Source organism: Tritonibacter multivorans (assembly GCF_001458415.1).
GTDB classification, from domain to species: Bacteria; Pseudomonadota; Alphaproteobacteria; order Rhodobacterales; family Rhodobacteraceae; genus Epibacterium; species Epibacterium multivorans.
Genome location: NZ_CYSD01000015.1, coordinates 55,509 through 111,750, shown reverse-complemented (window position 1 = coordinate 111,750; position 56,242 = coordinate 55,509). Strand labels below are relative to the sequence as shown.

The 56,242-nt window shown below is 60.2% G+C and carries 54 protein-coding genes (2 of these 54 only partly in view); 27 read left to right on the top strand and 27 right to left on the bottom strand.

Translation table 11 applies throughout. The features are described from left to right. The 3 genes from TRM7557_RS05645 to TRM7557_RS05635 form a co-directional block, all read right to left on the bottom strand. Positions 1-315 carry the start of an SDR family oxidoreductase gene (locus TRM7557_RS05645; RefSeq protein WP_058289241.1) on the bottom strand. Its footprint begins 987 nt before the window's first position, so the window shows 315 of its 1,302 coding nt (coding positions 1-315); its start codon is at positions 313-315; its stop codon lies beyond the left edge, outside the window. Between the two features lie 315 nt (positions 316-630). Further along, the gene (locus TRM7557_RS05640; RefSeq protein ID WP_082626515.1) at positions 631-861 is read right to left on the bottom strand and encodes a DUF2842 domain-containing protein; all 231 of its coding nucleotides are present in this window, start codon (positions 859-861) and stop codon (positions 631-633) included. A gap of 35 nt (positions 862-896) precedes the next feature. Further along, complete coding sequence (locus TRM7557_RS05635; RefSeq protein WP_058289239.1) at positions 897-2,210, bottom strand: adenylosuccinate synthase; 1,314 nt, start codon at positions 2,208-2,210, stop codon at positions 897-899. 152 nt (positions 2,211-2,362) lie between these two features. On the opposite strand from TRM7557_RS05635, the gene TRM7557_RS05630 reads away from it, so the two are divergent. After that, on the top strand, positions 2,363-3,124 hold the full coding sequence (locus TRM7557_RS05630; RefSeq protein ID WP_058289238.1) for a hypothetical protein: 762 nt from the start codon (positions 2,363-2,365) through the stop codon (positions 3,122-3,124). 57 nt (positions 3,125-3,181) lie between these two features. Here TRM7557_RS05630 and TRM7557_RS05625 read toward each other — a convergent pair whose 3' ends face one another. Then, positions 3,182-3,709 (bottom strand): hypothetical protein, encoded by a 528-nt coding sequence (locus tag TRM7557_RS05625; RefSeq protein ID WP_058289237.1) that lies wholly within the window; start codon positions 3,707-3,709, stop codon positions 3,182-3,184. Between the two features lie 294 nt (positions 3,710-4,003). On the opposite strand from TRM7557_RS05625, the gene secG reads away from it, so the two are divergent. The 4 genes from secG to TRM7557_RS05600 all read left to right on the top strand — a co-directional run bounded on the left by secG (position 4,004) and on the right by TRM7557_RS05600 (position 7,917). Further along, positions 4,004-4,369 (top strand): preprotein translocase subunit SecG, encoded by a 366-nt coding sequence (secG, locus tag TRM7557_RS05620; protein WP_058289236.1) that lies wholly within the window; start codon positions 4,004-4,006, stop codon positions 4,367-4,369. 222 nt (positions 4,370-4,591) lie between these two features. Further along, positions 4,592-6,235 (top strand): CTP synthase, encoded by a 1,644-nt coding sequence (locus TRM7557_RS05610; RefSeq protein ID WP_058289234.1) that lies wholly within the window; start codon positions 4,592-4,594, stop codon positions 6,233-6,235. Between the two features lie 160 nt (positions 6,236-6,395). Continuing rightward, on the top strand, positions 6,396-6,812 hold the full coding sequence (locus TRM7557_RS05605) for a hypothetical protein (RefSeq protein WP_235811407.1): 417 nt from the start codon (positions 6,396-6,398) through the stop codon (positions 6,810-6,812). Positions 6,813-7,026: 214 nt separating this feature from the next. Then, entirely contained in the window at positions 7,027-7,917 is an 891-nt protein-coding gene (locus TRM7557_RS05600) for a fructose bisphosphate aldolase (RefSeq protein ID WP_058289232.1), read from the top strand. Between the two features lie 53 nt (positions 7,918-7,970). On the opposite strand, the gene TRM7557_RS05595 is transcribed toward TRM7557_RS05600, so the two are convergent. Both TRM7557_RS05595 and TRM7557_RS05590 read right to left on the bottom strand, forming a co-directional pair. Then, positions 7,971-9,431, bottom strand: coding sequence for a globin-coupled sensor protein (locus TRM7557_RS05595; RefSeq protein WP_058289231.1), 1,461 nt, complete (start codon positions 9,429-9,431; stop codon positions 7,971-7,973). 171 nt (positions 9,432-9,602) lie between these two features. Then, entirely contained in the window at positions 9,603-10,400 is a 798-nt protein-coding gene (locus TRM7557_RS05590; RefSeq protein WP_058289230.1) for a crotonase/enoyl-CoA hydratase family protein, read from the bottom strand. Positions 10,401-10,527: 127 nt separating this feature from the next. Between TRM7557_RS05590 and TRM7557_RS05585 the strand changes: the two genes are divergently transcribed. Both TRM7557_RS05585 and TRM7557_RS05580 read left to right on the top strand, forming a co-directional pair. Then, on the top strand, positions 10,528-11,661 hold the full coding sequence (locus TRM7557_RS05585) for a pyridoxal phosphate-dependent aminotransferase (protein WP_058289259.1): 1,134 nt from the start codon (positions 10,528-10,530) through the stop codon (positions 11,659-11,661). Positions 11,662-11,781: 120 nt separating this feature from the next. Then, positions 11,782-11,997, top strand: a complete 216-nt coding sequence (locus TRM7557_RS05580) for a hypothetical protein (protein ID WP_235811406.1) — start codon at positions 11,782-11,784, stop codon at positions 11,995-11,997. Positions 11,998-12,021: 24 nt separating this feature from the next. On the opposite strand, the gene TRM7557_RS05575 is transcribed toward TRM7557_RS05580, so the two are convergent. Further along, entirely contained in the window at positions 12,022-13,242 is a 1,221-nt protein-coding gene (locus tag TRM7557_RS05575; protein ID WP_058289229.1) for a pyridoxal-phosphate-dependent aminotransferase family protein, read from the bottom strand. A gap of 225 nt (positions 13,243-13,467) precedes the next feature. Here TRM7557_RS05575 and TRM7557_RS05570 point away from each other — a divergent pair, with 225 nt between their 5' ends. From TRM7557_RS05570 to TRM7557_RS05560, 3 genes are all read left to right on the top strand, one after another. Beyond that, entirely contained in the window at positions 13,468-15,327 is a 1,860-nt protein-coding gene (locus TRM7557_RS05570) for an ABC transporter ATP-binding protein (RefSeq protein ID WP_235811405.1), read from the top strand. 93 nt (positions 15,328-15,420) lie between these two features. Next, entirely contained in the window at positions 15,421-16,197 is a 777-nt protein-coding gene (gene ygfZ, locus TRM7557_RS05565) for a CAF17-like 4Fe-4S cluster assembly/insertion protein YgfZ (RefSeq protein WP_058289228.1), read from the top strand. Between the two features lie 103 nt (positions 16,198-16,300). Next, positions 16,301-17,440, top strand: coding sequence for a sterol desaturase family protein (locus TRM7557_RS05560; protein WP_235811404.1), 1,140 nt, complete (start codon positions 16,301-16,303; stop codon positions 17,438-17,440). An 80-nt stretch (positions 17,441-17,520) separates the two neighbouring features. Here the strand turns inward: TRM7557_RS05560 and adh are convergent, their stop codons facing one another. The 3 genes from adh to efp all read right to left on the bottom strand — a co-directional run bounded on the left by adh (position 17,521) and on the right by efp (position 20,849). Next, positions 17,521-19,041 (bottom strand): aldehyde dehydrogenase, encoded by a 1,521-nt coding sequence (gene adh / locus TRM7557_RS05555; protein ID WP_058289227.1) that lies wholly within the window; start codon positions 19,039-19,041, stop codon positions 17,521-17,523. A 129-nt stretch (positions 19,042-19,170) separates the two neighbouring features. Next, complete coding sequence (locus TRM7557_RS05550) at positions 19,171-20,130, bottom strand: helix-turn-helix domain-containing protein (protein WP_235811403.1); 960 nt, start codon at positions 20,128-20,130, stop codon at positions 19,171-19,173. Positions 20,131-20,285: 155 nt separating this feature from the next. Continuing rightward, positions 20,286-20,849 carry an elongation factor P gene (gene efp / locus TRM7557_RS05545; protein WP_058289226.1) on the bottom strand — a complete coding sequence of 188 codons (564 nt, stop codon included), beginning with the start codon at positions 20,847-20,849 and terminating at the stop codon, positions 20,286-20,288. 227 nt (positions 20,850-21,076) lie between these two features. Here efp and TRM7557_RS05540 point away from each other — a divergent pair, with 227 nt between their 5' ends. Continuing rightward, complete coding sequence (locus TRM7557_RS05540) at positions 21,077-21,394, top strand: DUF6280 family protein (protein WP_058289225.1); 318 nt, start codon at positions 21,077-21,079, stop codon at positions 21,392-21,394. Positions 21,395-21,467: 73 nt separating this feature from the next. On the opposite strand, the gene TRM7557_RS05535 is transcribed toward TRM7557_RS05540, so the two are convergent. Beyond that, positions 21,468-22,034 (bottom strand): hypothetical protein, encoded by a 567-nt coding sequence (locus TRM7557_RS05535; protein ID WP_058289224.1) that lies wholly within the window; start codon positions 22,032-22,034, stop codon positions 21,468-21,470. Between the two features lie 78 nt (positions 22,035-22,112). On the opposite strand from TRM7557_RS05535, the gene TRM7557_RS05530 reads away from it, so the two are divergent. After that, positions 22,113-23,564, top strand: coding sequence for a cobyric acid synthase (locus tag TRM7557_RS05530; RefSeq protein WP_207382626.1), 1,452 nt, complete (start codon positions 22,113-22,115; stop codon positions 23,562-23,564). A 39-nt stretch (positions 23,565-23,603) separates the two neighbouring features. On the opposite strand, the gene TRM7557_RS05525 is transcribed toward TRM7557_RS05530, so the two are convergent. From TRM7557_RS05525 to TRM7557_RS05510, 4 genes are all read right to left on the bottom strand, one after another. Beyond that, complete coding sequence (locus TRM7557_RS05525) at positions 23,604-25,013, bottom strand: hypothetical protein (RefSeq protein WP_058289222.1); 1,410 nt, start codon at positions 25,011-25,013, stop codon at positions 23,604-23,606. Positions 25,014-25,101: 88 nt separating this feature from the next. After that, the gene (locus TRM7557_RS05520) at positions 25,102-26,523 is read right to left on the bottom strand and encodes a TolC family outer membrane protein (RefSeq protein ID WP_058289221.1); all 1,422 of its coding nucleotides are present in this window, start codon (positions 26,521-26,523) and stop codon (positions 25,102-25,104) included. Between the two features lie 217 nt (positions 26,524-26,740). Further along, complete coding sequence (locus TRM7557_RS05515) at positions 26,741-27,391, bottom strand: protein-L-isoaspartate O-methyltransferase family protein (protein WP_058289220.1); 651 nt, start codon at positions 27,389-27,391, stop codon at positions 26,741-26,743. A gap of 110 nt (positions 27,392-27,501) precedes the next feature. Next, positions 27,502-27,711 (bottom strand): TraR/DksA family transcriptional regulator, encoded by a 210-nt coding sequence (locus TRM7557_RS05510; protein ID WP_235811402.1) that lies wholly within the window; start codon positions 27,709-27,711, stop codon positions 27,502-27,504. 402 nt (positions 27,712-28,113) lie between these two features. Between TRM7557_RS05510 and TRM7557_RS19725 the strand changes: the two genes are divergently transcribed. Beyond that, positions 28,114-28,251, top strand: a complete 138-nt coding sequence (locus TRM7557_RS19725) for an entericidin A/B family lipoprotein (RefSeq protein WP_074941970.1) — start codon at positions 28,114-28,116, stop codon at positions 28,249-28,251. Between the two features lie 16 nt (positions 28,252-28,267). Here TRM7557_RS19725 and TRM7557_RS05500 read toward each other — a convergent pair whose 3' ends face one another. The 3 genes from TRM7557_RS05500 to lepA all read right to left on the bottom strand — a co-directional run bounded on the left by TRM7557_RS05500 (position 28,268) and on the right by lepA (position 31,356). Next, positions 28,268-28,453, bottom strand: a complete 186-nt coding sequence (locus TRM7557_RS05500; protein ID WP_058289217.1) for a hypothetical protein — start codon at positions 28,451-28,453, stop codon at positions 28,268-28,270. 180 nt (positions 28,454-28,633) lie between these two features. Then, positions 28,634-29,545, bottom strand: a complete 912-nt coding sequence (locus tag TRM7557_RS05495; RefSeq protein ID WP_058289216.1) for a DUF3800 domain-containing protein — start codon at positions 29,543-29,545, stop codon at positions 28,634-28,636. Continuing rightward, positions 29,542-31,356, bottom strand: coding sequence for a translation elongation factor 4 (gene lepA / locus TRM7557_RS05490; protein WP_058289215.1), 1,815 nt, complete (start codon positions 31,354-31,356; stop codon positions 29,542-29,544). The genes TRM7557_RS05495 and lepA overlap by 4 nt, the downstream gene beginning before the upstream one ends. A gap of 86 nt (positions 31,357-31,442) precedes the next feature. On the opposite strand from lepA, the gene TRM7557_RS19820 reads away from it, so the two are divergent. The 3 genes from TRM7557_RS19820 to TRM7557_RS05475 all read left to right on the top strand — a co-directional run bounded on the left by TRM7557_RS19820 (position 31,443) and on the right by TRM7557_RS05475 (position 34,604). Next, a complete protein-coding gene (locus TRM7557_RS19820; protein ID WP_131727520.1) occupies positions 31,443-32,951 on the top strand; it encodes a hypothetical protein in 1,509 nt (502 codons plus the stop codon). A 139-nt stretch (positions 32,952-33,090) separates the two neighbouring features. Then, a complete protein-coding gene (locus TRM7557_RS05480; protein WP_110590826.1) occupies positions 33,091-33,369 on the top strand; it encodes a hypothetical protein in 279 nt (92 codons plus the stop codon). Between the two features lie 269 nt (positions 33,370-33,638). Further along, positions 33,639-34,604, top strand: coding sequence for a LysR family transcriptional regulator (locus tag TRM7557_RS05475; protein ID WP_058289213.1), 966 nt, complete (start codon positions 33,639-33,641; stop codon positions 34,602-34,604). On the opposite strand, the gene TRM7557_RS05470 is transcribed toward TRM7557_RS05475, so the two are convergent. Further along, positions 34,601-35,038 carry a low molecular weight protein-tyrosine-phosphatase gene (locus TRM7557_RS05470; protein ID WP_058289212.1) on the bottom strand — a complete coding sequence of 146 codons (438 nt, stop codon included), beginning with the start codon at positions 35,036-35,038 and terminating at the stop codon, positions 34,601-34,603. The two genes, TRM7557_RS05475 and TRM7557_RS05470, sit on opposite strands and share 4 nt — an antisense overlap. Before the next feature lie 90 nt (positions 35,039-35,128). On the opposite strand from TRM7557_RS05470, the gene TRM7557_RS05465 reads away from it, so the two are divergent. Further along, a complete protein-coding gene (locus tag TRM7557_RS05465; RefSeq protein ID WP_058289211.1) occupies positions 35,129-35,818 on the top strand; it encodes an NAD-dependent deacylase in 690 nt (229 codons plus the stop codon). 5 nt (positions 35,819-35,823) lie between these two features. Here the strand turns inward: TRM7557_RS05465 and TRM7557_RS05460 are convergent, their stop codons facing one another. After that, a complete protein-coding gene (locus tag TRM7557_RS05460; protein WP_058289210.1) occupies positions 35,824-36,288 on the bottom strand; it encodes an Lrp/AsnC family transcriptional regulator in 465 nt (154 codons plus the stop codon). A 127-nt stretch (positions 36,289-36,415) separates the two neighbouring features. Between TRM7557_RS05460 and putA the strand changes: the two genes are divergently transcribed. From putA to TRM7557_RS05440, 4 genes are all read left to right on the top strand, one after another. Beyond that, positions 36,416-39,892, top strand: coding sequence for a bifunctional proline dehydrogenase/L-glutamate gamma-semialdehyde dehydrogenase PutA (gene putA / locus TRM7557_RS05455; RefSeq protein WP_058289209.1), 3,477 nt, complete (start codon positions 36,416-36,418; stop codon positions 39,890-39,892). Between the two features lie 325 nt (positions 39,893-40,217). After that, complete coding sequence (dctP, locus tag TRM7557_RS05450) at positions 40,218-41,222, top strand: TRAP transporter substrate-binding protein DctP (RefSeq protein ID WP_058289208.1); 1,005 nt, start codon at positions 40,218-40,220, stop codon at positions 41,220-41,222. Positions 41,223-41,314: 92 nt separating this feature from the next. Beyond that, positions 41,315-41,893: a TRAP transporter small permease gene (locus tag TRM7557_RS05445; protein ID WP_058289207.1), complete on the top strand. Its 579-nt coding sequence runs from the start codon at positions 41,315-41,317 to the stop codon at positions 41,891-41,893. Then, the gene (locus TRM7557_RS05440; RefSeq protein ID WP_058289206.1) at positions 41,890-43,179 is read left to right on the top strand and encodes a TRAP transporter large permease; all 1,290 of its coding nucleotides are present in this window, start codon (positions 41,890-41,892) and stop codon (positions 43,177-43,179) included. The genes TRM7557_RS05445 and TRM7557_RS05440 overlap by 4 nt, the downstream gene beginning before the upstream one ends. Before the next feature lie 389 nt (positions 43,180-43,568). Here the strand turns inward: TRM7557_RS05440 and TRM7557_RS05435 are convergent, their stop codons facing one another. The 4 genes from TRM7557_RS05435 to meaB all read right to left on the bottom strand — a co-directional run bounded on the left by TRM7557_RS05435 (position 43,569) and on the right by meaB (position 46,227). Next, a complete protein-coding gene (locus TRM7557_RS05435) occupies positions 43,569-44,075 on the bottom strand; it encodes a copper chaperone PCu(A)C (RefSeq protein WP_058289205.1) in 507 nt (168 codons plus the stop codon). 45 nt (positions 44,076-44,120) lie between these two features. Next, entirely contained in the window at positions 44,121-44,468 is a 348-nt protein-coding gene (locus TRM7557_RS05430) for a hypothetical protein (RefSeq protein WP_074941978.1), read from the bottom strand. Positions 44,469-44,673: 205 nt separating this feature from the next. Further along, positions 44,674-44,964 carry a 50S ribosomal protein L28 gene (rpmB, locus tag TRM7557_RS05425; RefSeq protein WP_058289203.1) on the bottom strand — a complete coding sequence of 97 codons (291 nt, stop codon included), beginning with the start codon at positions 44,962-44,964 and terminating at the stop codon, positions 44,674-44,676. Positions 44,965-45,252: 288 nt separating this feature from the next. Further along, a complete protein-coding gene (gene meaB / locus TRM7557_RS05420) occupies positions 45,253-46,227 on the bottom strand; it encodes a methylmalonyl Co-A mutase-associated GTPase MeaB (protein ID WP_058289202.1) in 975 nt (324 codons plus the stop codon). A 146-nt stretch (positions 46,228-46,373) separates the two neighbouring features. Here meaB and TRM7557_RS05415 point away from each other — a divergent pair, with 146 nt between their 5' ends. The 4 genes from TRM7557_RS05415 to TRM7557_RS05400 all read left to right on the top strand — a co-directional run bounded on the left by TRM7557_RS05415 (position 46,374) and on the right by TRM7557_RS05400 (position 52,102). Next, entirely contained in the window at positions 46,374-47,213 is an 840-nt protein-coding gene (locus TRM7557_RS05415; protein WP_058289201.1) for a DUF3108 domain-containing protein, read from the top strand. A 64-nt stretch (positions 47,214-47,277) separates the two neighbouring features. Next, a complete protein-coding gene (gene hrpB, locus TRM7557_RS05410) occupies positions 47,278-49,788 on the top strand; it encodes an ATP-dependent helicase HrpB (protein WP_058289200.1) in 2,511 nt (836 codons plus the stop codon). 180 nt (positions 49,789-49,968) lie between these two features. Beyond that, positions 49,969-50,427, top strand: a complete 459-nt coding sequence (locus TRM7557_RS05405) for an NUDIX hydrolase (protein ID WP_058289199.1) — start codon at positions 49,969-49,971, stop codon at positions 50,425-50,427. Between the two features lie 178 nt (positions 50,428-50,605). Beyond that, positions 50,606-52,102 carry an inorganic phosphate transporter gene (locus TRM7557_RS05400; RefSeq protein ID WP_058289198.1) on the top strand — a complete coding sequence of 499 codons (1,497 nt, stop codon included), beginning with the start codon at positions 50,606-50,608 and terminating at the stop codon, positions 52,100-52,102. 19 nt (positions 52,103-52,121) lie between these two features. Here TRM7557_RS05400 and TRM7557_RS05395 read toward each other — a convergent pair whose 3' ends face one another. Further along, the gene (locus TRM7557_RS05395) at positions 52,122-52,517 is read right to left on the bottom strand and encodes a RidA family protein (protein ID WP_058289197.1); all 396 of its coding nucleotides are present in this window, start codon (positions 52,515-52,517) and stop codon (positions 52,122-52,124) included. Positions 52,518-52,605: 88 nt separating this feature from the next. Between TRM7557_RS05395 and TRM7557_RS05390 the strand changes: the two genes are divergently transcribed. Continuing rightward, on the top strand, positions 52,606-53,334 hold the full coding sequence (locus TRM7557_RS05390) for a helix-turn-helix transcriptional regulator (RefSeq protein WP_058289196.1): 729 nt from the start codon (positions 52,606-52,608) through the stop codon (positions 53,332-53,334). A 52-nt stretch (positions 53,335-53,386) separates the two neighbouring features. On the opposite strand, the gene argF is transcribed toward TRM7557_RS05390, so the two are convergent. After that, positions 53,387-54,313: an ornithine carbamoyltransferase gene (gene argF / locus TRM7557_RS05385; RefSeq protein ID WP_058289195.1), complete on the bottom strand. Its 927-nt coding sequence runs from the start codon at positions 54,311-54,313 to the stop codon at positions 53,387-53,389. A gap of 76 nt (positions 54,314-54,389) precedes the next feature. Then, positions 54,390-55,562: an aspartate aminotransferase family protein gene (locus TRM7557_RS05380; RefSeq protein WP_058289194.1), complete on the bottom strand. Its 1,173-nt coding sequence runs from the start codon at positions 55,560-55,562 to the stop codon at positions 54,390-54,392. Between the two features lie 339 nt (positions 55,563-55,901). Between TRM7557_RS05380 and TRM7557_RS05375 the strand changes: the two genes are divergently transcribed. After that, positions 55,902-56,242, top strand: partial view of an MFS transporter gene (locus TRM7557_RS05375; RefSeq protein ID WP_058289193.1) — the 5' end (the start) only. 892 nt of this gene lie beyond the right edge of the window; 341 of the gene's 1,233 nt are visible here — the first part of the coding sequence; it begins with the start codon at positions 55,902-55,904; its stop codon lies off the right edge, out of view.

Below are 56,242 nucleotides of genomic sequence, written 5' to 3'. Positions count from 1 at the left end.
CAATGCGGCGGCAGCCTCCACAAGGCGCGCTATGGCCGTCACATGGATCGCTTCAAGGTCGTCTCTTGCCCCGTCCTGAAGCGCGCCTGATGCATTCACAACCACATCGACACCATCCAGTATCGTCCGCCAGTCTTCGACTGTAAGGGTGGGTATGTCGCGGATTATCCATTCGACAGAGAGGCCAACCGCATGTGCGGAGCGCCTTGATCGCCCGATCCCCGAAACGTCAAAACCTGACCGGGACAGGGCGCGCAGACAGGCACGCCCAATTAAACCATACCCTCCGAGAACAATTGCTTTGGGCACTCTCATTCCTCTTTCAATGCATCAAAGGCACAGGAATACATTCCTAAAGAAACTCTGGCCTAAAGAAACTCTGAAACGCCACGGCTTACATAGGTCTGAAGACAGAAAACCAAAGGGTATCTTTCGATTTTTCCTGTTTCGGGGTTTCGGCCCCCCCGCGCTTGCCTATTCCCTCAAGAAATACCGATAAAATTCAAACACCTGCCGGGCAAAAACGCGGCAGGTGTTGTTCTTGTGCTCCAAGATCTGGACGGCACCAGAACCCCGGCCCGTCCATTGCCCGGACTGTCCATTTTATGTGGCAATGGGCGCCCCAAAGCCCTAGCGCGGGTGATCGTCGCCAATCGCGTCCGGGTCTTCTTTGCCGACACCCCGGAAGACAAATTTAAAGGGCAAAATCCACGCCACGCCCAGCACAATGTAAACCGCCAGCTCTATCAAGATATGCGGGCGGCCCATCAGGTTCATCACCGTGACGGCCAAGGCAATATAAAGCGGCATCCCAACCAGCAAGAGCACCAACGCCCAGAACCTCCGGGCGCGGTAGCTCATCCCCTTACGCGGGGTGTTTGGCTTGCCCTTCGCCATCAGTCAGCGAAGGGGTCAGTGACAAGGATGGTGTCGTCGCGCTCGGGGCTGGTGGACAGCAGCGCCACCGGGCAGTCGATCAGCTCTTCCACGCGTTTGACGTATTTAATCGCATTTGCGGGCAGATCATTCCAGCTGCGCGCGCCTTCGGTGCTTTCGCTCCAGCCGGGCATTTCTTCGTAGATCGGCTTGCAGCGCGCCTGCTGGTCGGCGGCGGTCGGGAGATAGTCCAGACGCTCGCCGTCCAGATCATAGCCCACGCAGATCTTCAGGGTTTCAAACCCGTCCAGAACGTCCAGTTTGGTGAAGGAAATGCCGTTGATGCCAGAGGTTGCGCAGGTCTGGCGCACAAGACAGGCATCAAACCAGCCACAGCGCCGCTGACGGCCGGTGGTGGTGCCAAACTCGTGACCACGGGTGCCGAGGCGCTCGCCATCTGCATCCGGGGTGCCGTCTTCTTTCAGCAGTTCGGACGGGAACGGGCCTTCGCCGACGCGGGTGGTATAGGCTTTTACGATGCCCAGCACATAGTCGATGGAGTTCGGGCCAATGCCAACGCCGGTGGCTGCCTGACCCGCGATCACATTGGACGAGGTCACAAAGGGATAGGTGCCAAAGTCGATGTCCAGAAGCGCGCCTTGTGCACCTTCAAACAGGATGCGTTTGCCGGCTTTGCGCTTCTCGTTCATCACCTTCCAGACAGGTGCTGCAAACGGCAGGATCTGTTTGGCGATCTCTTTCAGTTTTTCGACCAGCGCGTCGCGGTCGATGGGTTCGACACCCAGACCTTTGCGCAGCGGGTCGTGGTGCTGCAGGGCGCGGTCAACGCGGGCCTCGAGCGTTGCTTCGTCGGCGAGGTCCGCCACGCGGATCGCACGGCGGCCCACTTTGTCCTCGTATGCCGGGCCAATGCCGCGACCGGTTGTGCCAATCTTGGTGCCCTTGGAGGCCGCCTCTTCGCGGGCGCGGTCCAGCTCACCGTGGAACGGCATGATCAGCGGCGTGTTTTCCGCAATCATCAGCGTTTCGGGGGTGATCTCGACGCCCTGCGCGCGGACGGTCTCGATTTCGTTCATCAGGTGCCAGGGGTCCAGAACCACGCCATTGCCGATGACAGACAGCTTGCCACCGCGCACAACGCCAGAGGGCAGCGCGTGCAGCTTGTAGACTTTGCCGTCGATGACGAGGGTATGGCCTGCATTATGGCCACCTTGGAACCGGGCGATTACATCGGCACGTTCGCTGAGCCAGTCAACGATCTTGCCTTTTCCTTCATCGCCCCACTGGGCGCCCACAACGACGACGTTGGCCATGGTACGGTCCTATCCATATGCGTGTTGAAACCGTGACCCCCTATAGCGGGGGGATGGCCGGGAGGGAACCACTAATTCGTCGCAGAACGGTTACATTCTGTGCAACTTGACAAAGACTTGACCTTCGCGACACCTCACGACAGCGTTGCGCCATGTTCAAATCCATTTCAAAGCCTGCCTTTCATATCCTTATTGTGGTTCTTCTGACCGCGCTCACCCAGGTGGGCGGTCTCGCGTGGCTGCTGTCCAGATTGTTGCGGCGTAAGTTTCTGGGATTTGTTGCGCTATATGCCGCCTTGTCATTCGCCAGCCTTTGGGCTGCTCCTTTGGGCGGTCGCATGGCGGTCAGTTGCGTATCAGACAGCCCTCTGCAGGTCCAAAGCTGGTTCTATTGCCTTTCCAACCGCACCTATGTGCGTCCCGAACTCGCCGACGTCCTAGAAGATGCCGCCGCTGCTGTGGACGCCGCTTATCCGGGGACCGAAACACTGATGCTGGATGGCAACCTGCCTTTTCTCGACGGCTTCCCTTTGTTGCCGCATCTGTCGCACGACGATGGTAAGAAGGCCGATCTGGCGTTTTACTACCGAGATGGAAAAGGCGGCTATCTGCCAGGGCGCACCAAATCACCCATAGGTTTCTTTGCCTTTGAAGATGGCCCCACGGATTGCCGGGCCCAATGGCCCACGCTGCGTTGGGATTTGGGCTGGCTGCAACCCTATTGGCCCAGTTGGGAAATTGATGAGGCCCGCACAGCAAAGCTGATCGAGGCGCTTGCTGCGGATTCGCGAGTGGGAAAGATCCTTCTGGAACCACACCTGAAAGACCGCCTGAATCTGAACCACCCAAAGATCCGCTTTCAAGGGTGTCGCGCCGCGCGACATGATGACCACATTCACATGCAGTTGCGCTAAGCGCAAAAGCAAAGAAGGAGCCGCAAAGCTCCCTCTCTCCCTCTCTCCATCGCGACCTTACTGCGGTGCGTAAGGCAGCGAGGAATGATGCAGGTTGATTTTCAGTTCCCCGTCATCATCCAGAATATAGCCAAAGGAATATTCCACCTTGGTTTCCGTGCCATCCGGCCCCGTGAAGAAGTAATGGCCCATTGCCATCGCGGTGTCATCGCTGGTGTAGACACCATTGTTTTCCCAGCGAACGTTGGTCCAGCCCTTGATGGCAAAACCTTTGTCTTCGCTGCCGTCGGTGCCAATGAAATAGCTCAGGGCACCATCAAAATCGCTTCGGAACGGTGTCTCTGCAGCCAGTGTTGGCTTAAACATCACCTGCGCCTTGTCATAGGCATAGAGGTTTTCGATGTGCTGCTTTGCCAGATCTTGGTAATCACCGCCCTCTTTATGGGCCGTCGCGATGGCAACAATGCCTTCGCCCCAGACTTTTTGCGCGGCGATCACCGCGTCCTTGCTAATTTCATCCGCAAAAGCTGCGCCCGACACCAAGACCGCACAGGCTGCGGCGACAAATGTGTTCACGGTTTTCATCGGTTCACTCCGAATTGCTAAAACTGTTTGTTTTTCAAAGTTATTTTGTTGTTTTTCAAAGTTATTTTGCGGGCAATCCACCCGCGACGCTTTTTTACCAAGTGACCAAAGGTAAGCTCCAGATAAATATTTGCGATGGCGGATGGCGGGCGAATCTGCGCCGAAACTGCAGGTGATCAGGGCTCAGAGACGGATCTCGCAGACCACAGGGCAGAAGGCACACAATACCCCCTTGCCCCGCGCAGCGATCTTCAATACATACCGCCCGATAGTCTGCCAATGCCGAAGGGTTCCATGGAAAACGTTGTCCTGATCATTCACCTCCTCCTTGCTCTGGGTCTGATTGCCGTGGTTCTTCTGCAGCGCTCCGAAGGTGGGGGCCTCGGCATGGGTGGCGGTGGCGGCGGTGGTGCCGTTTCTGGCCGCTCTGCAGCGACCGCGCTGACGCGCCTGACATGGATGCTGGCGGGTGCCTTTATCCTGACCTCGATCACGCTGACCGTTCTGGCCGCACAGAAATCTGCGGGCTCCTCTGTGGCGGACCGCATTGAGCTGGCGCCTGCGTCGAACGATCCGGTGCTGCCGACGGCTCCTGTGGGCAGCGACCTTCTGCCGCCCGCCGAAGGCGACAACGCACCGCTGGTGCCAAGCGCCGACTAAAATACCAAACTTAGCGACTGGAAAGAGAACCGTAACAGCATCTTGCGGTTCTCTTGCGCATTCTGTGCGAATCCTATATATATAAAGTCCCGTGATGCTGCGGTTTTTTGCATGAAACCGCCGGGCAGAAATCGGCCTTGAATTCGCTTGGTAATCCAAGCGGTGGATGGACCAAATCTAACCGAAACAAGACCTGACACGATCTCACGGGGGCAGCCGAACATGGCGCGTTTCATCTTTATCACTGGCGGCGTTGTATCGTCTTTGGGCAAAGGCCTCGCCTCTGCCGCTCTGGGCGCTTTGCTGCAGGCACGGGGCTATTCCGTGCGTCTGCGCAAACTGGACCCCTATCTGAACGTCGATCCGGGCACCATGTCGCCGTTTGAGCACGGCGAAGTGTTTGTGACCGACGACGGCGCAGAGACCGACCTGGACCTCGGCCACTACGAGCGCTTTACCGGCGTGCCGGCCCGCAAGACCGACTCGATCTCGTCCGGCCGGATCTACACCAACGTTCTGGAAAAAGAACGTCGCGGTGACTACCTGGGCAAAACCATTCAGGTGATCCCGCATGTCACCAATGAGATCAAAGACTTTATCTCCATTGGTGAAGACGAAGTCGACTTCATGCTGTGTGAGATCGGCGGCACCGTGGGCGACATCGAAGGCCTGCCCTTCTTTGAAGCGATCCGTCAGTTCGCACAGGACAAGCCGCGCGGCGAATGCCTGTTTATGCACCTGACCCTGCTGCCTTACATCAAGGCAAGCGGAGAGCTGAAAACCAAGCCAACCCAGCACTCTGTCAAGGAACTGCGCTCTATCGGTCTGGCGCCTGACATTCTGGTCTGCCGTTCGGAAGGCCCGATCCCGAAGAAAGAACGCGAAAAGCTGGCGCTGTTCTGTAATGTGCGCCCCGACAGCGTGATTGCCGCACAGGATCTGAAATCCATCTACGAAGCACCGCTCGCGTATCACCGCGAAGGTCTGGATCAGGCGGTTCTGGATGCCTTTGGTATCACCCCTGCCCCGCGCCCGAATCTGGCCCGTTGGGAAGACGTGGCAGACCGCATCTATAACCCCGAAGGCGAAGTCAAAGTCGCCATCGTGGGCAAATACACCCAGCTGGAAGATGCGTATAAATCCATTGCCGAAGCCCTGACTCACGGTGGCATGGCCAACCGCGTGAAGGTCCGCATCGAATGGGTCGATGCAGAGCTGTTCGACAAGGACGACGCCGCCCCGCATCTGCAGGGCTTCCATGCGATCCTCGTCCCCGGCGGCTTTGGCGAACGCGGCACAGAGGGCAAGATCAAGGCGGCGCAATACGCCCGCGAGAACAATGTCCCCTACCTTGGCATCTGCCTTGGTATGCAAATGGCTGTGATCGAAGCGGCCCGCAACAAAGCAGGCATCGAGGCCGCGGGCTCGGAAGAGTTCGACCACGAAGCCGGCGGCAAGCGCTTTGAGCCCGTGGTTTACCACCTGAAAGAATGGGTGCAGGGCAACCACAAGGTCACCCGCAAAGCCACCGACGACAAAGGCGGCACCATGCGTCTGGGTGCCTATGATGCAGCGCTGACCGAAGGCTCTCGCGTGGCCGACGCCTATGGGGCGACCACCATCGAAGAACGTCACCGTCACCGCTATGAGGTGGACATCAAGTACCGCGAACAACTGGAGGCCTGTGGCCTGCAGTTCACCGGCATGTCCCCTGACGGCCGCCTGCCCGAGATCGTGGAGTGGAAAGACCACCCCTGGTTCATCGGCGTCCAGTTCCACCCGGAACTGAAATCCAAACCCTTTGATCCGCACCCGCTGTTCAAAGACTTCGTGCGCGCCGCCAAAGAGGCATCGCGTCTGGTCTAAGCCGGTCTGCAGAACGATTTCAAAAGGCGCTCCTATCGGGGCGCCTTTTTTTGATTGCTCTTTTGGCGCCAGTGGCAGGATTCACCATTTTTCAGCGGTTCTTTCATATAAGGCGAGTCTATCGTCGGACGGCCAGAAGGCCTGCAGGAGACAGACACGCATGACGACACCGGGTTTAACCGGCTCTGAGCCCCGCGAAGAGCTTCCCATGATTGAAACCGAAGCAGATCCTGCGGTCTTCTTCGATGGGTCGAACCTGTTGATTTCCTACAAAGTCGCGCCCTTATCCGGCGGTGGTCTGGCGATCCTGCAGTTCTCGGATGTGTTGGAATTCAAAGCCGACCCGCTGAATGTCGATGAATTGTCCGAGGCCCCTTTTCCCGTTTCTGCCTGGGCCTTTACCGAAATCACTGGCAGCGACAAAATCACCCGCTGGGCGGGACAGGCCCCGCGCTACTGGTCGATTTCGTTTAATGACATGACTTTGCTGGTGGTCTTTGAACGGGTTCGGCTGGCCGCGCAGACGCAGGAACCACTGTCGCCGGCCAAGGCACTGGGCCGGTTCCTCATGGGCTGATGCGCCCACATGGCCTGCGCAAGAAAACTTCAATAAGCGCGTGCGTTGCAACAATTCTGCCAAAGAAGCTCATTAAGTTGCCAAACCGAACATGTGTTAGCGCAAGCAATTGAAACTGCTTGTTGTTTGGCGTGAGCATGGCAGTATAGAAGGCAGTGAATTGAAGCGCCACTGGCGCGATGTGCAAGGCGTTTCCCAAGGAGGTCACCCAGACATGAGCATTCAGCAGGAACAATTTGATCGTATTTCCAAAGGCGCGGGCTTCATTGCCGCGCTGGACCAGTCCGGTGGCTCCACCCCCAAGGCGCTGCGTCTTTATGGTGTGATGGAAGATGCCTATTCCGGCGATGACGAGATGTTCGGCGAGATCCACAAGATGCGCACCCGCATCATCACCTCGCCCAGCTTCGGTTCAGACAAGATCCTTGGCGCCATCCTGTTTGAAAAAACCATGGACGGCGAAATCGAAGGCACGCCTACCGCACAATACCTGTGGGAAAAATGTGGCGTTGTCCCCTTCCTGAAGGTCGACAAAGGTCTGGAAGCCGACGCGGATGGCGTGCAGCTGATGAAACCGATGCCGGAGCTTGACGCGCTGCTGGCGCGTGCCAATGAAAAAGGCATCTTTGGCACCAAGATGCGTTCGGTCGTAAAAGAAGCCAATGCCGCCGGCATCAAGGCCATCGTCGCCCAGCAGTTCGAAGTCGGCAAACAGATCGCAGCCGCTGGTCTGGTGCCGATCATTGAGCCCGAGGTCGACATCAACTCTGCCACCAAATCCGAGGCCGAAGCGATGCTGAAAGCCGAGATCCTCGAACAGCTGAACGCCCTGCCTGAGGGCACCGATGTGGCGCTGAAGCTGACCATCCCGACCGAGGCTGGCATCTATGACGACCTGGCCGATCACCCGGCTGTTGTTCGTGTTGTGGCCCTGTCTGGCGGCTATACCACCGATGACGCCTGCGAGCGCCTGTCCAAAAACGGTAAAATGATCGCGTCGTTCAGCCGCGCGCTGACCGAAGGTCTGAATGTTTCCATGACCGACAGCGACTACAATGCGGCGCTGGGGTCCAATATCGACAAGATCTACCAAGCCTCGCTGTAATCGCAGGCTTGGAATTGAGACTGTAAAAAGGGGCCTCTGTGGCCCCTTTCACTTTAGCTGGCGGCGCGTGTGGGCTGCGCAGGGCTGGCGACATGCGCAACGGTATCCTGCCCGCCCCCAACCCGGAAGCTCTGCGCCAGTTCAGCCAGGGTGGCCACGTCTTTTTTCATTGTATGCAGCGCTGCCGTCGTTTGTTCGACCATAGCAGCGTTTTGCTGGGTCACCCCATCCAGCTGCGAGACACCAATGTTGATCTCTTCAAAACCGGTCGCCTGCTGGGCCGCCGATTGTGCGACCTCTTCAGTCAGGGCGCTGGCCTGCTGAATGTTTTTCACAATACTGGCGAGCACGTCACCGGTCGATCCGACCAGCTGCACGCCTTCATCCACATGCGTGGTGCTGACCCCAATCAGCCCTTTGATTTCCTGTGCAGAGTCAGCCGTGCGCTGCGCCAAAGCGCGGACTTCTGATGCGACAACCGCAAAGCCACGCCCGCTTTCGCCAGCCCGCGCTGCCTCTACACCCGCATTCAGCGCGAGCAGATTGGTCTGAAACGAAATATCGTCGATCACGCCAATGATTTCCGCAATCTTTTGCGAATATTCCTCGATCTCGGACATTTTCTGGACGGCTGTCTGAACGACACCGCTGCCCTCGTCTGCTTGATCGCGCGCTTGGCTCACCGTGTGACTGGTGGCAGAGGTCGCTTCACTCGCTGAGCGAATGCTGGCGGTGATCTCCTCCACTGCGGCGGCGGTTTCTTCCAACGTTGCTGCCTGAGTTTCGGTGCGATGCGACAGGTCATCGGCAGCGAGCGATACTTCATTGGCGATGCCGGTCAGCTTGTCTGAACTGTCCTGAATACCAGCCACCACTTTGCGCAGGGACAGCTGCGCGTTGTTAAAGCTCTGGCGAACGGCGTCGAATTTTTCCGGGAAATCGCTGCTGTTGTGATCCGGGATCAGGGTCGACAGATCCCGCTGGGCCAGCCGGTCAATGCCTTCGGACAAATGGGCAAACGCACGGTTCTGTTCGTCCTGTTCTGCCTCGAAATGCGCATCAAGGATCAGATGCGTATCCATCGCAAACGCCCGCGTCAGCACGCTGAGCTTTGTGGCCAGCGCCTTTTGCCCGCCAAAACGGCCATGCTTCTGGACCAGCAAGCGTTGAACCTCAGAGGTGGCAAGCGCATAGCCCGACAGAAAGAAGAAAAACGGCAGTCCGATTCTTGGATGGATCCGGCCAATTTTGGCAGCAGATGCAAAGTACTCCGCGTCAAACCGCCCAGACAGCAGGTTTTCCCAGTGCTTTTGCTGCGCGGCCTTGGCGCGCGCGATCATCGCGGGGTTTTCAAAAAAGGCGACCATTTCCGGCACTTCGGTCACCGCAGCGTAAAAATGCTCCAGCACCTCGGGCAGCAGCGGCGCAGCCAGTTTTCCGGCCGCAATCAGATCCTTGCGTGCGCCCCCATCCAATTTGAATTTGGCCAATAGATCATTGATTTCCTGAGACACAGGCGGGCACTCCCAAAATTGCTACGAACACGCGCAAAGCATGGGGGACAGAGGTTAACAGCCTCCGAAGACGTCACAGAAAATGTCGAAAAAACAAATGAGTAGAATTACTATCAGCAGGCTCACCCATCCCCCAAAACAGCCTGAGCTGCCGTGGGGGACAGGCCGTATTTATTTGAACACAGGCGCGCGTTTCTGCATTTGGGCTGCGACCACTTCCATCTGCTCTGCTTTGCCCAGCAGCTCCACTTGTTCGGCGCTTTCGCGCAGCAGGACTTCGCCCCGCGCGGCGCCGCTTTCTGCGAACTCAATCAGACGCTTGGCCGCGCGGATGGCATTGGGGCCTTTTGCTGCGATCTCGGTCGCGAGCGCCTGCGCCCGCGCCAGCGGGTCCTCGGTGATTTCGGTCACCAGCCCCCAGCTTTCCGCCTGCGCCGCAGCGATCGGCGTCGCGGTATAGGTCAACAGACGCAGCACATCCGACCGCACCAGCTGCGGCAGCAGAACCATGCCGCCCATGTCGGGGATGATGCCCCATTTCATCTCCATCACCGCGAATTTGGCGTCAGGCGCTGCAATGCGGATGTCTGCGCCCAGCGCGATCTGCAAGCCGCCACCATAGACCGCACCCTGAAGGGCCGCGATCACCGGGACCTCAATTCGGCGCCAGACCAGTGCGATTTCCTGCATGTCATTGGCGTCCTCATGGGGGCGCTCCATCAACCACTCACCGGCGTTGTTCAATTTGCCGCTTGCCATGAACGCCATAATATCAAGGCCCGCGCAGAAGCTTTTCCCTTCGCCCGCCAGCACCACCACGCGCGCATCCGACTCCGCAACCTCTTTGCCCGCAGCCAAGAGCCCTTCGACCATTGCCGGGTCCAGCGCATTCATCTTGTCGCCACGGCTGAGCGTGACATGGGCAACGTGATCGCGGTATTCGACGGTAACGCGGGGCGTATCAGCCATGGGGGCCTCCTGAAATTGACGGTCTCAGATTGCCCTTGCCGTCGCTGCATTGCCAGCGTGACGGCGCGGCAGTCCTGCGGCGACAGACCGCTTGCGGGACAGTATGGGCTCGCGCTACCAAAGCGCCATGACAAATCCCAAGCCCCTCCCCCACACCGACCCGCGCCTGACCAAACTGGCCCAAAGCCTGCCTGCCACCGTTCCCTTTGTCGGACCAGAAACTCAGGAACGCCATCGCGGCGCACCCTTTGCCGCCAGGCTGGGAGCCAATGAAAATGGGTTTGGCCCGTCGCCACGCGCGATTGCGGCCATGGCTGCTGCGGCGGCTGAGGCATGGAAATATGGGGATCCGGAATCCTATGACCTGCGCGCGGCCCTTGCCGCCCATCATGGCGTTGCAATGGAGAACGTTCTGATTGGGGAAGGCATTGACGGGCTGCTTGGCGACACCGTGCGCCTGTTTATCGAACCCGGCGACGCGGTCGTGACCTCCGCCGGGGCTTATCCCACCTTCAGCTATCATGTGACAGGTTATGGCGGTGAGATCCATCAGGTGCCGTATGACGGCGACCATGAGAACCCGGATGCCCTGATGACCCGCGCGGCAGAGGTTGGCGCAAAGCTGGTCTATCTGGCCAATCCCGACAACCCGATGGGCAGCTGGCACACCGGCGCGCGGATCGTGCGTGCCTTGGAGGCCCTGCCAGAGGGGGCGCTTCTGGTTCTGGACGAGGCCTATCTGGAATGCGCGCCGACAGGCACGGCAGCAGATCTTGCCATTGACGACCCCCGCGTGCTGCGGTTCCGGACCTTTTCAAAGGCCTATGGGTTGGCCGGCGCGCGCATAGGCTATGTGCTGGGACAGGCCAATCTGATCGCCGCGTTTCATCGGGTGCGCAACCATTTTGGCGTCAACCGGATTGCGCAGGCCGGGGCTTTGGCAGCTCTGGCGGATCAGGACTGGCTGCGGCATGTGCAAGATCAGATCCGCGCAGCCCGCGCCCGGATTGGCGAGATTGCAGGCGCCAATGACCTGATGGCACTGCCGTCAGCCACCAATTTTGTGACCATAGATTGTGGCGCTGATGGAGGTTTTGCCCGCCGCGTCCTGGCTGAACTTCTGGCCCGCGATATCTTTGTGCGGATGCCATTTGTTGCCCCGCAGGACCGCTGCATTCGGATCAGCTGCGGCCCCGAGCCAGAGCTTTCCGCCTTCGAGGCCGCCCTGCCCGACGCACTTGCGGCGGCGCGCAAAGCATAGCCACGGATCCCTCCTATGCGTAAGGCAAGCGCGAAAAGCCAAAAGAGTTTACTCGCGATTTACCCTCTTCACGCTAAGTCTGAAGGCAGACAATGCCTGAAGCTGCCGCAGGAGGTGACCATGAAAGACCCGTTTATGAAGGAATTCGAAGGTCTCGACACAACTGAAATGCTGCGCACCGCGCTCAGCTTTCTGGCTGTGAACCTGCCTTGGATCTTCTTTGCGATCTGGCTGTTGTCCGGCCCGGTGCCGGTGCTGGTGCTGGCGGTTGTCATCAACCATATGATCAACCGCCTTGAGGTGCGCCAACTGCGCGCGGCTTACGCGCTCGACTAAAGACCGTTGCGGGACGGCAGGGGCTTACCCCGCCTTGCCCGCCACAACCTCGGCCGCTGCGGCCAAGGCGCCGCCTCCGTGCGGAATGGACAACGCCTGCAGGCCTGCCTCGATCCCCCCCAGAAGACCCAGAATCATATGGCCGTTGACATGGCCCATGTGTCCCAGACGGAAATGCCCATGCCATTCGGGGCTATCTGACGGCGCCATGCCAAGGCTGATGCCCAGTGTCAGTCCCAGTGTCTCCTCCAGCCAGCTGCGCAGTTCCGTCCCGTTGGGAGAAGGTAAAGACAGCGCCGTGACAGCATGGGAACGCAGGTTCGGATCCAGCACGTTCAGACGCAGGCCCTCCCCTTCGACATCGCCCCAGCGTTCACAGGCCGCCCAGATCGCCCGGGCCAGACGCGCATGGCGCGTCCAGACCTGCTCCATGCCTTCGCCGTGGATCAGATCCAGCGCCGCGCGCAGACCAAACATATGCTGTGTTGGCGCGGTGCCGCCAAAGTACTGATAAAACACCTCTGGCTCTGCCCGCGGCGCCCAGTCCCAATAGCGGCTTACCCGTGGCAACGCTTTGCGCGCCGCCGCAGCCTTATCGTTGAAGAACACAAACGACACCCCTGCCGGAACCATCAGCCCCTTCTGGCAGGCCGTGACCATGACATCGACGCCCCAGTCGTCCATCTCGAAGCGGTCACACCCCAGCGAGGCAATGCAATCCGCCATCAACAGCGCCGGGTGGCCGACTTCGTCCAGACAGGCGCGCAGCGCGGCAATGTCATTTCGGATCGAGGTCGAGGTATCCACATGCACACCCAGCACCGCCTTAATGCTGTGGTCTGTGTCGGCGGCCAGTGCTTCGGCCACACGGGCCATGTCAAATGGGGCGTGCAGGCCAAAATCCAACACCGTAGCCTCGAGCCCCAAACCCGACGCCATTTCAGCCCAACCATGGGCAAAAGCACCAGAGGCAGGCACCAGCACCCGATCCCCCGGCGTCAGCGTATTGGACAAAGCTGCCTCCCAAGCGCCATGGCCGTTGGCAATATAGATCGCCACATTGTGTCGCGTGCGCGCGACGCGGGCGAGGTCCGGGATCACGCTTTCGGTCAGGTCCTTCAGTTCTCCGCCATAAATGTTCGGCGACGGGCGGTGCATGGCCTGCAGCACCGCATCCGGCATCACCGAGGGTCCGGGAATGGCAAGGTAGGCGCGCCCAGCGGCACGCAGATCGGTCGAGCCCATGGCCGTGATCCTTTTTCTTATGTGAAATCCCGCAAGGCGGTTGCGTCGCAACGTAACCAGAGCGTGTGGCAGGTCAATCAGAAGTATTTGTATCCATACAGGAAACCGTCCAGCGGCTTGAACCTGACCGCAGAGCTGCTTAAATGGCGCAAACCTTAGGCCAATGCGACCGGCCAGCCTGCAGATGCATAATGCAACCGGGGCCAGACCCAAAGGAACCATCATATGAGCAGCACCCCCATGTCCTCCCGCGAATTGTTGGGCTGGCTCTGGCGTGGATATCTGCACCAGCACATGGGCCTATTGGCCATTGCCGTCCTGTTCATGCTGCTCGAGGGCGCGACTGTGGGCGGTATCAGCTACATGATGCAGCCGATGTTTGATCTTGTGTTTGTTGCAGGAAACCAAAATGCACTGGTCTGGGTCAGCCTCGCCTTTTTAGGCATCTTCTGTTTCCGTGCGATTTCCAGCGTGTCGCAGAAAGTGCTGCTGTCGATCATTGGTCAGCGCTCCGAGGCGCATTTGCGCACTGACATGCTGGCCCGTCTGATCCATCAGGACGCCAGCTTTCATCAGGTTCATCCGCCGGGTTATCTGATCCAGCGGATCCAGACAGATGTCAGCGCCATCAACCAGGTCTGGAAAGCACTGATCACCGGCACCGGCCGGGACATCACCCAGCTGATTGCAGTTCTGGCCGTGGCCGTCAGCGTCGATTGGCGCTGGACGCTGATTATGCTGGTCGGCGTGCCCCTTCTAGTGCTGCCCCTGTCGATCATGCAGCGCTACGTGCGCAAGAAAGCCAGCCAAGCACGCGATCTTGGCGCTGTGCAAGCCACCCGTCTGGACGAGATTTTCCACGGCATTGTGCCGATCAAGCTCAATGCGCTCGAGCAGTATCAGGAAAACCGCTACGTCACCTCGACCAAATCCTTTGTCCGGGCACAGGTGCGGGCCTCGTTCGGCACCGCCTCGGCGTCTGGACTGGTCGATATTATGGCCGGTGTGGGTGTTATGGGGGTCATCCTGTTTGGCGGCCAAGAGATCATCTCTGGCGAAAAAACCGTCGGCCAGTTCATGAGCTTCTTCACCGCGATTGGCCTGGCCTTCGACCCGATGCGCCGACTGGCGGGGATCATGGGGGTCTGGCAGGCCGCCGCTGCCGCGCTGGAACGTATCAAGGAACTGATGGAAGCCCCGATTGAGCTGGTCTCGCCCGAGGCGCCGGTCGCTGCGCCCAAAGGCCTGCCCGAGGTGCGTCTGGACAAGGTTGACCTGTCCTATGGCGACGCCAAGGTCCTGCAACAGCTGTCCATTGTTGCCGAAGCGGGCAAGACAACCGCGCTGGTGGGTGCTTCCGGCGCCGGGAAATCGACCGTTTTCAACCTTCTGACCCGCCTTGTCGATCCGCAGGCTGGCGCGGTCACCATTGCCGGTGTCCCGGTCTCTGACGTGGATCTGACCGATCTGCGCGGTCTGTTCTCGGTGGTGACGCAGGATGCCCTGCTCTTTGATGAAACGCTGCGTGAAAACATCACGCTGGGGCGCACGGATGTCAGCGAAGAGCGGCTGAAAGAGGTGCTGGACGCGGCCCATGTCACCGACTTTCTGTCGAAACTGCCCCAGGGTCTGGAGACACCTGTCGGGCCGCGTGGCTCTGCTTTGTCCGGTGGCCAGCGTCAACGGGTGGTGATCGCCCGCGCCCTGCTGCGTGACACGCCGATCCTTTTGTTGGACGAGGCCACATCAGCCCTTGATGCGCAATCGGAACACGTCATCCAAGAGGCACTGGAGCGCCTGTCCAAAGGGCGCACAACACTGGTGATCGCGCACCGTCTGGCGACCATTCGAAATGCCGACAAAATCATTGTGATGGAACGCGGCGAAGTGATGGACGAGGGCCGTCACGAGGACCTGCTGGAACGCGGCGGCATCTATGCCGATCTCTACCGCTTGCAGTTTGAAAACGGCAAAGAGGTCGTCGATACCGCGGGCCTAAAGGCCCAGACCCGCAGCCGAGACCCAAGGGAAGCCCCGATTGCCGGCGGCTGGCTGCAACGATTGAAGCAACGCATTCTGGGGTAGAGACGGCGCAAAACGGCTTGCGCATAACCTGCAAGTCGGGCACATCTTTTCTCTGGCAGACCGACCTGCCCTTCCGTCGATCAGGAGACGATCATGTCACAGACTGCTTCTCAGCCCAGCGCCGCACGCCGCATCCTGCGCCTGACCGGGCCGGACGCCCGCAGTTTTCTGCAGGGGCTTGTCAGCAATGACGTGAAGAAACTGGATCACGGGCTGGTCTACGCCGCAATCCTGACGCCGCAGGGAAAATATCTTGCGGACTTTTTCCTTGTCCCTCAGCCGGACGGTGCAGACGGCACGCAGGTGGTGCTGTTGGACGTGGCCGAGGATCTGGCCGACGGATTGCTGAAACGCCTGAACATGTATCGCCTGCGGGCCAACGTGACGATCGAGGCCACGGAAGGCCACGTCCAGCGCGGCACCGGCCCGGCCCCCGATGGGGCCTTTGCTGACCCGCGCCACGCGGATCTGGGCTGGCGCCTGTACGGTTCGACCTCGGGCGACGACGGCAGCGATTGGGACGCCATTCGCGTGGCGCAGGTCATCCCCGAAACCGGGATCGAATTGACCGGCGACAGCTATCTTCTGGAAGCGGGTTTTGAACGTCTGAACGGCGTCGACTTCCGCAAAGGCTGCTATGTCGGCCAGGAAGTTACCGCCCGGATGAAACACAAGACAGAGCTGAAAAAAGGCCTCGTGCAGGTCACCATCTCTGGCACAGCGCCCGTGGGCAGTGACATCACTGCAGATGGTAAAACCGTGGGCACCCTATTCACCCAATCCGGGGACAAAGCCATTGCCTACCTGCGTTTTGACCGCGCCAAAGGCGCAATGACCGCGGGCGATGCAACTGTAACTTGGTCTTCTTAATCAATAGGCTGCACCTTGGTAAGCCCGCCACCCGAGGCGGGATTACCGGACCTTTTCACGCCGCGCCTCCCCCTTAGGTTAAGACAGATTTATGGGGGACCACATGCGTTTGATGAAATCCATTTTTTCAGAGCTGGAAAAGCCGCGCGCGGATCGCCCGCTTGGCAGCGGCTGGCTCAGCGGAGCGCTGTCTGTCTTGATCGGCTTGCTCTGTGTGGCCTCTGTCCTGGTCATGCGGTTCCCCGGCACGCTGTCCTCGCCCGATCTGGCAGAGCTTGTGGGTTCTGTTCCGATCCGCAGTCTTGTGCATGCAATGCTGGTGCTGGGCTATGGGCTGAGTTTTCTGTCCCTGCTGCTGTCGCGGCGCACCACCTTGGCGGTGACGGGGTTCTTCCTCTGTGTTGTCGCGGCGCTCTTGTACGGCCCGCCCTCTGGTGCGGCGGCGGGGGATGCGGGCATCTACTTTGGGCTCGATTTCTTTGTCCTGAAGATCCTGACCGTTGGCCTGCTGTTTTTGCCACTGGAACGCATGTTTCCCCATCGCGGCGAACAGACCGTATTGCGACAGGACTGGCGCGAGGACTTCTTTTACTTCGCGGTTTCTTCTTTGATGGTGCAGGTGCTGAACTATCTGACCTTTGCGCCAACCACAGCCGTCAATAACACCTTTGATCTGAGCCAGATCCGCCATCATATTTTCGATCTGCCGCTGGTGGTACAGGTGGTGCTGATCATGATGGCGACAGATTTCATCCAGTACTGGGTCCACTATGCCTTTCACAAAGTGCCCTTCCTGTGGCGGTTCCATTCGATCCACCATTCGGTCGAACATCTGGACTGGATCGCCGGCGCCCGCATGCATTTCTTCGAAATCGCCATCCTGCGCGGTCTGACAGCGCTGCCGATGCTGACGCTGGGGTTCAGCCCCACCGCGGTCGAGACCTATCTGGTGATTGTCTATTTCTACTCCGCCTTTATCCACTCCAATATCGGCTGGCGCTTTGGTGCGCTGGAGCGGTTTTTCGTCACGCCACGGTTCCACCACTGGCACCACGGTTCAGAACGCGAGGCGATCGATATCAATTTCGCCTCGCATTTCCCAATCTATGACTGGCTGTTTGGCACCTACCACATGCCCGACCAACGCTGGCCCGAGGCGTATGGGGTCGCAGGGGAAGACATGCCCAAGGGCTATGTGAAACAGTTCTTCCACCCGTTCCGTCCCAAACGGCCCAAAAGCTGAAATCCCCCGCCCGGGTCGCGGTCCGGGCGGGGGGCTGCCTGCCACACACACATTTGCGCAGGCAGAGCTGGAACGCTGGCTTAGAAAAAGCCCAGCTTATTGGGGTTGTAGCTGACCAGCATGTTTTTGGTCTGCTGGTAGTGGTCCAACATCATTTTGTGGGTCTCGCGCCCGATGCCGGACTGTTTGTAGCCACCAAAGGCCGCGTGCGCCGGGTATGCGTGGTAGTTGTTGACCCAGACGCGCCCTGCCTCAATCTCGCGGCCAAAGCGGTAGCAACGGTTGGCATCGCGGCTCCAGACGCCGGCGCCCAGTCCGTACATAGAGTCATTGGCGATCTGCAGTGCCTCTTCTTCGGTCTTGAAGGTCGTCACGGACACCACGGGACCAAAGATTTCCTCTTGGAAAACCCGCATCTTGTTGTGCCCCTTCAGGATCGTCGGCTGGATATAGAAACCATTGGACAGGTCCCCCTCCATTGGCGCGGCTGCGCCACCGGCCAGAACCTCGGCGCCTTCTTCGACACCGATCTGCAGATAGGACAGGATCTTATCCTGCTGCTCTTGGCTCGCCTGCGCGCCGACCATGGTCTCCATGAGGCGCGGATCGCCCTGTTTGATCGCCTTCACCCGCGCAATCGCACGCTCAATAAAGGCCTCATAGATGTCTTCCTGAATGAGCGCGCGGCTTGGGCAGGTGCAGACCTCACCTTGATTAAAGGCAAACAGCACAAAACCTTCGATCGCCTTGTCAAAGAACGCATCATCCTCGGCCATCACATCCGAGAAGAAGATATTGGGGGACTTGCCGCCCAACTCCAGCGTCACCGGGATCAGGTTTTCGGTGGCATAGCGCATGATCATCTTGCCGGTCTGGGTCGAGCCGGTGAAGGCGATCTTGGCAATGCGCGGAGATTGCGCCAGCGGTGCCCCCACTTCGGCGCCGTAGCCGTTGACGATGTTCAGCACACCTGCGGGCAGCAGGTCAGCAATGATCTCGGCCATCACCATAATCGCGGCTGGTGTCTGCTCGGCCGGTTTCAGCACCACGCAGTTGCCTGCCGCAATCGCCGGTGCCAGCTTCCACGCTGCCATCAGGATCGAGAAGTTCCAGGGGATGATCTGCCCCACCACGCCCAGCGGTTCGTGGAAGTGATAGGCGATGGTGTCGGCGTCAATCTCAGACATTGACCCTTCCTGCCCGCGCAGGACGCCCGCGAAATAGCGGAAGTGGTCAATCGACAGCGGGATGTCGGCGGCTGTGGTTTCGCGGATCGGCTTGCCATTGTCCCAGGTTTCAGCCTTAGCCAGCACGTCGAGGTTTTCCTCCAAACGGTCGGCGACCTTCAGCAGCACATTGGCGCGTTCCGCAGCAGGCAGCGCGCCCCAGGCGTCTTTGGCGGCGTGGGCGGCATCCAGCGCCAGTTCGACATCGGCCGCGCCAGAACGGGCCACTTCGCAGACCTTCGCGCCAGAAATCGGGGTGATATTGTCAAAATATTCGCCGCCGACCGGCGCCACAAATGTGCCGCCAATAAAGTTGTCGTAGCGTTCTTTGAACGGCGAGGTAAACGTCGCGTCCAGTTGGGTCATTTCATTCATAGGTGTCTCCTCCACTTGGGCGCCGGCTCCTCCAGCCATGCCCGTGGAGTGACACTGACCTGTCCCCCTGTCCGCGTCAGCCGGGGCGAAACACGCGCTGTCTCACACCTGTCTCAGGGCTGAGACACATCAGGGGTGGTTTTCGCCGATCCCCAGCCGTTTCATCCGCCGATAGAGGGTTGCGCGGCCAATTCCCAGCGCGCGCGCCGCTTGTGACACGTTGCCCCCTGCCCGGCTAAGCGCACGCACCATCGCCGCGCGTTCTGCTTTCTCGAATCCGGTGGGGCCATCTTCGGCTCCGAACAGGTCGGATGCCGGTCGGGATTTGAAATCACCCGACGGCGCGAGCCCAAAGGCCTTGCGGGCCCCGCGCGTGGCGCCAATGACAATATCATCCTTGTCCACCGCCAGCAGCTTGGTCGAAGGGCCGTCATCGCCGTCCGCCAGCAGTATGCGTGCCTTTGGGAAGGCGGCGCGAAAGGCTTCGGCTTCGATCTGGCGCGCGGTCTGTGCCACCATCGCGGCAATCAGGCGGTTGAAGTCCTCGGTCTGATCCGCACGGGCCGAGGACACATCAAGCGCCCCGACCAATTGCCCCGCCGCGCCATAGATCGGCGCATCCATGCAGCTCATGCCGACATTGCGGGCGAGGAAATGTTCGTCGCGGTGGATGATAACCTGCCGGTCTTCGGCCAGACAGGTGCCAATGCCATTGGTGCCCTCGGCGCGTTCGCTCCAATCTGTGCCCTGCCACAGGCCCCAACTGCGAAACACCTGAGCCTCCCCTTCCGTGCAGCGATGGTCCAGAACAACCCCATCTGCATTGGTCAGCAGCACGGTGCAGCCCGACTGCCCCACCAGACGAAACAGCTGATCCATCTGCGGGCGCGCAATCGACAGCAGATCCCCGGCCCGATCGCGATGATCCGCCAGTTGCCTGTCCTCCAGACGCTGCACCGCGGCGCGCTGGCCGGGATCGAGCCCGTGTTTGTCAATGGACCGCCGCCAAGAGGCCACAAGCCGCGACCGCGCGGCGCTCGACTTGGATTCGGTCGCCTCGATCACCTTTTCCACGTGGCTTCGCATCATGGCTGATGTCCTCCCCATCCTCCTGATGACCCAAAGGCATATCACGCTCGCACAAAAATGGAACCGGTCGCTTTGTCGCCCGCTTAAGAGGCGCAAAAACGCAAAACCCCCGCAAGCAGCGCTTGCGAGGGTTTGAAGATGGATGTCGAAGCGAATTAGGCGCGTTCGGCGTATTCCATGGTCTCGGTGTTGACGACGATCATTTCGTCCTGACCCACGAAGGGCGGCACCATGACCTTCACACCATTGTCCAGAATCGCAGGCTTGAAAGAGTTCGCAGCCGTCTGACCTTTGACAACTGGCTCTGTCTCAACGATCTGGCAGGTCACTTTCTGCGGCAGGGACACGTTCAGCGCCTCGGATTCGTAATATTCCACCACGGCGGTCATACCGTCCTGCAGGAACGGGCGACGTTCGCCGAGCAGTTCCGCAGAAACTTCGATCTGTTCAAAAGTTTCGGCGTCCATGAACACCAGCATGCCATCAGATTCGTAGAGGAACTGCTGATCTTTCTGCTCCAGACGTACACGTTCCACTTTGTCAGCAGAGCGGAAGCGTTCGTTCAGTTTGGAACCATTGCGCAGGTTCTTCATTTCGACCTGTGCAAATGCCCCGCCTTTACCGGGCTTTACGTGGTCGACCTTAACCGCGGCCCACAGACCACCGTTATGTTCCAAAATATTGCCGGGACGGATTTCGTTACCGTTGATCTTGGGCATGCTCATGCCTTTCGCGTGGTTGAAGTAAAGGTTGAAAACCCTATATCGAGCAGTGCTGCGGCTGGCAAGTTCACGATATGTCGTAGAATTGGGCAGGGGTGCCCACCAGATAGGCATGCATAAAATGCATAAATGATATGCAACACTGGGCTACCCGAATCGTTACAAATACGTCATAAGACCGCTCACGCCGAAAATGCAATAGCAAGAACAACAAAGGAAACGAGATGCAAGATTTCGTTGACGGCTCCGCTTTTAACAACGAACAGGGCAACCGCGCGCGCAAGCTTTTTGCAGCCGTTGTTCTGGCCGCTCTGGATGACGCCATTGCCGATGACAAAAAATACGGTAACGGCCCCGAACAAATCGCCCGTTGGGCGCGCTCTCGCGATGGCCGCGAAGTGCTGACCTGCGCGGGTATTGACCCCAGTGAACGTGTTGTCACCGGTCTGATGGAATTCGTGGGTAAAGGTATTCGTACCTCCGTTGCGCTGTCCCGCGAGGAAAGCGAACGCCGACACGCTGCGCAGGCCGAAGCGGCCTGATCGCATAAGCAGCCTTCAAAAGCTGTCTAAAGAAAAGCGCGCCCGGGGGGGCGCGCTTTTCTTTTATGAGGCCTTAGAAATAAGTGAACATCTGCCAGGCGGTCCAAAGCTCTGCCGCCATCAGACAGGCAAAGAGCCCTCTGCCCGGCCAGCGGCACAGCCGCCACAGCACGACAAACGCCGCAAAGCTGGCAACCAGCGTCACCGGGGCCACCATATGCGCATGGTGCCCACTGTCCCAATAGCTGATGGGTGAATCGAAAATCCAATCGGAGACCGGCCAGAAGTTTGGCCGCCCGTCGCCCGCATGCATCGTGAAATCCAGTCCAATATGCAGCAAAGCCGCCGCACAGAGCGCCACTGCCCAGTCCACCCGCCGCCACAACGCGAGGGCCAGCAATAGCCCCCAAAGAGGGATGGAATTGTCGATTGCAAAGATCTGCTGCCATTCAGGAGAGAAGTATTTCTCGCCAAACACCACATCCGGTGTCAGCCCCTGCACATTGAAGGCCCAGACCACCAGAAGATACAGCGACAGATCTGGCAAAAGACCGCCAAGGGTCGCTGCAAACAGGGTTTTCTTTCCGCCCTTGCGCCCAAACAGCGCGGCACTGGTCAGAAGATGGGCTGGCGTGTTCATCTGCACCTCATTTGCGTCTATGGTCGCCTGAATCGTTACCGCTCCATAAGGTAGGAGGCAATTGTGGCGCAGTCCATTATGATCCAGGGCACCGGCAGCAATGTTGGGAAATCGCTGTTGGTGGCAGGGCTTGCCCGCGCCTTTGTCCGTAGGGGCCTGACCGTTGCACCGTTCAAGCCGCAAAACATGTCCAACAATGCCGCCGTGACGCCGGAGGGCGGAGAGATTGGCCGCGCGCAGGCGCTGCAAGCCCGCGCCGCCATGCGTCTGCCGCATACGGATATGAACCCGGTGCTGCTGAAACCGGAAACTGACACGGGCGCGCAGGTGATTGTGCAAGGCAAACGACGCGGCACCCAAGGGGCCGGCAGCTTTATGCGCGACAAAACGGGGCTGTTGGAGGCCGCACTGGAAAGCTTCCACCGGCTGGCGCGCAATGTGGATCTGGTGCTGATCGAAGGTGCAGGGTCGCCTGCTGAAACCAACCTACGCAAGAATGACATCGCCAATATGGGCTTTGCGCAGGCGGCGAATGTGCCCGTCGTGCTGGTTGGTGATATTCACCGGGGCGGCGTGATTGCGCAGGTTGTCGGCACCCATGCGGTGCTGGACGCGGCGGATCTGGCCAAGGTCAAGGGCTTTACCATCAATCGGTTTCGCGGCGATGTCAGCCTGTTTGACGCGGGCCGCGACGATATTGCCGCGCGCACCGGCTGGCCCTGTCTGGGAGTTGTGCCGTGGTTTTGGGACGCATGGAAACTGCCTGCTGAGGACATGATGGACATTGCCTCCCACAAAGGTGGGGCCTGCAAGATCGTGGTGCCGCAGCTGGAGCGGATGGCAAATTTCGACGACCTGGACCCGCTGGCCAATGAACCGGATGTCACGATCGAGATTGTCCCCCCCGGACGCGCCCTGCCCGGCGATGCGGATCTGATCCTGATTCCGGGGTCGAAATCCACCATTGGCGATCTGAATTACCTGCGCGCGCAGGGCTGGGATATTGATATTCTCGCTCATCATCGACGCGGGGGCCATGTGGTGGGCCTGTGCGGGGGCTATCAGATGCTCGGCAAAACCATTGATGATCCCGACGGCGTTGATGGCCGCCCCGGCAAGGTCGCGGGCCTTGGCCTGCTGGATGTGCATACCGTCATGGCAGGCGAAAAGCGGGTCACGCAATCGCGCGCGCGCACCATGGACAGTGACCTCGGCGTTGAGGGTTACGAGATCCACATGGGGCGCACCACGGGGCCGGACTGTGACCGCCCCTGGATGAAGCTGGAGGGCCGCCCCGAAGGCGCGATTGGCCGCTGTGGCCGGGTGCGCGGGTCTTATCTACATGGGATGTTTGGATCAGACGCGTTTCGCGCGGCCTTCCTGCGCTCTTTGGGCGCGGAAAGCCAGACAGAGTATGACGAAACAGTTGAGAGCACATTGGATGCGCTTGCAGCCCATCTGGAAGATCATCTGGATCTGGACCTGCTGCTGTCGCTGGCGGCGCCGGTTGGCGAAACAGAAAAGGCCTGACCAACTGGTCAGGCCTCATTTTACTGTCTGTTCAGACGCTTAGAACAATTCTTGTGTATTCAGAGCGCGTTGAATTTCCCGGCGCACCAGCTTGCGCACATTGCGGGTGATCCGTTCCCCAAGCGCGCCCTGCAGTTCTTGGCGCACGGTTTCGGCCACCAGTTCGCGCAGCGCGCCTTCGTCCAGAAAGGCCTCATCAACCGGCAACTGCGGCTTAGAGGCGGTTGTCGGCAACGCATTTTGCACAGCTGTTTCTACCGCGTCATTCAACTGCTCCCGTACCTGCCCCTGTACGGCGGCTACGGTGGCCTCGGACAACAAGCTGGCTGCGGTGTCAGGCGTGTCTGCAACAGCACCGGAGGTCGGCGCCGGCTCTTGCGCCACTGTGGCTTCCAGCGCGGGCTCTTCCACCACGGGCTCTTCCAGAGCTGACGCTTCGGGCACTGTGGCCTCAGCGGCCTCAACCTCAGCAGTGTCTTGCCAGTCCGTTTCCTCGGGGGATTTGGTCGGCAAAGCGCCGGTGTCGTCTTCGTTCTGAGGGTCCGTCCAATGCGCCCCACCCGGAACCTTTTCGCCCGCCTCATGCGCGTTCACAATTTCAGAGATACACCGCACAACAGCGGCCACCCGCGCACTGGGCGCTGGACGTTCCGCGGATGCGCTTTCTGACGCTTCGGCTGCGGCGGCCTTGCCCTTGGCGGCGGCGTACAGGGTGGCGGATGGATCACGCCACGGGGCGTCATCTTCTGCCTTCTCTGCTGCCGGCTCAGCCGTAGCCCCTACAGGCGCGGCGTCATGTAGCGAAGCGACGCCGTTTACATGGGCTACAGGAGCCGCCTCTGGCGTCTCAGCCGGTTCTATCACCGGTGCCACTGCCGCGCTTTCAGAAACGGCTTCTGCCGCGGCCTCACTGTCTTTGGCGACGTCTTTGGCGACATCTTTTTCGACGGGCTGCTGCACAGAAACCGGTGCTTCGGGCAGATCGTCAAAGACCGGCGGTGCGCTTTTGGGTTCTTCTTCAACAACTTCAGACAGAACCAGCGGTTTTGCGGTGCCATTTGTGCCGTCGACCGAAGGCGCAGGCTGTTCGACTGCTTCCTGCTCCGTCCCAAGGGTTTCGCGCGTTTGGGGCGCAGGATTTATGTCAGATGCGGTCTGAAGGATTTCCGGCGGCTCCGGTTGCGGGTCGCGCAGGAAGTCTGCTTTCAGATCCTCCACCGGCGAGGGTGACACCTCTGTCACCTCCGCATTGGCATCATTGGCTGGGGCCTCCACCTGCGGCATCACCCGCAGGGCTGGCGTAAGCACCAAACGCCCGTTGCTGCGCGCAGCCGGGCGTTGTGCTGTCCCACCGATTTCGGATCGGCTTGCCTCGGCGTTGGTGCTGACCAAGCGCCGGATGGATGTCAGGACATCTTCGATTTCAGCATGTGTGACGGGTTCGGACATATTTCTTTGCCTTGCTCACCTCTTGAGGATGAGCTTAGCCATCTTGCCCCCGTCACACAACAGGTCTGAGCACTGAGACCGTGAATTCTCAGTTCTTCTTCAACGCTTTGAGCACACGGTCCAAATCTTGCCCCCGTTTGGTGACAAAGGCCGGCGCGGATTTCACAGCGTTGTAGTACAGCTCCGGATCGTATTGTTCGACGCCGAGACGCAGGTTATCCGCGGTCAAAAGACCCTGCGCCTGCAGCAGCTGGTAAGCCGCAATCGACTGGTTGGCGCGCGCCTGAAGACGGGCAGTTTGCGCATCCAGCAAATCCTGTTCCGCTTCCAGAACGTCCAATGTGGTGCGTGACCCCAGAGTGGCTTCCTCGCGGATCCCGTCAAAGGCCACCTGCGCCGCGCGCACCTGTTCGTTCGAGGCAATCAGACTGGCTTCGGCCGCTTCGAGCGAAGCAAAAGCGCTGACCACTTCCTGCACGATACCGCGCTGGATGGTGATCAGGTTGCCCTTGGCAGCGTCCAGCTGTGCCACACCGGCGCGACGGGTCGCGGCCAGACGGCCACCGGAATAAATCTGCTGCGAAAGTTCCAGACCAACCGAAGCCGAACGACCCGTGTCGCTGGTGTCTTTGGCCTCCGTGTGACTGCCTCTGACGTTCAGGTTCAGAGACGGCCCCATGGCGCGCAGGGCGCCTGTGGCATCCAGTTCGCGTGCTTTGACAGTGTGCTGCTGGGCCTTAAGGCTCGGGTGGGTGCGCAGCGCATTGGCACGGGCATTTGCGACCGATCCGGGACGACCGGGAAGCGGCGGGTAGACAGAGATCGCGCCTGGCATACGGCCAACCACCTGTTCATAGACGGCTTTGGCGGTTTGCAGATCGCCTTCAGCATTGATCAGGTTAGAGCGCGCCTGCGCCACACGGCTTTCCGCCAGCGCGACGTCTGTGCGGGTCACTTCGCCGACCTCGAAACGGTCGTTGGCGGCGCGCTGTTCTTCCTGCAGAAGACGCAGGTTGTTGCGGCGCAGGGCCACGATGTCTTGCTGCGACAGCACACCCACATAGGCCTGCACCGCCGAGAACAGCACCGCCTGTTCCACATCAACCAGCGACTGGCGTGTTGCCAAAACGGTTTCCTGCGCGGCGGCCTTGCTGAGCTGAGAGACGCCATTGTCAAACAGCAGCCAGCTGAGAGTCAGAGATACGCTTGCATCGGTGCTGCCACGCCCCGAAGAAGCGCCAACGCCAGACGTGACGGAACGGCTGTAGTCGCGGCCAATATCAAGCGCGGCCTGAACGATCGGACGCAGGCGTGACACCGCGATTGCCACTTGTTCATCTGCTGCACGCAGCAGCGCGCGGTTCTGCTCCAGCAGGCCGCTTGAGTTATACGCACCGATCATCGCATCGGTGACATTGTCCGCTTTTGCCGGGGCTGCCCCCAACGCAAAGGCCAGAACCCCGGCCGTCAAGATGGTCTTGGTTCCCGAAAACTTGAAAAAATTGCTCATGATGTCGCCTCGGTGTCTGGTCTTTCATGCGCGGGTTTTAATGTCCCGCAGATCCGTATCCATCCCATTTATGCTGTAAGCCTAACACATTATTGGACACAAGCTCAAAAAAATAACCCGCTGCGGTCTGTGCTCCGCAGCGGGCTGTGATGTTTCCGTCTCAATCAAGTCATCCGGGCAAGACATCCGGGCAAAGCGCCGCTGATGCCCAAAACGGTCACAAGGCGAATTCAGTGGCCTTGGCAAAGCCCGGCAGAACCGGTGCGCCCGCGTTGAACGCAAAACGCCAGGAGATCGCGCCGCCGGTTTTGTAACCGATTTTCACCTCGCCCAGGGCGCCCGTGACAAACAGCGCAGCGATCCGGCCGCCCTCTTTCAATTGATCGGTGATGGACGCAGGCAGGTCTTCGACGCCACCTTCGACAATGATCACGTCGTAGGGGCCATGTTCCTGCGCCCCCTCGGTCAGATCACCCAGATGCACCACCGCATTGTCAGAGCCCGCCTCGATCAGCGCCTCTTGCGCGTCGCCGCCCAGCTCTTCGGTTTCGACGCCAATGACCATCTGCGCCATACGCGCGATCACGGCGGTGGAATACCCAAGGCCACAGCCCAGATCGAGCACAAGCTCGTCGTTCTGCAGGTCCAGCGCATCCAGCATTTTGGCCAGTGTACGGGCCTCGAACAGCTCGCGCCCCTCGCCCAGAACAAGGTTCTGGTCTGCATATGCGGCCTCAACCTGCCCATCCGGCACGAAGTTTTCGCGCGGGACGGCCAGCATGGCCTCAATAATCGGGTATTTGGTCACATCGGCGGGTCGCACCTGAGTGTCCACCATCATGCGACGGCGAAGGGCAAAATCAGTCATCTGCTAAACTCGTAGGTTTCTGCATTTACAGGGCGTTGTGCCATATCCGGCGCGGCACGGCAACGGGCGGATATGCGCAACTGTCGCTATGACGCGGTTTAGACACGGCGTTAGGCGTTGCAGGAGGGGCAAAACGGGTTCTCCGGCTGCGCGCGCAATTGTGCCTCTGGAATATCAGCACCGCAAATCCGGCAATAGCCATATTCCCCCTCATTCAGCCGATGCAGGGCCTTGGTCAGCGCCGTCGCCTCTGCGCCTTTGGGGGCAATCATGGCCAGCCGCGTTTCAAGCAATTCTTTTTGAACAGAAAAATCCAACATATCCACACTCATACTTAGATTGTCTCTACACCAGGTCGCGACCCACGCGTCGCAAACCCTGCCTTCTTTTCCCGCATCAAGTTAACAGGGCTTTGACAATCGCCCATTTTCACTGATCTCTTACGACCCTGTTCAGAAAGTCCGATTTTCTGAACAATCCCGTGGAGGTTGTAAGCGAAACTACCGCAGGGCGGGCAGAAAATAATCCGCAAAAACGCATAGCGTTTGGGGACAAAAGCGCGTGCCCCCTGCCCCGACATCTTCGCCAAAGCCGCCAGTATGGTCTGCGCAGACCGCCCGCCACCTTTGGCCTCATCTGGGCGGCATGGGGGCTGCCTTGCAATCACGCGACCAATCAGAGAGGCTGGGCCGCACGCCACCTCAATCCGGAGCCCCGCCGCCATGATCCGCACCGCCCTTTTGCTGACCTGCGTCCTGACCCTTGCCGCCTGCGAAACCGCCAAAGGGGCCGGGCGCGACATCGAAAAAGCCGGGCAGGCCATCGGCAACGCAGCCTCAAACGTGCAAAAAGCGCTCTGACCGTCAGCCGCAGGCCCTAGCCCCGAGCATAGAGCCTGCGCGCCACGATCGCGCTGAGCGGCACCGCCAGAATAAACCCCGTTCCCGCCGACAGCAGCAGCATCGCCACGCTGTCGTGGCCCGAGACAAGTGCAGCCACCACCGCACTGCCCGACAGGGTCGCGCCAATAAACAGATGCAGGATCAGGGCAAGGCGGATCATCGAGGGGGCCTCCGTTCGATTTTATGGATGCGCAGAGGATGCGGCCCTGCGGCCCCGTTGTCTTTGATCTGGGTCAGAGGGCCCTTCCCCACAGAACAATGAGGGCAGCGCCCGAGCCTGGGTGGGTGCATAGCGCCCTCCCGGGGGGAGGGTCGGGCGCTGCCCAGTCTGACGACCGGGTCAATCGACCTGCTGCGGCAATTTCGGACTGACACCCGCTACATGCCATCCATCCAAAAACTCTTTACTGCTCGGATCAAACTTAATCGACGAACGTTTGAAAACCTTCAGGCCAAACTCGCCAACTGCGCAAGAGACCTCATCTTTGAAGAAACGGCACTTTAGCTCCCTCAAATAACGTTGTTCTGGCACGCCAAAATTCGCTTTAGAGGGTGTAATCGCGGCGGAAACTGCAAACGCAACTAGATCAGCGTATTCCAGTAGTTCCTCATCTTTCTTTGATACAGCGCGGATCCTAGACGGCAATATAGGCCCTAAGAAATAGCCCAGACGAGCATCATTCGGATTACTTTTCACCACAGCTATGTAGTTTCGCAGTCTGCTATAGTCGTGACCATCTCGTTTTTCGAAAACGACATCAAGTTGCTCTGGTCGGACGTCATTTTCAAGCATCCAATGACCAACACGTTCTAGAAAATAGCTCACACACTTATTGTAGTACTTTTGGTCCTGACCTTTACCCTTAATCCTACCTTTGTAGCTGCCAAGAGTCTCCTTACGGGACACAAAGGCAAAGAGCAGAACCCCCGCTTTTTCAGCAACTTCTCTGGCATATTTTGCCGTTTGAAAATGGCTCAATCTATTGCAATGCAGAGACTGCTTACCCAGAGAACTTCGCACGCTCGCCAAGAGTTCGCGCAATTCTTCGACACGCGAGTCTGGCACAAGAACACCTCCGAAAACCAGAAACGGTGAAGCGCCTTTACTGTTTATATCACTTCTAACCTTATCCAGACCGGCATCCCCGGTCTCATCAACGAAGAAAGTATAATTCATAAACCCCAACCTAAAAAAAATGGGTGGAGCCAAAGCTCCACCCATTACTTTCGCAGCCAGTTGGGGATTGATCAATCGTCCATCTTCAGCGCTGAAATAAACGCCTCTTGCGGGATATCTACCTTACCGAACTGGCGCATCTTCTTCTTACCCGCTTTCTGCTTGTCCAAAAGCTTCCGCTTTCGGGTCGCGTCGCCGCCGTAACATTTCGCGGTCACGTCCTTGCGCATCGCAGACAGGGTCTCACGCGCGATGACCTTGCCGCCGATGGCCGCCTGAATCGGGATCTTGAACATGTGGCGCGGGATCAGGTCCTTCAGCTTTTCACACATGGCGCGGCCGCGGGTCTCCGCCCGGTCGCGGTGGACCATGGTCGACAGCGCATCCACGGGTTCGTCGTTCACCAGAACCGACATCTTGACCAGATTGTCCTCGCGGTAGCCGGTCATCTGATAGTCAAAGGAGGCATAGCCCTTGGTCACCGATTTCAGACGGTCGTAGAAGTCAAACACCACCTCATTGAGCGGCAGGTCATAGACCGCCATGGCGCGGGTGCCCGCATAGGTCAGGTCTTCCTGAATGCCGCGGCGGTCCTGGCACAGCTTCAGCACGTCGCCCAGATATTCATCCGGCACCATGATGGTGGCCTTGATGCGGGGTTCTTCCAGGTGGTCGACCTTGGACAGATCCGGCATGTCGGCGGGGTTGTGCAGCTCGATCATCTCGCCGGGCTCATTGTCCTTGCCCTTCATATAGACGTGATAGATCACGCTGGGGGCGGTGGTGATAAGCTCGATATTGTATTCGCGTTCGATCCGGTCGCGGATCACCTCGAGGTGCAACAGCCCAAGGAAACCGCAGCGGAAGCCAAAGCCCAGCGCGGCCGAGGTTTCCATCTCGAAGCTGAAGGAGGCGTCGTTCAGCGCCAGCTTGTCGATCGCATCGCGCAGGTCTTCAAACTGTGAGCTGTCCACCGGGAACAGGCCACAGAAGACCACGGGCTGCGCGGGCTTAAAGCCGTCGAGCGCAATTTCGGTGCCGTTGCGATCATTGGTGATGGTGTCGCCGACGCGGGTGTCGCGCACCTGTTTGATCGAGGCGGTCAGGAAGCCGATCTCGCCGGGGCCCAAGCTGTCGATCATCTGCATTTCCGGGCGGAACACGCCAACGCGGTCCACATGGTGCAGGGTGTCGTTGGACATGAACTTGACGCGCATGCCCTTCTTGAGCGTACCGTCCATGATCCGCACCAGAACGATCACGCCAAGGTAGGCGTCATACCACGAATCCACCAGCATGGCCTTCAGCGGCGCATCTACATTGCCTTCGGGCGCGGGCAGCTTGGTGACAATCGCCTCGAGCGTCTCGCGGATACCCTGCCCCGTCTTGGCCGACACCTGAATGGCCTCGGTCGCGTCAATGCCGATCACATCTTCGATCTGTTCGGCCACGCGGTCACAATCGGAGGCGGGCAGGTCGATCTTGTTCAGAACCGGCACGATCTCGTGGTCGGCTTCAATCGCCTGATAGACATTGGCAAGCGTCTGCGCCTCCACCCCTTGGGTCGAGTCCACCACCAGAAGCGAGCCCTCCACAGCGCGCATGGAGCGGGACACCTCATAGGCAAAGTCGACGTGACCGGGGGTGTCGATCAGGTTCAACACGTAGTCTTCGCCATCCTCGGCCTTGTAGTCGATGCGGACGGTGTTGGCCTTGATGGTAATGCCGCGTTCGCGTTCGATGTCCATGCTGTCGAGCAGCTGTTCTTTCATCTCGCGATCTTCAACGGTGCCCGTCTCCTGGATGAGGCGGTCAGCGAGTGTGGATTTCCCGTGGTCGATGTGGGCCACGATGGAGAAATTGCGGATCTTGGAGAGCTCTGTCATGGTCACGGCATATGGTTTGGATTTTGAGTTTGGTCAAGCGGGCGCGTATGGTCGCAAGCATATATTTTAGCCGCAGGATGCTCAATTTGAACAATTCGGTCGAGATTACTTCGCAGGATCAATTCAAAGACTGGCTGGAACAGCAACCAGCGGAGATTTGTCAGGCTATCGCCTGCCGAGCGTCGCTGCGGTCTTTGCCAGAACTTATGAGGCTTACGGATCACAATCCTATCTTCCGTGCGGATACAACGATGATTTTAGCGTCTCTCCGCGCGACACTCCTGTCAGGGGTTTCGAGTATGCGCCCCCCACCTGACAGGAGTGAACTTGGCTCCGCCTTCTCAGCCGCCACGTCTGCCGCCCGTTCTGCTCACTCCGAAGCCTTCTCCAGCACCTCCTCAGTCGCCGACAGTGGCGCTGATCACGCCGCAGCAGCCACCTATTCCTCCGCATTCTCAGCCACCCGCTCCGCGGCTCACTCTGTCTCCCACTCCGCTGCCGCCCCTGCACTCGCTGCCGACTCCGCCCTCTCTGCGGCCTATGCCGACACTACACTGCAGATCCCCAACATGTTCCATGCCCAACTTTGGCCGAACCCAACGGAAATCGGCCACTTGCTGAGGTATTTGGAAGAATTTCGCATCCACGCATCGAAACACGCCGAGTGGGCTTTCTGGGCCGAGTGGTATCAAGGCTTCGTTGACGGCAAACCGCTCGACTGGGAGCTTCAACGGCGCGTGGCGGTGATTGACGACGCGATCTGGGAACAAGGCCCCGAAGCCGTCGCTGCCGCCATCGACAAAGTCAAAGCCGAGATGCTCTCTGAAAAGCTGCCGATGGCAGAAATCATTGAGGTCAACCCAGACACCGGCAAATTCCGCGCTGTGCCGATTCCAATCCAAAACCAGCCCCATATGTCCGCCCTGCTCAATCAGGTCGAAGACGCATTGGAGGATTGTCTGGGCGGCCACAATGGGTTGCGGGAAACGGCGGGCGATGTGAGGAAACTCAACCGGGCGCTCGGCAAATACCGTGAGGACCCGCAGAATGCAGAACTCACCCTCTCCACGGTCGCCGGTAGCCTGCGACGGCAGATCCACGAAAGCCGGGAGCTGCCGGACAATGAGGATAACCTCGCCCTTCTCTCCACGGTCGAAGATGCCGTACGCGGTATTCGCGCCGAACACCCCGATGTCGAAGAGAACCGCCTCAAGCGGGCATCTCTTGCGGTCCAAGAACTCCCCGAAGAGGATAAAGCCCTTCTGCGCGATGCCCTTCCTGTTCTGGAAGAACTCAGCGATGACCCATTGGGCGAAGACTTCAGCGAAGACTTCGAGGAAATGTTGTCGCCCCGTTTGCACAACGACGCGGTGGGCCCGGTGCCTGACCTGCCCGAATGTGCAAAACCGCTAATGGGCGAATATCGGGCCTTCAGCCGCATCTCTAAATTCGCACTACTGATGGAGAAAGGCGCGAAGATTTTCGACAGCAAAGAGATCAAGTCCGCCCGTTTGGCCCATCTAGGTTACACTGTGACGCAACTGTTCACACAACTGGTCCAAATCGGCTGGCGCCTGTTCGAGGTTCTCCTCTAAGCCGCCCCACTCCCCCATTGCAGAAACTTTCAAATCCCTTAAAACTTTGCCCCAAGCAGAAAGCAAAAAAGCAAAAGCAAGGGGCAATCGGGTCATGGCGGGATTTTCAAAAGCAGTGCGCGTGGCGGCCATCGCCGCAATGATGGCGCTCCCGGTGGCCGAAGCGGCCTCTGCCGCGGGGGCGATTGAACGCGCCTGTCGCCAGTCCGACCGCAACGCCGCCAGCCCCCGCCTGTGCCGCTGTATTCAGTCGGTCGCCAACCAGCGCCTCAATCGCAGCGAACGCCGACTTGTGTCCAAGTGGTTCCTGGACCCGCAGGAAGCGCAGAACGTCAGCCGGTCGGACCGGCGCAGCGATGAGCGCCTGTGGCAGCGGTACAAGACCTTCGGCGCGGCGGCGGCGCAGTCTTGCGGTTGAGACAGACCTGCACCAGAATCGAAGCATCGGGCGCAAAATGCGACATCCCGACGCTAAGCCCGCTTAAGTTAAATTAAAAATATCACAATAAATGTAAAACAAACCTTATTAGATCTTTTCAAAAACCGAAAAAATTCCTAAAAAAACCAAGTTTTTATCCTCCCCCAGCGTGCTGCACGCACCAGATGCCGTTGTTTGTCCTCTTTTGACACCCAGCGGCAGTGCACTGCGCGGAAGCGGGGACATAGTGATTATATTGGAGACACAATATGCTGATGAAAGGGGTCACCCTCCGCGGCCTTGAAGTATTCGAAGCTCTTGCAAAATCCGGTTCCGTGGCCCAGGCCGCAGATTTCACCGGCCTGAGCCAGCCCGCGGTCAGCCAGCAGCTGCGCAACCTTGAAAAAGCCCTTGGGTCCGAACTGGTCGATCACGGCCGTCGCCCCATGGTTTTGACGCCGGCGGGGCGGAATTTCCTGACCCGCACGCAGGCGGTTTTGAGCGAGCTGCGTCTTGCCCAAAGCGAATTGACAGTGATGGATCTGTCGCATCTGCCGTCGTTGTCGATCGGCCTGATCGACGACTTCGACAATGACTTGACACCGCGTCTGGCCACGATTTTGGCCGACAGCCTGACCCAGTGCCGTTTCAAAATGACCACAGCATCGAGCCATGACATTGTGCGCGCGGTTGAGGCCAAAGAGCTGCACATGGGCATTGCGGCCACCTCGGGCGAACTGCACGAAGGCCTGACGGAATACCCGCTGGTCGAGGATCCCTTTATCCTTGTTGCCCCGCGCGGTGTGGTCAAAGACCCGGAATCCGTGACCTCAGAGCTCGCCCATCTGCCGCTGTTGCGCTATGGGCGCGAGCAGCTGATCTCGCAGCAGATCGAAGCACAGCTGACCCGTCACGGGCTGGAGTTTGAAGACCGCTTTGAGATCGGCTCGCATCTGGCGCTGATGGCCATGGTTGGCCGTCGCATTGGCTGGGCGATCACCACGCCGCTGGGATATATGCGCGCCGCCCGTTTCCACGATGAAATCGACGCGTTCTCGGTGCCGTTTGGCAATTTCTCGCGCCGGATCTCGTTGTTTGCAGCCGCGGATTGGCCAAACACCGTGCCGCTGGATGTCTCTGTCACCATGCGCCGTCTGGTCCAGAGCCAGATGATCGACCCGGCGGTGAACAAACTGCCATGGCTGGCGGGCCTGCTTCGGCTGCAGGACGCCTAAAGCGCGCGCTTAAGACCGGCGGCTGCCTCTTCCAACAGGTCGAGGCAGCCGTCGAAATCCCTTGTGTAGTAGGGATCGGGCACCTCGGACACCCCTGCTTGCCCCGCGTATTCCGCGAACAGCTTGACCTCGGTCGTGTTGCCCGACGGGCGCAGCGCTTCGACATTGGCGCGGTTGTCGTGATCCATCACCAAAATCAGATCAAAGCGGTCAAAATCTCCCCGCGTAAACTGCCGCGCGCGCAGATCAGACAGATCCGTACCCCGTGCAGCGGCTGCGGCCTGCATCGGACCATAGGGCGGCTCTCCCACATGCCAGGCGCCCGTGCCGCAGCTGTCGGTTTCAACCTCGGGGCACAGATCGCGCACCAACCCTTCGGCAGCGGGAGAACGGCAAATATTGCCAAGGCACACAAAGAGCAGCTTCTGGGTCATGGCGGATCCTTTCTGGGTCTGCCCCAAGTTCTAATGGACAGGAGGCCGCGTGCAACTGCATCCTGCACATAGCCACCGACAGGAGCCCACATGAGCAAAATCGTTATTCTGACCGGCGCAGGTATTTCCGCCGAAAGCGGGCTCGGTACGTTTCGCGACGAAGGCGGGCTCTGGGCGCAGCACCGGATCGAGGATGTGGCCACCCCCGAAGGTTTTGCCCGTGACCCGGATCTGGTCCATGACTTCTACAATGCCCGCCGCCAGCAGGCCGCCACAGCCCAGCCCAACGCAGCCCACATTGCGCTGGCCCGGCTAGAGCGGGACTACGCGGGCGACGTGGTGATTGTCACGCAAAACGTGGACTCCCTGCACGAGGCCGCAGGCAGCACGGCCGTTCTGCATATGCATGGGCGGCTGAACAGTGCGCTGTGTTATGGGTGCGGTCACCGCTGGGACGCGCCGCCCGAGATGGGGCTCGGCACGCCCTGCCCAGCTTGCGGCGCGGCCAAGACCCGCCCGGACGTGGTCTGGTTCGGCGAGATCCCCTATTTCATGGAGGAGATCGCCCATCATCTGGCCGCTGCCACTGTCTTTGCCTCCATTGGCACCTCTGGGCAGGTTTATCCAGCCGCAAACTTTGTGCAAGAAGCCCGCGCCTTTGGGGCCGCAACCGTCGAACTGAACCTCGAACCCTCCGAGATCAGCCGCGCCTTTGACACCCGTCGCTTTGGTCCCGCCACCGAAGTGGTGCCGGATTGGGTCCATAGCCTACTGGCCTGACCCCTTCAGGTGATTTCGTCCACCACCGACTGCATCGACACATGGGTCGAGGTATTGGCCACATGCGGCAGGCTGGAAATCGACTCCCCCAGCACCCGGCGGTAGTTCTGGATGTCTGCGGTGCGGATCTTCAGCAAATAGTCAAACGACCCGGCAATCATGTGGCACTGCTCGATCTCGGGAATCTGCGCCACGGCCTCATTAAACGCATTCAGCGCCGCCTCGCGGGTGTCGGACATGGTAACCTCGACAAAACAGACATGCTCCAGACACATCTTGGCGGGGTTCAGCTTGGCCTTGAAACCTTGGATGAAATCGTCGTCGATCAACCGCTTAAGACGGATCTGGCAGGGGGTTTTTGACAGCCCCACATGTTTGGCCAGCTCTGTCACCGTGATCCGACCGTTGTGGCTCAGCACATCAAGGATAGATTTGTCGATCTGGTCCAGATCACCATATATTTCCGCCATTCCGCACCTTTGACCCATTTTTTCCGCAAACATCGTATCAAACGCCCGCAGTTCTGACAACAACAGCCGAAACGACTATTAACAATCTGATACATTGGCCGGAACACAAAGTCTTGGAGGTTCCCCGATGACCCAGCTGCAGGAAACCCGTTCCCTGATCCGCGCCGCCCATCTGCGCAGCGAAACGCAGGCCGTTCAGGCGCTGATCGAAAGTGCTGCTCTGTCCAAAGAACAACGCAGCCGTATGCGCGGCGAAGCCGTGGCCCTTGTCAACGGGATCCGCACGGAGGCCCGCCCCAGCCTGATGGATGTGTTCCTTGCAGAATACGGGCTGTCGACCGACGAAGGCGTGGCGCTGATGTGTCTGGCCGAAGCGCTGTTGCGGGTGCCGGACGCCGAAACCGTTGATGCGCTGATCGAAGATAAAATTGCCCCGTCGGAATGGGGCAAGCATCTGGGCCAGTCGTCTTCGTCGCTGGTCAATGCTTCGACCTGGGCATTGCTGCTGACCGGCAAGGTGCTGAACGACGACCAGCCCGGTTTTGCGGGCATCCTGCGCGGCGCGCTGAAACGTCTGGGGGAACCGGTGATCCGCACCGCCGTCAGCCGCGCCATGAAGGAAATGGGCGCGCAGTTCGTGCTGGGCCAGACCATCGACGAAGCCCTGAAACGCGGCAGCGCGCAGGTCGCGGAAGGGTACACCTATTCTTATGACATGCTGGGCGAAGCGGCGCTGACCCAAGGCGACGCCGATACGTTCTTTGCCGCCTATGCGGATGCGATTGCCAAGCTGTCTACCGAATGCACCTCTGCGGATATTCGCGAAAACCCCGGCATTTCGATCAAACTCTCGGCCCTGCACCCCCGCTACGAGGTCGGCCAGAAGGCCCGCGTCATGGACGAACTGGTCCCCCGCACGCTGGAGCTGGCACAGGCTGCCAAAGCCGCTGGCATGGGGCTCAATATTGACGCCGAAGAAGCCGACCGTCTGGACCTGTCGCTTGATGTGATCGAAGCCGTGCTGCGTGACCCGTCGCTTGCGGGCTGGGACGGGTTTGGCGTGGTGGTTCAGGCCTACGGTCGCCGCGCGGCGGATGTTCTGGACTGGCTCTATCAGCTGTCGTGCGAACTGGATCGCAAGATCATGGTCCGTCTTGTCAAAGGCGCCTATTGGGACACCGAAATCAAACGCGCGCAGGTCGAAGGCCTGAAGGATTTTCCGGTCTTCACCCAGAAGGTCGCCACCGATATTTCCTACATCGCCAATGCCAAGAAACTTTTGGGCATGACCGACCGGATCTATCCCCAGTTTGCCACCCACAACGCCCACACAGTTGCCGCCGTGCTGGAGCTGGCCACCGATCCGGAGCGCTTTGAATTCCAGCGTCTGCACGGCATGGGCGAAGCGCTGCACGACACCGTACGCAAAAAACACAAAGCCCGCTGCCGGATCTATGCGCCGGTGGGGGCGCATCGCGACCTTCTGGCCTATCTGGTGCGCCGCCTGCTGGAAAACGGCGCGAACTCTTCCTTTGTGAACCAGATCGTGGATGAGGATGTCCCCGCCGAGGTGGTCGCCGCCGACCCCTTTGCCGAATATGATCCCGAAGCCATCAACAAAGCCGTGCTGCCGCCAGCCGCGCTCTATGGGGCAGAACGCGAAAACGCGCGTGGCTGGGACCTGCACGACGACGATGATCTGGACGAGATCGAAGCCGCCCGCAGCCCCTTTGCAACCCATCAATGGGCCGTCACCCCGATCACCGCACGCGCGCCGCAAGGCGATGAGGTGCTGCCGGTGCAAAACCCTGCCGCCCCCAGTGACACAGTCGGCACTGTGACGCTCGCCGATGCGGCAACCGTTGAGGCCGCGCTGCGCGATGCCGCCCCTTGGGATGCGCCCGCCGAAGATCGCCGCGCGGTGCTGTTCCGGGCGGCTGACCTCTATGAACAGAACTTTGGCGAAATCTTCGCCGTTCTGACCCGCGAGGCAGGCAAAACCCCAATGGACGCCATTGCCGAACTGCGCGAAGCGGTGGATTTCCTGCGGTACTATGGCGCCCGCGCGCCGGAGCTGGAACAGCCCGCCCGGGGTCTGTTCACCTGCATCAGCCCGTGGAACTTTCCGCTGGCGATTTTCACCGGCCAAATCGCCGCTGCGCTGGCGGCTGGCAATGGGGTACTGGCAAAACCGGCCGAAACCACCGCCGTCAACGCCGCCATTGGTGTGCGCCTGCTGCTGGAGGCGGGCGTGCCCGCCACCGCGCTCCAGCTGCTGCCCGGACCGGGATCGGTTGTGGGGGCGGCGTTGACGTCGGATGCACGGGTTTCCGGCGTCTGCTTCACCGGGTCGACCGCCACGGCCCAGCGGATCAACCGCACCATGGCCGAAACCCTGCCCCCAAGCGCACCGCTGATTGCAGAAACCGGCGGGCTGAACGCCATGATCGTGGATTCCACCGCCCTGCCTGAACAGGCGGTCAAAGACATCGTCGCCTCGGCCTTCCAGTCTGCAGGCCAGCGCTGTTCAGCGCTGCGCTGCCTCTATGTGCAGGAAGACGTCGCTGACACCTATCTGAAGATGCTGTTTGGCGCGATGGACGAACTGGTCGTGGGCCAGCCGTGGCAGATGTCCACCGATGTGGGCCCCGTCATCAATGAGGCCGCGCGTTCAGACATTCAGGACTATATCGAGGCCGCCCGTGCGCAAGGTCGCGTGCTCAAAGAACTCGCCCGCCCCACCACTGGCACCTTTGTCGCGCCAACTGTGATCCGGGTGAACGGGATCGAGGACATGCGCCGCGAAATCTTTGGCCCCGTTCTGCATGTGGCCACCTATAAGGCCCGCGAATTGGATCAGGTGGTTGATACCATCAACGCCTCGGGCTTTGGTCTGACCTTTGGCATGCATTCGCGCATTGATGACCGGATCCAGCAGGTGACCGAACGCCTGACAGTTGGCAACATGTACATCAACCGCAACCAGATCGGCGCGATTGTCGGCTCGCAACCCTTTGGCGGAGAAGGCCTGTCCGGCACCGGTCCCAAAGCGGGTGGCCCGGCCTATGTCAAACGCTTCACTCAAGCGCCCGCGACGCCCTATGCAGCATCTGACGTCGCCACGTTGCGCTTTGAAGAGGCCCAAGCGCTGCTGAACCACACACCGCAGCCGGATCGCGTGATCCTGTCCGAAACCGCCTTGCCCGGACCGACGGGCGAATCCAACGTGCTGGCCACCTATGGGCGCGGCGTGGTGCTGTGTCTGGGACCAACAGCCGAGGCTGCGCAGGCACAGGCCAAAATCGCCGAGGCCAATGGCTGCCGCGCAGCACTGATTGCACCGGGGGCTGTCGGAGCCCACGCGCTGGACGGCACGTTGGATCTGGCCGATCTTGGCCGCCTGACGGGGTTTCAGGGCGTGGCCCTGTGGGCCGAAGACACGGCCCTGCGCACCGCGCGTCGTGCGCTTGCAGGTCGCGAGGGGCAGCTCTTGCCGCTTTGGGCCGAACAGGATCTGGCCGACCGCTGCGTGCTGGAACGCCACACCTGCATCGACACCACCGCTGCAGGCGGCAATGCTTCGCTGCTGGCAGATGCCAGCTAGGCCACAAAAGTCACTCCAAATACGTGCCGGAAGGTCACTTAAACCAATTCACCAAAATTGGATCCGAAATTGGGAGGAACGCCCACTGGAAAGATCAAATTAGGCGTTCCGACCATTGCTGACGGGCAGTCTGAGGCGGTAATTTCCGCTCCAAACCTCAGCAAACACAGCGTGAAAAGGCGTGTTTGACAGCGCCACCGCTGCCGACCCTCGGCAGCGCAGGGTGCCGTTTTTCCGCATCACATACGACCCACGGATTAACCCCGGGACAACACCGAGGACTCCGACAAAATCAACCTACAAATCCCTTAAGGGAGGACATGACATGAAACTCAATGGTCTTTTCACCACACTGAAAATCGGCGCCGCAGCAGCCCTGCTGGCCCTGCCCGCCCATGCGGCAGACAAACGCCTGAAGTTCGCGGGCACCTTCCCGATCGACCACCAGGGCTCCAAAATGATGGAGCAGATCAAAGCCGATATTGAGGCAGCTGACGTTGGTCTGAAAATCTCGATCTTCCCGGCCAACCAGCTGGGCTCTGGTGAGGCGCTGTTTGAAGACGTCTCGCGCGGCAATATCGATTTCGCATCCGCGTTTATCTATGCCGACAACGATCAGCGTCTGGAGTTCCTTTCCATGCCGTTCCTGGTCAACAACTGGGACGAAATGGACGGCGTGATCCGCAACCTCGACTCCGAATACAATGTGATCCTCAAGGAAATCCTCGCCGACCACAACGTGGAACTGCTGGGCCAGAACCCCGAGGGTTTTGTTGGCATCGTCGCCACCGAGGAACCCAAGAACTGGAACACCTTTGACGCCAAAGACATGAACATTCGTGTCTGGTCGTCGAACGTTGTGAAATCCATGGTCGAAAGCATCGGCTACCGCGCGACCACCATGTCCTGGGGCGACATCTTCCCGGCGATCCAGTCTGGTATCGTCGACGGCGCCATCTGCTGCACCAAGACCGCGACCTACTCGATCTTTGCCCAGAGCGATGTGGGCAGCCACTTCGTGCAGTACAACTCCATCCCTGAAAACACCACCTACTACGCCTCCTCCGAGACCTGGGCAGAGCTGAGCGACGAACAGCGCAGCGTCGTTCAGGCCGCCTTCTCCAAAGCGTCCAATGACTTCTTTGCCTACAACCGTGAAAACGATGCGGTCTTTGAACAGAAGCTCGAGGAAAAAGGCTACACCATCCTGAAGCTGACCGCAGACGAACAGCAGGCAATGGCCGACAAGGTCCGCACCGAGATCTGGCCGCTGCTGCAGGACAGCGTTGGCAAAGAGCTGATCGATCGCCTGCTGGTAAGCCTCAAGTAAGCGCGCCGTGTTTCTGACCTAACACCAAAACCAACAGGAGGTGCCGGGATCCCCCGGCCCTCCTTTCTGCATCCAAGAGGGAGGAAAGGACGATGGCACGTATTTCCGATGTTTTACCCCGTGTGCTGGGGGTGCCACTGCTGGGGTCGCTGCGCCTTATGCGATGGATTGTGATCCTGAGCGGAGCCCTGATGTCCGTCACCTTCTTTCTGGTGGTGGTGATCCGTTATGGCTTCAACGGCGACCTGTTTGCCTATGAAGAATGGCTGCTTGCGGTCTGTTTCTGGGGCTTTTTTGCAGGCTCCGCGCTGGCCTCTGAAGGAGGCCACCACATTAACGCCGACATCCTGTCGATTGTGATCAAGAACCCGCGCCTGCGCTGGTGGCGCCGCCTTGTGGTTCTGACCATCGAATTCCTTGTGACCGCAGCGATCCTCTATTGGGGCTACCTGATGCTGGCCGAGGAAATTGGCAAGTATCCGATCTGGAAGGTCACACCGGCGTTGAAGATCCCTTATTTCACCTGGCGTCTTGCGATCTTCCTTGGCTTCTTCTTCATGACGGCGTTCTCTGCCGCCTACCTCTATGCCCATATCCGCGGCATTAAGGTCGATTATGGCGATGACATTGAACCCAGCGATCAACCTTCCAAAAAGGAGGCGGCGCAATGATCCTTGCAGGCAGTCTCATTATCATCTGCGGCATGCTGCTTCTGGGTGTCAGCGTCTTTGTGGCCTTTGGCGCGGTACTGCTGTTCCTGGCCTTTATGGGCGGCCATGACGTCACTGGCTATTTGCCGTCGGGGTCCACCAAGCTGCGGTCGCTGGTGCTCTTGGCCATTCCGCTGTTCATGATCGCAGGCACCGTGATGGAGCGCGGCCGCATTGCCGCCCCGCTGGTGTCACTGGCAGAGCTGTTCATTGGCCACCTCAAAGGTGGCCTGAGTGCGGCAACCGTGCTGGCCTGCGGCGTTTTCGGGTCGATCTCTGGTGCAGCCAATGCGACGCTGACCTGTATTGGCAGCATTATGATGCCGCACCTGCGGCAGGCGAATTACCCGGCTGGCCAGTCAGCGGCGCTGATCGTCTGTGCAAGCCCCCTGGGCCTGCTGATCCCGCCCAGCGCCAACCACATCCTCTATGGTTGGGTGGCGCAGCAGTCGGTGCTGAAATGCTTCCTGTCGACCGTCCTGCCCGCGATGATCCTGATCACGCTGCTGATCACGGTGAACCAGTTCATGCTGCGCAAATATGATGACATCAAACTGAACGTCCGGCCCGAGAATTTCGCGATGTCTTTCAAACAGAAAGCCACGCTGGCGTTTCCGGCGCTGTTGATGCCGCTGATCATTCTGGGCGGCATCTACGGCGGCATTATGACCCCGACAGAGGCTGCGGGCGTGGCCGTGGTCTATGCCATCCCGGTGGCGATCTATGTCTACCGCGGTCTCACCTGGCGCACCCTGATGGAGGCGCTTACCGATGCCGGAGTGATCATCGGCGTGGTGATGGTGATGATCTTCATGGTGCTGATCGTCAGCAAATTCCTGATCTTTGAAGACATCCCCAATATTGCCAAGGATCTGGTCTATTCGGTGTCCGAAAACCCGATTGTGATCCTGCTGATGGTCAATCTGGTGATGATCCTCATTGGCATGCTGATGGATGATATCAGCGGGCTGTTGCTGTCCACACCGATCCTTTTGCCCATCGTCACGGGCATTGGCATGGACCCGATCCATTTTGCCGCTGTTCTGGGTGTGAACCTTGGCATGGCCAATATCACCCCGCCCACCGCGCCGCTGTTGTATCTGGGGGCCAAGATCACCAAGACGCCGGTGGCAAGCATGCTGTGGCCGACGCTGATCTTCATCCTCTTTGCATGGTTGCCGACGCTGATGTTGACCACCTTTGTGCCGCAGATCGCCCTGTGGCTGCCCGAGCTGTTGCTGGGCTGACCGGCCTAATCCTCCCCGCCCGCGCTCAGCAAACAGAAAGGGCCGCCCCTGTTCCGGGCGGCCCTTTTCTTGTCTTTGGAGGCGGTGGTGCGTTCAGACAATATGACCCAGTGCGAGGGCAAAGATCAGCGCGCCGCCAGCCGCAACGGACAGGACAAACTGCAGAGTGTTTTGGATCTCGTTACGCATATCAGTACTCCGGTAATTTCAACGCCTTACGGCCGATTGCTTCGCTTATTGGATACGCCTGACACCTCTTTAAAAACAGTGCCCTTTGGTCAAGCCCGTCATGCAGTCAGGGCATGTAAGCCGCAGTAAAACCTTCATATTTCCGCATCAAAAACCCGCCGCGTTTAAGCGACGGGTTGATGTGTCACATGGCGTCAGGATCAGTGATCGCCGTGGTTCGAATGGTCATGGCCCGAATGATCGTGACCGCCATGCGCGCCCCCGTGTTTGGGTTTGCGCTTCTGGTCCACTGCAACGTCGATCACAACCTCACCGGCCTTTTCAAAGACCAGCGTGACCGGCACGGTGGCGCCGTCCTCAAAGGGCGCATTCAGCCCCATGAACATCACGTGATCGCCGCCACGCTTCAGCATATGCATACCACCTGCGGGGATCTCGAAGCCCTCTTTGACTTCCATCATCTTCATCACGCCATTGGCGTCTTCTTTATGGGTGTGCAGTTCGGTGCGCGCAGATACATCCGATTTCACCGCAACCAGCCGGTCGGCTTCATCACCATGATTCATAATGTGCATAAACGCCGCCCCTGCTTTGGGGTTGGCAGAGCGCGCATAGGCATCATGCACCATGATCTGGCTGTCGGCAAACGCAGCGGTGGTCAGGGCAAGGGTCGCAGCAGTAGCTGCACAAAGGGATTTGAACGACATCGGTCGTCTCCTGTCAGTCTGAATGGAATATAGGTCGTTTGGCGCTCAGACCCGTTGCGGCGGGGCGCGGGCCTGAAGCGCATGGACCACCTGCACAGCGCCTTTGACCTGCGGCGTGACAACAGGTTGCAAAGGGCGGGCCACGTCCAGCGGGCGCGCGTGCAACACGGGGCAAGCTGGGGCATCCAGAAGATGAAGACTACAGTCCGGGCAGTAATGCGGCGGCCCTGTGGGGGTGCCTTCCGCATCCAGATAGACAACCACCACGCCTGCACCGGTACAAAGGATCGCCTGTTCACCAGTCCCCTGCCCGCGCGCCGAGGCCGCCATATGGGCCGTCAACGCAAGGCAAAAGGCCAGAAACAGGGCCAAGTATGTCCGCAGTGGTCTCATTTGCGCCAAGATATGCCAGCGCTGCCAGGCGGCGACAAGGTGCAATTCCGCCGCAGGGCCAGCCCATCCCAGCCCCACACATCCCAACACATTTCGACACAACGGAAAACCGCCGCGCGATGGGCTCGCACGGCGGTTCAGACATTGCTGTCTCAAAAGATCGGGGGCCGCCTCCGAAGACTGGAGCTTAGCCCGCCAGAAAAGCTTAGGCCTGAGCGGCTTGTGCTTTTGCGATCTCTTTTTTGATTTTCAGAGCTGCGTCGGACAGTTCAACGTCCTTCGCTTTTGCCAGGAACGCGTCCAGACCACCGCGGTGGTCAACGGAACGCAGAGCAGCTGCGGAGATGCGCAGCTTCACACCGCGGCCCAGGGTCTCGGACTGCAGGGTGACGTCGTTCAGGTTCGGCAGGAAACGACGTTTGGTTTTGTTGTTGGCGTGGCTGACATTGTTGCCAGTCATCGGGCCTTTTCCGGTCAGTTCGCAACGGCGCGACATGGTATCTTCCTTCGTATCTGCGGCGCATCATACGAACGCGATCCACTCGCGTAGCTCGAATCAGGCGCCAAATCACAAGGGCGCGGCCATTGGCTGCGCCCGAAAACTGGTTGGATGCGTTTAGGAGGAATCTCGGGGATGGTCAAGCCGTATACGACGGTTTTATGGCAGCCCCGGCGATTATTTCCGCCCCCAAACGCGCTGGCGCTCGTGTACACGTGTTTTCACCTGTGGACAAGGGCCAGAACGGCGTTGAAGCCCAGACTTTAACGCCCCGTCAGCCCGCTCCTAGCTGCCAAGTCCGGTCAGGAAATCCTGCGCGGCCTCGCCAATGCCGCGACGGCCTTCGGCCACCTCATCAGCAAGCACCGCCATGCGATCCCGGGCCCAGGGGGTTTCCAGCCGCGCCAGCAGGCTGTGGCGAATTTCCTCGGCAAACCAATGACGGGCCTGACGGGCCCGGTTGGCCTCAAAATGCCCCTGTTCGCGGCGCCAGCCTGCAAGGCTCTGCATTTCGCCCCATGCGGCCTCGAGCCCCGCCTCTTCAAGCGCGGACACTGTCAGCGCCTTGGGAAAGTCATCGGGATCCTGCGGACGTTTGCGCAAAAGGCGCAGGGCACCCGAATAATCCGCACAGGTCCGTGTGGCAGTCGCCTTCAGGTCGCCATCCGCCTTGTTCACAAGGATCATATCGGCGATTTCCATAATGCCGCGTTTGACGCCCTGCAGCTCATCCCCGCCCGCAGGCGCCAGCAGCAGCAGGAACAGATCCGCCATTTCAGCCACCATGGTCTCTGACTGGCCGACCCCCACGGTCTCAATCAGGACAACATCAAACCCCGCCGCTTCGCACAGGGCCACGGCTTCGCGACTGCGCCGCGCCACACCACCAAGGTGGTTTTGGCTGGGGCTTGGACGAATAAAAGCCGATCGCTCGCGGCTCAGCCGTTCCATCCGGGTTTTATCCCCCAGAATCGACCCGCCCGACCGTGCCGAGGACGGATCCACCGCCAGCACCGCGACCTTCAGCCCCTGCGCCACCAGCATCATCCCAAAGGATTCGATAAAGGTGGATTTGCCAACGCCCGGCGTGCCCGACAACCCGACCCGCAGGGCCTGACGGCCCGCGCCGGCCAGCTTGACCATCAGCGCATCCGCCAGAGCCCGGTGATCCTTACGCCCGCTTTCCACCAGCGTAATGGCCCGCGCCAAGGCCCGGCGATCTCCGTTTAAGATCCTGTCACTCAGCTCTGCGATATCCATAGTGGTCCGTGCCTGCCCCCTTGTTCCATCCCGCCTTGATGGCGTAGAGGGGTGGCATTTGTCCAGCTTTGAACCACCCTGACGCAGCAGCCCGCGCCGAGATGTCGCGATGACCGCGCAGGTCGCGCCTCGTGAAAGGAGCCTTTATGGCCCTCCCGCTTCTGTCCCGCTCCAACCGTGACCCGAAATTGGGCCTCAAAGTCAGCCTGAAATTTGGCGCGATTTTGGCTCTGAGCTTTGTCCTGATCGGCCTGCCCGGAACAAACAGCCAATCCGGGGCCGCACAGGCGCAGACCAGCGAGGGGCAGATAGAGCTGCAATATGTGGTACGGGGCCTTGGGCTGAAACTGGGCGAGCTTTGGATCGCCAGCCACAGTATCAATGGCCGCTATCGCACCATCAGCCGGTTTGCCACCACCGGCGCGTTGCGCACGGTGGCAAAGGTACGCTTTGACCTGCAATCCGAAGGCCGCTGGCGCCGCAATGGGCAAACAGCAGAGCCGCGCACTTACACGGAAACGATCAACACCGGCCGCCGCCAGTCCTCGGCGACGCTGACATATGTTGGCGGCATCCCGCGTGTGGAAAGCGGCGGATTGGGCCAGCCCGAAGAAGACGCGCCCACCCCCGTGAACCCGCTGACGCAGCGCGACACAGTTGACCCGGCCACCGCCCTCTTGCTGGCTGCGGGTCCCCATCCGGAAAGCCGCCTGTGCAATCTGGACCTGCCCGTGTTTGACGGCGCGCGCCGCACGCGCCTGGTACTCAGCCCGCCCCTGGAGACAGAGGCAGGATACATCTGTCGCGGCGCGTTTATCCGCGAAGCAGGCTATAGCGACAAAGATCTGCGCAAAGATGGCAGCTTTGACCTGTCGCTCAATTATGTACGCCGCCGTGATGGGCAATATGTGCTGATCGGCGGGCGGGTGGAAACCATCTATGGCCCGGTCACGCTGGAATGGCACAGCGCCGACACCGACGGCTAAGTCCCATAAACGCACTGTCTGCGCGATCTGGACCTTGCGTCGGGGACAGGCCATAACCGCGCCCATGACAGCGCCTCTTTCTTCTTCGCCCAAGCTTCCTATTGATGACGCCCTCCCCGACCTGATCCGCGCCCTGCGCGATCAGGGACGCGCCGTGCTTCAGGCCCCGCCGGGTGCAGGCAAAACCACGCGCGTGCCCTTGGCCATGCTGGAGGCGGGTCTCTGTGACGGGCGCATCCTGATGCTGGAGCCCCGCCGTCTGGCCGCCCGCACGGCCGCCGAACGCATGGCCGAAACTCTGGGCGAAATCCCCGGACAGACCATTGGCTACCGGGTGCGCGGAGAAAGCAAAACCTCCAAATCCACCCGTGTTGAGGTTGTCACCGAAGGCATCCTGACCCGGATGCTACAATCGGACCCCGACCTGCCCGGCGTCGGTGCGGTGATCTTTGACGAATTCCACGAACGCTCTTTGAACGCGGATCTCGGGCTTGCCCTCTGCCTCGAGGTCGCGGGCGCATTGCGCGATGATCTGATCCTGCTCGCCATGTCCGCCACCTTGGACGCAGGCCCTGTTGCCGCATTGATGGAGGCCCCGATTGTGACCTCCGAAGGGCGCAGCTTCCCGGTGGAAACCCGCTGGCTGGAAAAACCCCTCGCCCCCAAAGCGCGTCGGGTCGATGCGCTGGTGGACCTGATCCTGCAAGCCGAACGCGAAACCCGCAAAGAAGCAGGCACAGAGGCAGGCGGCATTCTGGCCTTTCTGCCCGGCGAAGGCGAAATCCGCCGCGCGGCCCGGGCGCTCGAGGGGCGGCTGCCCGGCGATTGCCACATAAGGCCGCTGTTTGGCGCCCTGCCCTTTGGGGAACAACGGGCCGCAATCCAGCCCGAACCCCATGGCCGCAAAGTGGTGCTGGCGACTTCAATCGCGGAAACCTCGCTGACCATTCAGGACATCCGTGTCGTAGTCGATATGGGACAGGCGCGCCGGGCGCGGTTTGACCCGGGCTCTGGCATGTCGCGGCTGATCACCGAAAAAGTCACCCGCGCCGAAGCCACCCAGCGGCAGGGCCGCGCCGGTCGTGTGGCGCCCGGCACCTGCTACCGTCTGTGGACCAAAGGCGAAGAAGGCGCGCTGATGGCCTTCCCTCCGGCCGAAATCGAAGCCGCCGACCTCACCGATCTGGCGCTGGAACTGGCGCTGTGGGGGGCAGAACCGGACGAGTTGCCATTTTTGACACAGCCCCCGACCGGCAGCCTGTCAGAGGCCCGCGCGCTGCTGACGCTGTTGGGCGGGCTGGATGGCAAAGGCCGGATCACCGATCACGGACGGGCGCTGTCCGCCTTGCCCCTGCATCCACGGCTTGGCCATATGCTGACCAAAGGGGGCAAAACCGCCGCGACGCTGGCCGCGCTTCTGGCAGAACGCGATCCCTTGCGCGGCGCGCCCGCGGACCTGATGCTGCGGCTCGAGGCCCTGCGCGATCCCAAAGCCTTCCGCCAGCGCCGCCCACATGATCTGAACATGCCCACATTGCAGCGCATCACCAGCGAGGCCAAGCGCCTCGCCCGGCATAGCGGCGGGTCCGGCAAAGGCGATGCTGGGGGCGACGGTGGCCCCGCCGCAACCGCCCCCGCCGCGCTTGCGGCCCTCGCCTATCCCGACCGCATCGGGCAACGGCGCAAAGGCGACACGCCCCGGTTTCTGCTGTCTGGCGGCAAGGGGGCCATTCTCGCCAATGAAGACACGCTTGCGGCCAGCCCTTTCCTTGTGGCGCTGGACACCGACGGCAACCCGCGCGAGGCCAAGATCCGCATGGCTGCGGGTATTTCAGCCTCAGACATTCGCGACCTCTTTGGCGATCAGGTGCACTGGGTCGAAACCTGCCACTGGTCCAAACGCGATCGCCGTGTGCTGGCGCGCCGACAAGAACGCTTTGGCGCTGTGGTGCTGAAGGATCGGGTCTGGAAGGGCGCCCCCGCCGAACAGATCGCCGAAGCCATGCTGGAGGGTGTACGAGATTTGGGCCTGCGCCTCTCTGCGGCGGCCCGGCGCCTGCAAGCGCGCGTAGAGCTGTGCCGGGCTGAGGGGATCGATCTGCCGGATTTCTCGGATCAGGGGCTGCTCGACAGTATTGAAGACTGGCTGCTGCCGATGCTCACCAATGTGCGCTCTGCCGAGGATTGGAAGGCCTTCGACCTGCTGCCTGCGCTGAAAACCCGGCTGGACTGGACCCAAAGCCAGCTTCTGGACCGCGAGGCCCCGGGCAGTTTCACCACGCCGCTTGGCCGCAAGATCCCGATTGACTACAGCAGCGCCGCGCCGGAAATTCAGGTCCGCCTGCAAGAGCTGTTCGGCGTGACCCGCCACCCGACCGTTGGCGGTGCGCCCTTGAAAATCGTGCTGCTGTCGCCCGCACAGCGCCCCATTCAGATCACCATGGATCTGCCCGGCTTCTGGCAGGGGTCTTATGCAGATGTGCGCAAGGACATGCGCGCGCAATATCCCAAACACCCCTGGCCCGAAGACCCCACCGAAGCCGACCCGACCCTGCGCGCAAAACCGCGCCGATAACGGGCCCCGCACGCCCGAACACTCAACTACCAGGCGCAAACGCGCGACCTGCACACGTGTTCACATTTTCTTTCAGCAGAAATATCCGCCTTGAAATTGGCGCTATGTTTACTTAGGTACGGTCAACCGTAAAAACACCGAACCCGATTTCGGAATAACCCGCAAACAGGCACCGCCCCGATGAACAAAGCCCTGAGCCAGATCTGGACCTCGGTCCTGCAACCGCTTGTGACCCGGCCAAACCGGTTGCAGGTGGCTGCGCTGTGCCACCGTGAGGGCAAGAAGGGGCGCGAAATTCTATTGGTCACCAGCCGCGACACCGGGCGCTGGATCCTACCCAAGGGCTGGCCAATGAAGGACAAAACCTGCGGCGAGGCCGCCCTTCAGGAAGCCTGGGAAGAAGCAGGTGTAAAATCGGCAACTGTCTCGGACGATCCGATTGGCACCTACAGCTACGACAAACGGCTGGACAATGGCGCGGTCGAACCTTTGGACATGTTGGTCTATTCGGCCGACGTCCACGACCTGAGCGAAGACTACCCCGAATGCCACCAGCGCAAACGAAAGTGGTTCAGCCCCGAAGATGCGGCTGACAAAGTCAACGAACCGCAGCTGAAACAGATCCTGCGCGCCCTTTGACGGCCACATTTGCACAGGAAATCTCCCCAAAACCACGTTCACCCAACGATCTGTCACAGTTTTCTGGCTTTTTGAGCGCACAGGGCTTAAACGCCTGCAACACCTTTGTTCGCAGGCAAAAGACGTACAGCGTCTTTCGCTCTGCAACAGCTGAATAGAACCCAGAGGACAGGCACACGTGGGCAAGCGCGCCAAGGCGGAATGGCAATCCTTGGATAAGGATCTCAACCGGCTGAACCAGCTGGAGCTGACCACGGATTACGTGGTTCGGCCGCTGGTGGGCGCAGGTCTGGCGCTGGTGTTTATTGTGCTGGCCGGTGTCACGGCGGCCATTGCGCTTGGCTCGTCCCCATCTGTGATGCTGGTTGCTGTGGGCGCGGTTCTGGCCGCCTATCTCGCGGTGAACATTGGCGCAAACGACGTCTCGAACACCATGGGACCGGCTGTGGGCGCCGGAGCGATTTCGCTGACCTCGGCGCTGATTCTTGCAGCCCTTGCGGAAACCGCTGGCGCGTTGATCGGCGGCAACGAGGTCGTGGCCACAATTTCAAACCGCTTGATCCACCCAGACGCCCTTCTCAGTGGCCGGGTTCTGGTTGTCGCCATGGTCAGCGCCCTGATCTCGGCGGCCCTCTGGGTCAATTTCGCCACCTGGGTCGGCGCGCCGGTGTCGACCACACATTCGGTGGTTGGCGCGGTGCTGGGTGTCACGGTGGCCGCCTCCGGCTGGGGCGCGGTCAACCTGCCCATGTTGGGCATGATTGCCTCGGCCTGGGTGATCGCTCCGCTGTTTGGGGCTGCGGTTGCCGTTCTGCTGCTGGTGCTGGTGCGCAACCGCATCACCGAGCGCGCGGATAAGATTTCGGCCGCCCAGAGATGGGTGCCGGTTTTCTCTGCCAGCATGGCCGGGCTGTTTGCCTGTTACCTGCTGCTAAAACTGCCCGACCACGTGCTGGCCCCTGTGTTTCTGGACCCCGGCCACCGCCCCGCGGGCACCATTCCTGTCGTGGCCGTGCTGATCACAGCGCTGGCCTATTTGGCGCTGGTGCCCGTTGTCCGCGCGCAAGTCCGGGCGCTCGCCCCGAACGAGAAATACGTCCGCCACCTGTTCCGCCTGCCGCTTGTGACGGCCGCGGTCCTGATGAGCTTTGCCCATGGCGCCAATGATGTGGCCAATGCCGCCGGCCCGCTGGCCGCGATTGTGATCGCAAGCGGACAGGGCGACGCTGGATTGATAAAAACCGCGTTTGCTGTGCCGGATTGGGTTGCCGCAATCGGCGCGTTTGGACTGATGCTGGGGGTGGTGTTGTTCGGCCCCCGGCTGATCCGCATGGTGGGCAACCAGATCACCAAACTGAACCCAATCCGATCCTTCTGCGTGGCCGCGAGCACGGCGTTCACCGTGATCTTGGCCAGCTGGATGGGGCTGCCACTGTCGACCACGCATGTGGCCGTGGGCGCGGTGTTTGGCATCGGATTCTTCCGTGAATTCCAAAACCGCCAGCAGCGCCGCAAAAACGCAAAACGCGTGCAGTTGGCTCCCGAAGACCGCCATCGCCGCCGCCTGGTGCGTCGCAGCCATTTTCTCAAGATCATGGTCGCCTGGATGATCACGGTGCCCGCCGTCGCCATCTTTGCGGCCGGGGTCAGCGGCGTTCTTCTGTGGTTTGTCTAACAGAGTGAGGCCCGCGAAGTTAGGCCATTGCCGTCGCTTCGATTTCAAACATCAACCCCGGCAGAGCCAGACGTGTCACCCCCAGGAGCGTCATCGGCGGCGCAACCTGATGCGGGCCAAACCGCCTCCCCATGAGGTCAAAATTCGAAAGCGCCGCGTCCACGTCGGTGGCATAGATCCCAAGCTTCACCACATGGCTCAGGTCCAGCCCCGCGCCCGCCAGCACCGCCTCCAGATTATCGAGCGCAAGGCTGATCTGCCCGCGCATGTCATCCGGGTGCTGCGGCGCACCTGCGCCATCCACAGCGGTTTGACCCGCGCAGATGAGCTGACGGGTCGCGCCCTCAATCACCTCAGCCTGATGATAGCCAAGCTTGATCGACCAGTCCCAGGGGTTCACGGCAGTCCGTTCCATCACATTTCTCCTTGTCTGTGCATGTTGGAATCAGGTCTACCGATTAACAGTGCCAAATTTTGTCACCATTATTAGCAAGGCTCTGCCCATGACCCTTCGACAACGACAGGACGCTATTGTGCGCAGCCTGCGCCGCAGCGGAACCACAACCATTGAGGCGCTGGCCGAACATGTTGGCGTGTCGCGCCGCACAATCCTGCGCGACATTGGCGCGCTGCGCGACGACGGGTTTGTGATCCATTCCGATGTGGGGCGCGGCGGCGGGGTGCGGCTGGACCCGCACTCCATGCAGACCACCGCGCGCCTGTCGGTGCCCGAGGTTTTTGCCCTGCTGATCAGCGTCGCCGCCATGCGCGCGGCGGGTCATCTGCCGTTTTCGGATCTGGCCGATGCGGGGCTGGCGCGCATTGAAAAGAGCCTGCCCCGCGACAAGGTTCAGGACCTGCGCGCCCTGCTGGACTGCCTGCATGTGGGCAAGCTGTCGCCGCGTCAGGATCTGTCGGATATGGGCCGCATGGACCCGGCGCTGCTGCCCGCCTTTGAAGCTGCCTTTCTGGGCCGCGAGAGGATTCAGTTTGACTACTGTGACGCCAAAGGGCGGAAGACCCGGCGCACGGTAGAGCCGCAGGCCATGCTGATCCTGCCACCGCTGTGGTATCTGGTCGCCTGGGACCCCGCCCGCGAAGATTTCCGCCATTTCCGCATGGACCGGATCCGCGATCCCGAAGCCCTTGCAGGAACCCGCTTTCGCCGACGCCATGTGCCCTTTGAAGACGACGTCTGCCCCTACAGCGTGCTGGAGGCCGCGCAAAAATGAAGAAGGCGCCCCCGCAGGTGCGCCTTCTTTCATGTCATAAGGACACTGCGGCTTAGACGCCAAGACACCAGCGCATAACCGCCTTTTGCGCATGCAGACGGTTTTCCGCCTCATCAAAGATCACCGATTGCGGGCCGTCCATCACGGCAGAGGTCACCTCTTCTTCGCGGTGCGCGGGCAGGCAGTGCATGAACAACGCGTCCGGTTTTGCATGGGCCATCAGCGCATCATTGACCTGATAGGGGCGCAGCATATTGTGGCGGCGTTCCTTTGAGGACTGGCTGTCATGCATCGACACCCAGGTGTCTGCCACCACAAGATCCGCGCCTTCAACCGCTTTGACCGGATCGCGTTCAATGGTGACAGTTGCACCTGCCTTGCGCGCGAGGTTCACAAATTCCTCTTCGGGATCAAGCTGCTGGGGGCCTGTGAAGGTCACATCAAAGCCAAACTGCCCAGCCGCATGCAGGAAGGAGGCACAGACATTGTTGCCGTCGCCCGTCCAGACAACTTTCTTCCCTTTGATCGGGCCGCGGTGTTCCTCGTAGGTGAGGATATCCGCCATGATCTGGCAGGGGTGGGTGCGGTCGGTCAGGCCGTTGATCACCGGCACATCGGCATAGTCTGCCATTTCCAACAACACGCTTTCGTCGAAGGTGCGGATCATGATCAGATCCACGTAGCGGCTGAGCACTCGCGCGGTGTCGGCAATGGTTTCGCCGTGACCAAGCTGCATGTCATTGCCGGACAGAACCATGGTCTGGCCGCCCATTTGCCGCACGCCAACATCGAAAGAAACGCGGGTCCGGGTGGAGGGTTTTTCAAAGATCAGCGCGACCATACGGCCCGCCAGCGGCTGGTCATCATCCAGCGCGCCTTTGGGACGCCCAAGCCGCGCCTGCTTCATGGCGCTGGCCTGATCAATGATGCCCCGCAGTTCCGCGGCGTCGGTTTTGTGGATGTCCAGAAAGTGGTTCATATCGGTATCGCTCTTGTCTGGTGCGGCGGTGGGGGCCAGCCCCCACACCCCCGGGATATTTGGGAAAAGATGAAAGTCAGGCGGCAACGGAGGTTGCGGCGGCACTAAGGCGCTCTAGGGCGGCCTCAATGTCGGCCTCTGTGAGGTTCAATGCGGGCAGCAGACGGATGACATTGTCGGCTGCGGGCACCGTGATGACCTCGGCGTCATAGCCCGCGTTGACCACATCGATGTTCGCGGCTTTGCATTTCAGACCCAGCATCAGGCCAGTGCCGCGGACCTCTTCGAACACGTCCGGGTGAGAGGCGACGAGGCCTTCGAGTTTCTGGCGCAGCAAGCCGGCCTTGCGGTTCACCTCGGACAGGAAGCTTTCGTCTGCGACCGCGTCGATCACGGCGCAGCCCACAGCACAGCCCAGCGGGTTGCCGCCGTAGGTGGAGCCATGGGTGCCTGCGGTCATGCCAAAGGCTGCCTCTTCTGTTGCCAGCACAGCGCCCAGCGGGAAGCCGCCGCCGATGCCTTTGGCCACCATCATAATATCCGGGGTGACGCCCGCCCATTCATGGGCAAACAGCTTGCCGGTCCGGCCGACACCACATTGTACCTCGTCCAAGATCAACAGGATGCCATGTTCGTCGCAGAGATCCCGCAGGCCTTTCAGGCACTGGTCGGGCAGCGGGCGGATGCCGCCTTCGCCCTGCACGGGTTCGATCAGGATGGCGGCGGTTGTGTCATCAATTGCCGCTGTCAGCGCCTCGTGATCGCCCCACGGCAGATGTTTGAAACCCGGCAACAGCGGACCAAAGCCCTTGGTCATTTTCTCGGAGCCCGCTGCCGCAATCCCGGCCGAGGACCGGCCGTGGAAAGAGCCCGCAAAGGTGAGGATCTCGACCTTGTCGGGATTGCCCTTCTCGAAGTGGTACTTGCGCGCCATTTTCACCGCCAGCTCGCAGCTCTCGGTGCCGGAATTGGTGAAAAATACCGTGTCCGCAAAAGAGTTATCCACCAGCTTGTCCGCCAGCGCCTGCTGCTGCGGAATGTGGTAGAGGTTCGACACATGCCACAGGTTCTGCGCCTGCGTGGTCAGGGCTTCGACCAGTTTCGGATGCGCATGGCCCAGTGCGTTCACCGCGATGCCAGCCCCCAGATCCAGAAAGCGGCGCCCGTCTGCCTCGATCAGCCAGGAGCCTTCGCCTTTGACGAAGTTCAGGGGTGCGCGATTGTAGGTCGGCAGGACGGAGGGGATCATCGGGATCTTCCTTTATCAAAATAGAGACCAAAGCAGTGCACCAGCGCAGCGCCGTGGTCAACAGGGAGGGAGGTCTGAAGGTTTGGATTGTTTTGAGAACAGCCGCATGATTTGGCCATAGGGATCACACAAGGGTCAGATGGCCCCTTTCAAAGGGACATCCCAGCACATTAGCGTCGGCGTCGCAGGCCAGAGATATGGGCGTTGGTGATCATATTGAGATCCATAGTGGAGGATTCGGGCTTTGAAAACCCCCTTTGCGAAGGGTCTTTGCACAAAATGGCACCCACGGGCCCCGCCCCCTTGACCCGCGCCCGGAGCTGACGGCCAATTGGGCGCATGGTTCATCTCTTTTATATCCGAAATTTCCGGCTTTTGTTTTCGGCCACAGCGGTCTCCAATCTGGGTGATGGGATTTCCGCGCTGGCCTTTCCGTGGCTGGCCACCTTGATCACCCGCGACCCGCTGCTGATTTCGCTGGTGGCGGTGGCGACGCGCCTGCCTTGGCTGTTGTTTTCCATCCCCGCTGGCGTCTGGACCGACCGCGTCGACCGGCAGCGGTTGATGGTGCAGGCCGACCTGGTCCGGCTGGCGCTGACCATGGGCGTTGTCGCCCTGATCCTGACAGCCCCTGTCTTCCCGGTTGAAAACGGCACGCCCTATATCCTTGGGCTCTGTGG

Coding starts and splice junctions, on each gene's coding strand:
- TRM7557_RS05640 (WP_082626515.1), bottom strand. CDS start 861: ATGAGCTACCGCGCCCGGAGGTTCTGGGCGTTGGTGCTCTTGCTGGTT.
- TRM7557_RS05635 (WP_058289239.1), bottom strand. CDS start 2,210: ATGGCCAACGTCGTCGTTGTGGGCGCCCAGTGGGGCGATGAAGGAAAA.
- TRM7557_RS05630 (WP_058289238.1), top strand. CDS start 2,363: ATGTTCAAATCCATTTCAAAGCCTGCCTTTCATATCCTTATTGTGGTT.
- TRM7557_RS05625 (WP_058289237.1), bottom strand. CDS start 3,709: ATGAAAACCGTGAACACATTTGTCGCCGCAGCCTGTGCGGTCTTGGTG.
- secG (WP_058289236.1), top strand. CDS start 4,004: ATGGAAAACGTTGTCCTGATCATTCACCTCCTCCTTGCTCTGGGTCTG.
- TRM7557_RS05610 (WP_058289234.1), top strand. CDS start 4,592: ATGGCGCGTTTCATCTTTATCACTGGCGGCGTTGTATCGTCTTTGGGC.
- TRM7557_RS05605 (WP_235811407.1), top strand. CDS start 6,396: ATGACGACACCGGGTTTAACCGGCTCTGAGCCCCGCGAAGAGCTTCCC.
- TRM7557_RS05600 (WP_058289232.1), top strand. CDS start 7,027: ATGAGCATTCAGCAGGAACAATTTGATCGTATTTCCAAAGGCGCGGGC.
- TRM7557_RS05590 (WP_058289230.1), bottom strand. CDS start 10,400: ATGGCTGATACGCCCCGCGTTACCGTCGAATACCGCGATCACGTTGCC.
- TRM7557_RS05585 (WP_058289259.1), top strand. CDS start 10,528: ATGACAAATCCCAAGCCCCTCCCCCACACCGACCCGCGCCTGACCAAA.
- TRM7557_RS05580 (WP_235811406.1), top strand. CDS start 11,782: ATGAAAGACCCGTTTATGAAGGAATTCGAAGGTCTCGACACAACTGAA.
- TRM7557_RS05575 (WP_058289229.1), bottom strand. CDS start 13,242: ATGGGCTCGACCGATCTGCGTGCCGCTGGGCGCGCCTACCTTGCCATT.
- TRM7557_RS05570 (WP_235811405.1), top strand. CDS start 13,468: ATGAGCAGCACCCCCATGTCCTCCCGCGAATTGTTGGGCTGGCTCTGG.
- ygfZ (WP_058289228.1), top strand. CDS start 15,421: ATGTCACAGACTGCTTCTCAGCCCAGCGCCGCACGCCGCATCCTGCGC.
- TRM7557_RS05560 (WP_235811404.1), top strand. CDS start 16,301: ATGCGTTTGATGAAATCCATTTTTTCAGAGCTGGAAAAGCCGCGCGCG.
- adh (WP_058289227.1), bottom strand. CDS start 19,041: ATGAATGAAATGACCCAACTGGACGCGACGTTTACCTCGCCGTTCAAA.
- TRM7557_RS05550 (WP_235811403.1), bottom strand. CDS start 20,130: ATGATGCGAAGCCACGTGGAAAAGGTGATCGAGGCGACCGAATCCAAG.
- efp (WP_058289226.1), bottom strand. CDS start 20,849: ATGCCCAAGATCAACGGTAACGAAATCCGTCCCGGCAATATTTTGGAA.
- TRM7557_RS05540 (WP_058289225.1), top strand. CDS start 21,077: ATGCAAGATTTCGTTGACGGCTCCGCTTTTAACAACGAACAGGGCAAC.
- TRM7557_RS05535 (WP_058289224.1), bottom strand. CDS start 22,034: ATGAACACGCCAGCCCATCTTCTGACCAGTGCCGCGCTGTTTGGGCGC.
- TRM7557_RS05530 (WP_207382626.1), top strand. CDS start 22,113: ATGATCCAGGGCACCGGCAGCAATGTTGGGAAATCGCTGTTGGTGGCA.
- TRM7557_RS05525 (WP_058289222.1), bottom strand. CDS start 25,013: ATGTCCGAACCCGTCACACATGCTGAAATCGAAGATGTCCTGACATCC.
- TRM7557_RS05520 (WP_058289221.1), bottom strand. CDS start 26,523: ATGAGCAATTTTTTCAAGTTTTCGGGAACCAAGACCATCTTGACGGCC.
- TRM7557_RS05515 (WP_058289220.1), bottom strand. CDS start 27,391: ATGACTGATTTTGCCCTTCGCCGTCGCATGATGGTGGACACTCAGGTG.
- TRM7557_RS05510 (WP_235811402.1), bottom strand. CDS start 27,711: ATGTTGGATTTTTCTGTTCAAAAAGAATTGCTTGAAACGCGGCTGGCC.
- TRM7557_RS19725 (WP_074941970.1), top strand. CDS start 28,114: ATGATCCGCACCGCCCTTTTGCTGACCTGCGTCCTGACCCTTGCCGCC.
- TRM7557_RS05500 (WP_058289217.1), bottom strand. CDS start 28,453: ATGATCCGCCTTGCCCTGATCCTGCATCTGTTTATTGGCGCGACCCTG.
- lepA (WP_058289215.1), bottom strand. CDS start 31,356: ATGACAGAGCTCTCCAAGATCCGCAATTTCTCCATCGTGGCCCACATC.
- TRM7557_RS05480 (WP_110590826.1), top strand. CDS start 33,091: ATGATGGCGCTCCCGGTGGCCGAAGCGGCCTCTGCCGCGGGGGCGATT.
- TRM7557_RS05475 (WP_058289213.1), top strand. CDS start 33,639: ATGCTGATGAAAGGGGTCACCCTCCGCGGCCTTGAAGTATTCGAAGCT.
- TRM7557_RS05470 (WP_058289212.1), bottom strand. CDS start 35,038: ATGACCCAGAAGCTGCTCTTTGTGTGCCTTGGCAATATTTGCCGTTCT.
- TRM7557_RS05465 (WP_058289211.1), top strand. CDS start 35,129: ATGAGCAAAATCGTTATTCTGACCGGCGCAGGTATTTCCGCCGAAAGC.
- TRM7557_RS05460 (WP_058289210.1), bottom strand. CDS start 36,288: ATGGCGGAAATATATGGTGATCTGGACCAGATCGACAAATCTATCCTT.
- putA (WP_058289209.1), top strand. CDS start 36,416: ATGACCCAGCTGCAGGAAACCCGTTCCCTGATCCGCGCCGCCCATCTG.
- dctP (WP_058289208.1), top strand. CDS start 40,218: ATGAAACTCAATGGTCTTTTCACCACACTGAAAATCGGCGCCGCAGCA.
- TRM7557_RS05445 (WP_058289207.1), top strand. CDS start 41,315: ATGGCACGTATTTCCGATGTTTTACCCCGTGTGCTGGGGGTGCCACTG.
- TRM7557_RS05440 (WP_058289206.1), top strand. CDS start 41,890: ATGATCCTTGCAGGCAGTCTCATTATCATCTGCGGCATGCTGCTTCTG.
- TRM7557_RS05435 (WP_058289205.1), bottom strand. CDS start 44,075: ATGTCGTTCAAATCCCTTTGTGCAGCTACTGCTGCGACCCTTGCCCTG.
- TRM7557_RS05430 (WP_074941978.1), bottom strand. CDS start 44,468: ATGAGACCACTGCGGACATACTTGGCCCTGTTTCTGGCCTTTTGCCTT.
- rpmB (WP_058289203.1), bottom strand. CDS start 44,964: ATGTCGCGCCGTTGCGAACTGACCGGAAAAGGCCCGATGACTGGCAAC.
- meaB (WP_058289202.1), bottom strand. CDS start 46,227: ATGGATATCGCAGAGCTGAGTGACAGGATCTTAAACGGAGATCGCCGG.
- TRM7557_RS05415 (WP_058289201.1), top strand. CDS start 46,374: ATGGCCCTCCCGCTTCTGTCCCGCTCCAACCGTGACCCGAAATTGGGC.
- hrpB (WP_058289200.1), top strand. CDS start 47,278: ATGACAGCGCCTCTTTCTTCTTCGCCCAAGCTTCCTATTGATGACGCC.
- TRM7557_RS05405 (WP_058289199.1), top strand. CDS start 49,969: ATGAACAAAGCCCTGAGCCAGATCTGGACCTCGGTCCTGCAACCGCTT.
- TRM7557_RS05395 (WP_058289197.1), bottom strand. CDS start 52,517: ATGGAACGGACTGCCGTGAACCCCTGGGACTGGTCGATCAAGCTTGGC.
- TRM7557_RS05390 (WP_058289196.1), top strand. CDS start 52,606: ATGACCCTTCGACAACGACAGGACGCTATTGTGCGCAGCCTGCGCCGC.
- argF (WP_058289195.1), bottom strand. CDS start 54,313: ATGAACCACTTTCTGGACATCCACAAAACCGACGCCGCGGAACTGCGG.
- TRM7557_RS05380 (WP_058289194.1), bottom strand. CDS start 55,562: ATGATCCCCTCCGTCCTGCCGACCTACAATCGCGCACCCCTGAACTTC.